The organism is Corynebacterium sp. HMSC036D02 (assembly GCF_001836165.1).
Lineage (GTDB): Bacteria > Actinomycetota > Actinomycetes > Mycobacteriales > Mycobacteriaceae > Corynebacterium.
Genome location: NZ_KV827707.1, coordinates 1 through 57,671 on the forward strand (window position 1 = coordinate 1; position 57,671 = coordinate 57,671).

Sequence of the window (57,671 nt, forward strand, 5' to 3'; positions counted from 1 at the left end):
GGTCTTTTTGACTTTGGATGTGTAGGTTTCAATCAGGGTGAGGGTGCCCAGGCTGTGGCGTTGTTGAAGAGCGGCGGCGCGGGCTTTGCGTTGTTTACCCGTATAGCGGGTCGGCCCGAAGTAGACCTGGTGCAGGCCGGCAAGCTCGGCAGCATCGGAGGCAGAAGCTCCGAGCGCGCGGAGCTTTTCGGGTGTGCTGGGTATGTTCTCCACCAGCGCAATCCCCGAGTTGCGGAGGCGGATGTAGGTTTCAATATCCCCCATGGCCACAGAGACTAAACCAGCACCGTGTGCCCCGCAACCGGAGGAACAAAATTCTTGCTTAGGTGGGGCGTGCCATGGCGGAGGGGGAGGTTGGCCACAGGTCGGGTTAATGCCGGCCACGGGGAGGGAAAAGGGTTTGGTTGGGCGAACGGCGGCTGCGGACGGGAGGATGTGAGCCATGGGCCGGAACGGCGGCGTGTGGCGGCTAGAAGCGTTCCGCAAGAATGGTGAGGGGTGGGCGCAGCCGATGAAAGGAGATTACGTTCGGCGGAACAGGTATGAGAAAGCCCCTCAGGGGAGGGGCTTGGCGGCTACATCTCGGTTAGGGAGCGGTCACCTGACCATTCGATGTGGAATGTGCCGTCTCGGTCCACGCGCTTGAAGGTGTGGGCTCCGAAGAAATCGCGCTGGCCCTGGATTAGAGCAGCTGGGAGGCGCTCGGCGCGCAAGCTGTCGTAGTAGGACAGGGAAGAGGCAAACACCGGAACCGGCAGGCCCAGCTGCGTTGCAGCAACAACGACGCGGCGCCACGGGTCGATGAGGTTCTCTAGCTCGCCCTTGAAGTACGGGTCCAGAATCAAGGCAGGCAGGTCGGCATTGTTGTCGTAGGCCTCACGGATGCGGTCGAGGAACTTCGCGCGAATGATGCAGCCACCGCGCCAGATAGTAGCCAAGTCGCGTGGATCCACGTTCCAGCCGAACTCCTCAGAGCCAGCCTTGATCTCATCGAAGCCCTGTGAGTAGGCAATGAGCTTCGCGGCATACAGTGCACGGCGAACGTCTTCGACGAACTCGGCCTTATCCACGTTGAGCTCGGCAATGGTTCCGGAAGGCAGCTGGCCCTCCTGGGCAGCTGCACGCTGAGCAGTAGCAGAAGAGAGCGCACGCGCGAAAACGGATTCCGCAATGCCAGTGATCGGCACGCCTAGTTCGAGGCCGTTAATGGCGGTCCAGCGGCCGGTGCCCTTCTGGCCGGCGGCGTCCACAATGACGTCGACAAGCGGGGCACCCGTCTCCGGATCTTCTTGTGCTAGTACTTCGGCGGTGATCTCAATGAGGTAAGAATCCAGATCACCGGCGTTCCACTCACGGAAGACCTCTGCGATCTCAGCCGGCTCCATGCCTGCGCCATAGCGCAGCAGCTGGTAGGCCTCACCGATAACCTGCATGTCGGCGTACTCGATGCCGTTGTGCACCATCTTGACAAAGTGCCCTGCGCCATCCGGCCCAATGTGGGTCACGCACGGGGTGCCGTCCACTTCTGCGGCGATCGACTCAAGGATTGGGCCCAAGGTCTCCCAAGACTCAGCTGGGCCGCCAGGCATGATGGACGGACCATTGAGCGCACCTTCCTCACCACCGGAAATGCCAGCACCGACGAAGTGACGTCCCTTCGCCGCCACTTCCTTTTCGCGGCGAATAGTGTCCGTGAACAGTGCATTGCCGCCGTCGATAATGATGTCGCCTTCATCCATCGCCTCAGCGAGTTGGTCAATGACGGCGTCGGTAGCCGCGCCAGCCTGCACCATGATGATTGCTTTACGGGGGCGCTCGAGGGAGGCGACGAAATCCTCAACGGTTTCGGACGGGATGAACGCGCCTTCATCACCGTGCTCACTGATGAGCGCGCGAGTCTTTTCCGGGCTGCGGTTGTACACAGCTACGGTATTTCCGTTTCGGGCAAAGTTCCGCGCGAGGTTGGAGCCCATCACAGCAAGCCCCACAACACCAATCTGAGCAAGATCTGTCTTTTCAGAAGTTTGAGTCATGTCCACCATCCTACGTCACCAATATCCACTAACCTGGTGTGGCATGAAACACTCTGAGATCTTTGAAAAGTTCGTTGCGGTATCCCAAACACGCCCGCTTAACGACGAAGAACTGCAGCTCATCAATTCCCACCCGCAGGGACTTGCCGGGCTTATTGGTTTGCGCTTCACGCACATCTCCGCCGATGAGATTCGCTCTGAAGTCGACGTTGTTCCGGATCATCACCAGCCTTGGGGCGTGGCGAATGGTGGACTTTTCTGCACGATTACGGAGTCCACTGCATCTGTCGGCAGCCTCATCCTCGCGGGCAAGCCGGTTGTCGGCGTGAACAACAACACCGACTTCCTTAAGCCAGTAGCCGAAGGCACCGTCACCGCGGTCGCTACGCCTCTGTACAAGGGCCGCCGCACGCAGCTGTGGGAAGTAAAAATCAGCCAGGGCGATGTACTTCTCGCTGCTTCCACGCTGCGCACCATGGTGGTGCAGTAGCCCCTACAACCAATTGTTGCGCCGGAACCACCACCACATTCCGGCCACGACCAAGATCATGAGGCCAATTGCCCCGTAGTAGCCCCAGGGAAAATGAAGCTCCGGCATGACGTCAAAGTTCATACCGTAGATACCCGCCACGAGCGTTGGAGCGGCCCACATGCCAACCACCGCGGAGATCGTGCGCATGTCGGAGTTTTGCTGCATGCTGATTTTGGCCACGGAGGCGTCGATAAGCGAGGTTAAACGCTCGTCGAAGCCCGCCACGTGGTCTTGCACCACAAGTTGGTGGTCGTTGACGTCCCGGATATAGGAGCGAATCGTCTTCGGAATGAGATCCTTGTGGTCTGCGACCATCGCGCGCAACGCCGGGGAAAGCGGCACGATGGCGTGCTTCATCTCCAGAATCTCACGCTTAAACATGTAGATACGGTCAATGTTGGGCAGCGAATTCGGAGTGAAGATTTCTTCTTCTAGTTCGTCGACCTCGATGGCGATGAGGCGGCAGATCTCCGAATAGCGGTCCACCATCATGTCCAGAATCTTCCACGCCAGCGAAATAGGGCCCTGCTCAACTAGGTCCTGTTCATCTTGAATTACGTAGGCCAAGTTGGGCAGCTTCGCTGAGTGGCGGACCGTGATGATGAATGTGTCGCCGATGATCATCTGAATTTCACCAGTGGAGATGATCTGGCGTTTATCGGCAACCTCATCGTGGTCTCGGTAGTTCACCGACCGGGCCACCACGAAGAGCTGGTCATCGTACCGCTCCAGCTTGGGGCGCTGGTGCGCCTGGACGACGTCCTCGACGATGAGCTCGTGGATGCGAAATTCGGCCGCTACCTTAGTCATCTGGGATTCGAGCGGCTCGTACAGGCCTACCCACACGAAGCCGCGGCCGTATTCTTCCACGGCTTGCAGCGCGCTGTGCGGGGTGAACTCACCGGGCAGCGCCTCGCCGTCGATGAACACTCGGCAGTGCTCAATGGCGCGCTCGACAGGCACGGAAAAACTCGGCGAACTATTGTCCGAAGTGTTTTTCTTGCGTGGCTTGAATGGTGACGGTACAGATGGCATCGTGTCTCAGCCTCCTTCGCTTCGTATAGGCGTTTTATAAGAGCGGCTAAATCTTACACCTCTAAAGGCCTATACTCGTTGTCATGCCTACCTGGAAAGAAGTAACTGCAGCGAATCCCGCCCATTCCCACAACTTTGCACGGAAATGGAAGACGCTACGGGCCCAGGGCAAGGATATCGACGGGGAAGCCCGGCTTATCGACGCCATGAGTGAACGCCACTCCCGCGTCCTCGACGCCGGCTGTGGTTCCGGACGTCTCGGCGGCGAGTTGGCAAAACGCGGGCATACGGTGTTGGGCGTGGACGTCGACCCCATCCTGATCGAGCACGCGGTGAACGATTATCCGGAGGCCCGCTGGGAGGTAGGTGATCTTTCCGAGGAGGAAATCCCGGAGGATAACTTCGACATCGCCGTGGCTGCGGGCAACGTCATGACTTTCATCGCTACCGAAGGGCGTGAGGCGGCCCTGCGCAACGTGTTCAACGCGCTACGCCCCGGCGGCCGCTTCGTCGTTGGTTTTGGTGAAGGCCGCGGTTGGGGGTTTGAGGACTTCCTCGACCTCGCTCGCTCAGTGGGTTATCGGGTCGACTTCATCTTTGCATCCTGGGACATGAAGGTCTTTAAGGAGAATTCCACCTTCATGGTGGCCGTGCTTACCCGCCCAGGCGCAGACCTGTTGGGCTAACTGTGTGCCTCCGCGGCGAGGCGTCGGAGGCGGTGGCCGTGGTCAATGGGGCCGTGTCCGTGCCCGACGTGGAGCGCGTCCGCATGCTCGATTGCCTCGTGGAGCCATTCAGTGGCCCATACCAGTGCTTCGTCGAGGGATTCCCCCGCGCCTAAACGCGCCGCTAGGGCTGAGGACAGGGAACAGCCGGTGCCATGCGTGTTCTTCGTGTCAATACGCGGGCAGGGCACGCGTGTGATATCGCCGGAGGGGCTTACGGTCGCGTTATCGGCCTCGGCACCATCGAGGTGTCCGCCCTTGACTACGACCCAGGTGTCGTTCTCGTGGGCCCACTTGGTTGCGACAGAGAGTGCATCATCAAAAGAGCGCGGTTCCGCTACGTCCGCGAGGACCGCAAGCTCCGGCAGATTGGGTGTGACCACGGTCGCGCGGCGAGCCAGCTCACGTACGGCGCGCTCCGCCTCCTGCTCAAGCAGACGGTCACCGCTGGAGGCGACCATAACCGGATCGCATACCACCGGCACACCCGCGGGGAGGGAAGCGATGAAGTCGCACACCGTTTCGGTGATAGCGACGGAGCCCAGCATGCCGATCTTGACGGCGTCGATAGTCACGTCGTCCTTGACACTTGCCAGCTGATCACGCAGAAAGTCCACCGGTGGGGTGTGGATAGCGCGCACGCCCTGCGTATTCTGCGCCACCAGGGCGGTCACCACGGCCATGCCGTAGGCCCCAGCGGCTGCAAAGGACTTGAGGTCGGCGTGAATACCAGCGCCACCCGTGGGATCGGTGCCGGCGATGCTGAGGACGCGGGGCAGCGCAGGTTGGCGCACTGTTTTCTCCTTAATCTAGGCTTTTCTTCCGTCTACCGTACATGGGTAAAGAAAAAGGAGAGAGGATAATTCCTCTCTCCTTTTAAGACGCGTAAGACCTAGTGGAGGTCGCGGTCAATCACGTTGCGAGCAACGCGCTGCTGCTGGGTGATTTCCAGGTTTCCGCGGTCGCGCGAGAAGGCGTTGAGAATCCAGTGCAGCGCCACGAGGGTACGGCTGCGGAAGCCAACGATGTAGAAGATGTGCAGACCGAGCCAGGAGATCCAGGCCGGGAAGCCAGCGAACTCGGTCTTGCCCAGCTTGACTACTGCGTTGAAGCGGGAAATGACGGCCATGGAGCCCTTGTCGAAGTACTCAAACGGCTCGGCCTCGTTAGCAGTGGACTCCTCATCAATCTTGGCTTCGATGAGCTTGCCCACGTGGTTGCCGCCCTGGATAGCCACCTGGGCAACACCCGGAAGGCGGTTGAGGGAAATCATGTCGCCGACGATGTAGACGTTCTTGTACTCACCAACCGTGAGATCCTCGTTAACGGAGACGCGGCCGGCACGGTCCGCCTCCACGCCTGCCTGGTCGGCGATAAGCTTGCCCAGCGGGGAAGCAGCGACACCTGCGGACCAGATCTTGGTCGCGGCCTCGATGGTGACCTCTTCCTCGGTCTTCATGTTCTTGTAGGTGACGGCGTCAGCGTTAACGTCGGTCACCATGGCGTTGAGGCGCACGTCAACGCCCAGCTTCTCCAGGGTGCGCTGTGCCTTGCGGCCGAGGCGCTTGCCAAACGGAGGAAGGACTTGCGGGGCACCATCCAGAAGGTAAATCTTGGCGGAGGAGGAACCAAAGTTGGAGTAGGTGCCAGCAAAAGTGCGCTGTGCCAGCTCAGCGATCTGGCCGGTGAGCTCAACGCCAGTCGGACCAGCGCCGACGATGACGAAGGTCAGCAGCTTCTCACGCTTGGCAGGATCCTCTTCCAACTCAGCCTTCTCGAAGGCCGAGATGATGCGGGAGCGGATCTCCAAGGCGTCGTCAAGCGTCTTCATACCCGGGGCATACTCGGCGAAGTGGTCGTTGCCGAAGTAGGACTGGCCAGCACCCGCTGCCACGATGAGGGAGTCGTAGCCGTAGGTGCGAACCGAGCCATCGAGCTCCGCGGTGACGGTTTGATCCTTGATATTGACGTCGGTGACCTCACCGTTGACAAAGTTGACGTTGTCCTGGTGACGCAAGATCTGACGCGTAGACGGGGCGATTTCGCCGGCGGAGATGACGCCGGTGGCTACCTGGTAGAGCATCGGCTGGAAGAGGTGGTGGTTCTTCTTGTCGATGAGGGTGATCTCAACATCCGCGTCCTTGAGCTTCTTAACGGCGTTGATGCCGCCGAAGCCGGCACCGATAACAACGACGTGGTGGCGGCCGTTACTAGGACGGTGGGGAGTTTGCGCCATGGTGATTGAATACCTTCCTGAAGAAAGCTAGAGTATTTTACCCGAGTCAGTCTAAACCTTTCTAGCGGTACATGCATACTTTATGGGTTATTAACTGGCTTTTTGGGCCGCGCCTCCACCTCTTCGTGGCCCGCTCGTTTTAGTCTAAGAAAATACGTGTGTGCGATGAGGAAGGCTGGCTAGAGCGTGTATTCCCACTTGGCATCGATTGACGCTGCGACGTGGCCCGGCGTAGCAACCGTGCCCTCACCGCGTTTGCTGCGCTTTACGGGCGGCCGGACTGAAGCGGAGTTTGCGCAGGCCTGCGCCAAAGCAGGGGTGGAGCTGGAAGGCGAGGAGCCGGATTTGGCTGTGCTTCACGACGCCCTCTTTTCCCGCATCGCCGATTCAGGCTGGCTGGGACTGGCCGAGTCTTATATGGCAGGGGAGTGGACGACGCCCGATTCCGATCGCTTGGTCAAGGTTCTCCTGCGGCTGTTGGGGGTGGGGTATCGGCCGAAAGCGAAGGAGCTGGCGGTGGAGGCGTCGAGCCCTGGAGAGCTGCCTCTCGATGTGGTGAAGCTGTACGCGGGTGACTCCTTGAGCCATTCGGGTGGAATTTTCGCTAGTGGCGTTCCCACCACGGTGCGCGAGGCGGTCCGCAGCTATAGCGCGCGGGTGGGGAGCAAGGAACCCAAGGAGCACTTCGTCGATGTGACGAGCGTGACTGAGCCGACGCACACGGACCGCGAGGACTTGGGTGATGCACAGCGCCGCGCTGCACAGTGGCTTCTCGGTGCCACCCGCACGGGCGCCGGCACACACCTTCTGGTTTATCCAGCGACTGGCCTGCAGGTAGCAGTTCAAGCCGTTGCCCGGCGCGCCACCGTTGATGTTCTTACTGGTGACACAGAGCAGCAGGCGCTGTTCGACGAACAACTGCTCCTCGAAGGCGCCGCCGGCTCTGTCCATGTGCAGGGCATCGAAACAGCGTTGCCCAATCCGAAGAAGTGGCGCGGGCGCTATGACGCGATTGTCAGCGTGGAGAAGCTAGAGACGCTATCGGCTCCCGAGCGCCGGCGCTATGTGCAGATGCTGGATCGCTCGCTGGTCAGCGGTGGGCGAGTGGCCATGGGATCGCTCTTTGCTACCGAGGCGATGACTCCGGCCGCCCAGTCCGCGATTCAGGTTCTGCGAGCTTATATATGGCCTGGCCTGGATTACCCGACGCTGGAGGAGACCCACCGACTCTTCGATAGGCGCTCCAACCTGCGCATCATCGCTCAGACCCACACCGGAACCCACTACCTGGAAACGCTTCGTTACCAGCGCAGCTTCTTCGACGGGCGGCACCGCGAAGCTGCGGCAGCGGGCTTCGACCAGGTTTTCCGCCGCCTTTGGACGTTCCAGTTTGCTCTCCGCGAGGCGCTGCTCACCTTAGGGATGCTGGATGCGGTGCACGTGGTGGCGACCCACCGCAACCGCGGGGGTCGCCGCTAGCGGTCTACACTGGGCGGCGCCAGAAGCACAACCACTTTGCGGCCCGGAGGGAAAGAACATGGCAGACCGCACAGGAATTATCGCGCACCGAGGGTATAACGGGTGGTTCCCGGAGAACACGTATCGTGCCTTCGAGGAGGCTCTCAAGCTTGATGTGGCCGGTGTGGAGTGCGACGTCAACCTGACCAAAGACGGGGAGGTTGTGGTTATCCACGACCAGACTGTGGATAGGACGTCGGATGGCACCGGCTCTGTCGGTGACATGACACTGGATGAGCTGCGCACACTCAACTTTGGTACCGACGAGGATTCCCAACGCATTCTGCTTCTCGACGAACTGGTGGACCTCATCGAGTCATACCCCGGAAAGCAGCTGCTTATCGAAACGAAGCACCCGTCTCCTTTCGGGGCGCGACTCGAAGAATCGGTGGCCGAAGTCCTACGCAATCGACATCTCGATGCCGATCCACGGTTCAGTCTGATTTCCTTTAACCCTGAAGCAATTACGCGATTCCGAAACCTATTGCCATCCCTGCGCTCCTTTCTTCTCTTGGAACCGGATGCGGGACTACCAGACTCCCTTGAGGGTGCTTCGGGCTTCGGGCCCTCCATTCGCCAGGCACGGAGTGAAGCCGACTTCTTTGGTGACACTGATTGCCCGTCTTACGTGTGGACGGTGAACTTGCCCAAGGACATGGCGTGGTGCCGCGATAACGGGGTAGAGCTCATGGCAACCGACCTGCCGGAGCTGGCTCTGGAAGTGCTTTCGCGCAGCTAATTAGCGTTGAGTCAGGTCTGCATTGGTTACGCTCATGAGTCTAAAAGGTCTAGCTATAAAAGTGGTGGCGTCGCTCTTTTAGCGACGTGTGACCGGAGGTTTATAACCGTCACATTTGTGATGTACTGCACGCTTATAAGGGGCTTTTGCAGGCTACACCCCTGAAGTTTGTCGGTTGTTTGTCCGGCCAAAACTTTTCGTCAACTTTCTGTTAACCGTCTTGGTCTAGCTTTCTCTGCATGGCAATATCCAACCCGGGAAACGGGCACATGACTGCGATCCCCGCAGTCACCGAGAAGCCGGTCGTCTCCGAGGAGTACGCGCGTCACCCACGCAAGCAAAAGCTCGACTGGAGACAGATCGGCCTCGCGGCATTGCTCATTGGCCCGAACCTTCTCCTTCTCATTGTTTTCACCTATCGACCACTGGTCGATAACATCCGCATCTCTTTCTTTAACTGGAATATTTCTTCGCCGACGATGACTTTCGTCGGCCTGCAGAACTACATTGACTGGTTCCAGGCGCCAGACACTGGGCGCGTCGTGTTCAACACTGTCGTTTTCACTTTCTTCGCGGTGGCCGGTTCAATGGTTCTGGGGCTAGCGCTGGCATTGTTGCTGGACCAAAAGCTGTTTGGTCGCGCGGCGGTGCGCTCGATGGTCTTTGCTCCCTACGTCATCGCTGGCGCGGCGATTGGCGTTGCCTTCCAGTTCGTCTTCGATCCTAACTACGGCCTCATCCAGTACTTCTTGGGCCTCATCGGGGTCGATGTGCCGAACTTCTACCAGCAGCAGAACTGGGCATTGTTCATGATTACGGTGACCTACGTGTGGAAGAACGTGGGCTACGTTTTCGTCATCTATCTTGCTGCCTTGCAGGGGCGCCGGCGCGACCTCGATGAGGCCTCCGAGATTGACGGCACCCCGGCGGTGCGACATTTCTTCCGCGTGGTCTTGCCACAGCTTCGCGGCACCACGTTTTTCCTGTTAATCACGGTGCTGCTCAATTCCTTCCAGGTCTTCGACATCATCAACGCGATGACCGGCGGTGGACCGTTTGGTTACGGAACCTCCACGATGGTTTTCCAGGTGTACCAAGAGACATTCATCAACAACCGTGCCGGCTATGGCGCTGCCGTGGCCACCATCATGTTCCTCTTCGTGCTTGTCATTACGGTGCTGCAGATCAAGTTGCAGGAAAGGATGGATAAGTAGATGTCCGAAAAACGCGCAATTCCAGCTTCCATCAAGGTAGGGCTCCCGCAAGCAAAAGGAGAGCTGCCACCGGTTCCTGGTTCGCAGTCCCTTGCAGCACCAGTCATCACCGAGGCCCAGCGCAAGCGTAAAGGCGAGCCGGTTGATCACGGTCATCCAGCAACGAAGGTCGTCGGCTACATTGCCTTGGTACTGACAGTGCTGATGATTATGGTGCCGCTGTACTTCATCTTCATCACCAGCTTTAAGTCTTTCCAGGATGTGTACTCGGACCCGATTTCCTTCTGGCCTAATCCTTTCAAGGCAGAAAACTATTCCTATGTCTGGCAGACCTCTGGATTCTCGAGCTACCTGAAAAACTCCATCATCATCACGCTGATTCTCACGGTGGTGGAGGTAATCCTCGGAGTTCTGACTGCCTATGCCTTCGCATTCATTCGCTTCCCCGGCCGGAATCTGCTGTTCTTACTCATCATCGCCTCGCTGATGGTGCCCAACCAGATCACCATTATTTCCAATTACTCGTTGGTTGCGTCATGGGGTTGGAGAGACACCTACGCTGGAGTCATCATCCCGTTGGCGGGCGTGGCGTTCGGTGCCTTCCTCATGCGCAATCACTTCCAATCATTGCCGCCGGAGATTCTCGAGGCCGCGCGCATGGACGGGGCAGGATTCTTCACCACCTTGTTCCGGGTGGTCTTGCCCATGTCGTGGCCAACGCTGTCTGCGTTCGTCCTGATCACCGTGGTCAATGAGTGGAACCAATACCTGTGGCCCTTCCTGATTACGGATACTCCGGCTGCAGCCACCCTTCCGGTGGGCCTGACCCGCTTGCAGGATGCGGAAGGCGTGACCAACTGGGCGCCGGTGATGGCCGGCACCGTGCTAACAACCCTGCCCATGATCATCATCTTCCTCATACTCCAGAAGCCGATGATTAAGGGCCTGACTGCTGGAGCAGTCAAGGGCTAGCCTGCCTGCTATCCCGACGCCCAACTCGAACAAGACCCCCAATTCTTCACTTCTCAAGGAGAACCTCCCCATGTCTCATAAGATTTCTACTCGCATCGTTGCCGCCTGCGCGGCACTTCTCACCACCGTGTCCTTGACCGCCTGTGCAGGCGGTTCGACCACCGCAGGGAACGACTCTAAGGACGGCGGCGATGCCAACACCATCACCTTCTGGTCCAATCACCCGGGCTCCTCTCGTGACATAGAACAAGAGCTCATTGATGAATTCGAGAAGGAGAACCCAGATCTGAAGGTCGAACTGGTCACCGCAGGCTCTAACTACGAGGAAGTTGCACAGCGCTTTAACGCTGCCCTCGCAGGTGGCGACCTTCCCGACGTCCTCGTTGCTTCTGACGTCACGTGGTTCAACTTCGCACTGAATGAAGCCACGACGCCCCTCGATGAGCTGTGGGAGATGAACGACATTGACTATGAGAGCTACGTCGACACCCTGCGCGAAGACTACAAGTACAATGACAAGCACTATGGCGTTCCGTACTCCCGCTCCACGAACCTGATGTACTGGAACACCGATGACCTCAAGGCAGCAGGACTTCCTACCGACCGTGGCCCGAAGGACTGGGAAGAATTCGACGAGTGGGCCACCAAGATCAAGGACAAGCTCGACAAGCCGGCCATCACTGTTCCGGATGGTTCCAATTACCTCGACTGGTACTTCCAGGGCATGATTTGGGCCTTCGGCGGCTCTTACTCTGATGAGTGGGATCCGAACTTTACGTCGAAGGAGTCCATCGAGGCTGGTAAGTTCCTGCAGGACCAGGTCAAGGCCGGTCACATCGAAATCTCCACCGACCCGACCGTCGCCTTTGGCTCCGGCAAGGCCTCTGGACTTCTGGAGTCAACCGGCTCCCTGGGCGGCCTGAAGGAGACGGCGACGATTCCATTCATCACCACCTACCTGCCGGGCCCTGGTCCTTCGGCAGCCACCGGTGGTGCTGGTCTGGCTGTGCCGGCTGGAATTTCTGATGAGCGCAAGGCTAACGCGGTCAAGTTCATTGACTTCCTGACGAACACCGAGAACACCATCAAGTTCTCCCAGAAGACGGGCTACATGCCGGTGCGCAAGGACGCCCTGGATGATCCGGAGGAGAAGAAGTTCTTGGAGGAGAATCCGAACGCCCAGACGGCTATCGAACAGCTCAACGAGAACACCCAGCCGCAGGATTACGCTCGCGTATTCGTGCCGGGCGGTGGACAGCGCATCGGTGGAGTTCTTGACCGCATCACTGTGGGCAATGAGGACGTGGAGACCGCATTCGGTGACCTGCAGAAGGAGACCCAGAGCGTTATCGACCGCGACATCACCCCGAAGCTCAAGTAACACTTCGGATCGTTTGAAAGGACACCATGGCTACTGTTGAATTCCGTCAAGCTTCCAGGATTTATGATCCGAAGAAGCCGCCGGCGGTCAGCCGCATTAACCTCGATATCAAGGATGGCGAGTTCTTGGTGCTCGTTGGCCCTTCGGGCTGCGGTAAATCTACGACATTGCGCATGCTCGCTGGCCTTGAGCCAATCGACGAAGGCCAGATCTTCATCGACGGGGCCGACGTTACCGAGACCCGCTCGCGGGACCGCGATGTAGCCATGGTGTTCCAGTCCTATGCGCTATACCCCAACATGACAGCGCGTCAGAACATGGCGTTTGCCTTGCAAAACGCCAAAGTGGACAAGGCAACCATCGAAGAGCGCGTGAGTTTTGCCGCGAAAATGCTGGAGCTGGAGGAGCTAATCGATCGCAAACCCTCCGCAATGTCGGGTGGCCAGCGCCAGCGTGTGGCCATGGGTCGCGCTATCGTGCGCCAGCCCAAGGTCTTTCTTATGGATGAGCCCCTTTCCAATCTGGATGCGAAGCTCCGCGTATCCACGCGTGCGCAGATCCTTCAACTGCAGCGCGAGCTCAACACCACCACGGTCTATGTCACTCACGACCAAACTGAGGCAATGACCATGGGGGATCGCGTGTGTGTCCTCAAACAAGGCATTATTCAGCAAGTCGCCCCGCCTAAAACACTGTATGAGAACCCCGGTAATTCCTTCGTCGCGACGTTCATCGGTTCGCCGGCTATGACTCTCATCGACAACGTCCCCTTCGTTGACGGTCGCGTCGTCAGCGGCAAAGACCATGCGCTGGACTATTACATGCCACAAGAGCAGGCCGTGAAGGTGGGGGCGGATCACGTCCTAGTTGGTGTGCGCCCAGAGAATTGGGACATCGTTGGCGTCAACCAGCCAGGTGAACAGTATGGTATACCGGTTCGGGTCGATATCGTGGAGCACTTAGGCTCCGAGCTGTATGTCTATGGTGGCCGCGAAGAGTCGGCCAGTGACGGAACCGTGGTCCGCGGTGACCGCATCACGGTGAAGGTGCCGCGCGGCATTGACGTGCACCAGGGCGACACGATCTACCTGCGCCCGATGAAGGGCGGGTGCGTGTTTTTCGCCCCCGACACCGAGATCAATTACGACTATCTCTAACCCGGTTCCACCACATCTGTTGCGCCGGTGGCAGAGCTCCCGACGAGGAGTATTGCCACCGGCGCGTTGCTTATGGAGTGACGACCGGACGGGAGGCCCGCTCCAACAACACTGCGATTGATTCATAGGTCCGCCCGGAGATCATCTCCAGGCCCATCTCGCAGGTGCGGTTATCGGAGACGAAGGCATCGAAATGCTCCGCGTCGAGAGAAGCACGCTCCTCGCGCGTGGCGGACTCAACGAGCTCGGGGTGCAGCATGACGCGGTCACCGGCGGAGCCACAGCACATCGCGCCCTCCGGGACCTTGGCTGTGCCGCAGAGGTTCGCCAGATCAACCAGGGCCTGGCTCATGCCCATGTGATCCGTCGAGCAGGTTGGGTGTACGGCGATGCTGCCCATGTTTTTCACGATGGGCAGGTGCGGCGCGATCTCATCACGAAGCCATTCCACGACATCGAGGATGCGCAGATCCTCCCACAACTTGCGGTCGGCAGGGGAGAGCACCTCAGGAACGGAATCAAGCAACCCGTGGGTGCAGCTGGCAGCATCGACCACGATGGGCAGCTGGCCGTGCTCCGACCAGTGCCAGAGGTCACGCACGATCTTTTGAGCCTGGTATTCAAACCCTTCCTTGTAGCCCTTGGAGGACCACGGTGTGCCACAGCAGTCGCCCGCGACGTCCTCCGGAATCCACACCGGCTGGCCAGCCCGGCGTCCGAGTTCCACGATGGCGCGCGGAAGGTCGACCGAATCCTTAGCCGCACCGGCTGGGCGGCCGAAGATGCGGTTGATGCAGGCAGGGAAGTAGAGCGCGCCAGCGCCCTCGCGCGGGGTTTCCGGCAGACGCGATGCGGCCTGCGGTAGCGGTCCCGGGACGGTGGGCAGCAAATCGGGAGCTACCACGTTACGTGCCATGTTGGCGCCCAGTTCGAGGGGCTTGTGGGGAATCTTGTTGGCGGAGATGATGCCGGCGCGGGCAAGCTTTTCCACAAGTTCCCAACGCTGCGCCGTCGTAAGCGCCACCTTCTCACGAGCCGGGGTGGCTTGCTGAGCGCGCAGCTGCTTCATGACCGCACCGGTGTCGATGCTAATCGGGCAGGGGATAGAGCAGGTGCCGTCGGCGGCGCACATGTCGACGGCGTCGTACTGATACTCCTTCTGCAGCTGCGCCAAGACCTCCGATCCTTCTTCCTGCCGGGCCATCTCGCGGCGCAAGACGATGCGCTGGCGCGGGGTCACCGTGGCGTGGCGGGAGGGGCAGACGGGCTCACAGAAGCCGCATTCCACACAGGGGTTGATTTCAGTTTCGACCTTGGGGAAGGACTTGAAGTTGCGCAGGTGGATGGTCTGGTCGCGCGTCAGCTTCACGTTCGGCGCCAGGATGCCCTTGGGATCGATCATGTTCTTGACCTCCCAGAAGAGCTCAAAGGCCTCCGTGCCCCACTCGTGCTCCAGGAAGGGCGCCATGTTCACGCCGGTGCCATGCTCGGCTTTCATCGAGCCCTGGTATTTATCAATGACCAGCTCGGCCAAGTCATCCAAGAACGCGGCATAGGACTCGCGCTCTTCCTCGACATCAAATCGCGGAGTGAAAAAGAAGTGCAGGTTGCCAAAAGCAGCGTGACCCATCACGGATTCCGGGTAGCCGTACTTGGCCTGCAGATCGAGCAGATCCGCGGCTGCCTCGCCGACCTGTGACGGCGGGAAGCAGACATCCTCGGTGATATAAGCCGTGCCATTCGGGCGATCCGCACCCAGCAGCCCGTACAGGCCGTTGCGTAGCTCCCAGGCTCCGCGCATACCTTCCGCGGTGGTGAGGAATTCGAGGGGGCGGAGTAGTGGGGCGTCGGCAAGCACGGTGCGTAGGCGATCCATGGCCTTGTCCAAGTCAGCCTCATCGCTACCGCCGACCTCGACGAGGAGTGCTGCGGCGTCATCATCAAGGTTGCGCCACGATTCCGGGGCGTGCGCATAATGCTCGGCAGAACGGCGCATGACCGGGGCGACCAATAGCTCGCAGGCTTCCGCACCGGTCTCCATGATGGGGTGCACGTAGTTTGCGGCATCGCGGAGATTGGGCAGCTCGACCCAGGTCGTAGCCTTCACGCGCGGAAGCTTCACCGTGCGGATGACGGATTCCGTGATAGCGCCGAAGATGCCCTCGGAGCCGATGAGCAGGCGCTTGAGGATGTGCACGGGTTCGTCTTCGTCGAGGAAGGCATCAATTCGCAGGCCATTGGTGTTGCGGATGGAGAACTTGGTGCGCAGGAACTCCACCATCTCGGTGTTGGCGCGCAGCTTATCGCGGAAGGCCAGCAGATCGGCGTGGAGCGTTGGTTCCTGCTTGCGGAAGGCCTCGTCCCCACGGGACGTATCCACGATGGTGCCGGAAGGCAGGACGAAGATGAGCTCTTCGATGCTGTGGTAGCTATCGCGCTCCAAGGAGCAGCGCATACCGCCGGAGTTATCGGCCAGCACGCCACCGATGGTGCACACGGACGTGGATCCCGGGTCCGGCCCCAGCATGAAGCCGTGGCGGGAGAGCACTGCCTGGGCATCGCCCAAGATGACGCCGGGGCGCGACCATAGCTTGCGGCCTTCTTCTCGCACCTCCATGCCGCCGAAGTGGGTTTTGATATCGACGAGGATGTCATCGCCCATGGCCTGGCCGTTTAGTGAGGTTCCTGCTGCGCGGAAGGTCATGTGGCGACCGTGAGTATCGCAGTATTTCATCAGCGCGGCGAGGTCCGCGGCGTTGCGCGGGGAGACCACGATGTTCGGGATGGAGCGGTAGGGGCCGGCATCGGAGGAGAAGCGCACGAGGTCGCTGAGGCGTCCGTGCACGTTCTCTTGACCGACGATGGCTTCCATGTCTGCAACGAGGTCGGCGGGGGAGCCGTTCTTGTAGCGTGCGGGGACGGCGTCGGCCTGGCTCGTGGTGCCGGATGGGCGGGAGAAACGAGAGGAATCGGGGCTTAATAGCTTGGACATATTTCTAATCTATCGCTTGACAGTAAATCTCGACCAAACCGGGTACGTGAGGTTCATCATATGGGATACTCAATTCATATAGTGAGACATATTCTGGAAAGGAAACACCATGACGAACCCGCGTGCAGAAGGGGAGACCGGCGAGAAACTCGCCGTCTACATCTTTCCCATCGTTATCATTGCCTGCGCTATTGTCGCCTTTTTGAGCCCCAGCACCTTTGAGCCGGTGGGGAAATACACCTCGCAATTGCTCATGGTCATCATGTTTTCTATGGGCCTGACCTTGACTATCCCGGACCTGGCCCTGGTGGCGAAGCGTCCGTTGCCCATCTTTTTGGGTGTTGTCTGTCAATTTGCCATCATGCCGACGAGCGCCGTGCTCGTGGCTAAAGTGCTGGGGCTTTCCGACGCCGCCACTGTCGGCCTCATCCTCCTCGGGTCTGTGCCCGGCGGTACGGCCTCCAACGTGATGGCCTACCTGGCCAAGGGCGATGTGGCGCTGTCGGTGGCGATGACTTCGGTCTCCACACTGGTTTCGCCGATCATGACACCACTGCTCATGCTGTGGTTGGCGGGGCAAACCGCAGAGGTCGATGGTGCCGGCATGATGTGGTCGCTGGTACAGACCGTCCTCATCCCGGTAGGTCTGGGTCTGTTGCTGCGCGTGATTGCCAGCAAAGCTGTGGACATGGTTCTGCCGGCCTTGCCGTGGGTGGCTATCGTCGGCATCGGCGGCGTGGTTACAGCAGTGGTGTCGAAATCCCAGGACAAGCTGGTCACCGTTGGTCTCGTAGTGTTTATCGGCGTGGCTATCCAGAACCTCATCGGATTTCTCTTTGGCTACTACATGGCCAAGCTAGCCCGCCAGCGCGAGGCGGCGGCGCGCACTACGGCAATTGAGGTGGCGACCCAGAACTCGGGGCTTGCTTCGGCATTGGCCTTGCAGTTCTTTAGCCCGGAGGCTGCGCTGCCGGGTGTGGTCGCTGCGGTGTGGGTCAACGTCACTGGTGCAGTCTTCTCCGCCATCGTGCGTCGCAAGCCCATCGACGACGCGGTGGAATCCGGTAAAATGGCCGTTTCTGTGTAACAGGATTCCCATCCGGGCAAGTAACTCCGAATAGGTGGTTGGCACATGTTTGCCGGCCACCCTTTCTATTTGTGCAGACCTGGAAGTGCATTCACGCAGGTGGTCGTCGTCGAGCGCTCAGGCAGTGCTTTGCGACGACCAGCGAGTCTGCACTTCCAGGTCTGCACTTTTAGAGGCGGCGAGGCACGGTGCGACAAAAATCTCCCCGCCCCTCGGTGAGCAGCACCGGGGGAGACGGGGAGATGCTTGTGTCTGAAGACCTAAACCTGGGAAAGATCCTGGTCCTTCAGCTCCTGCATCATAAGGATAGCGATGAGGGAGATGAAGCAGACGATGATGAGGTAATAGCCCACGTAGCTCACGTTAAAGGCGCTGACCAGCCACGTTGCGATGAACGGGGCCACGGCGGCACCGAGGATAGAGGAGACATTGTACGCGATGCCGGAACCGGTGTAGCGGACGTTAGTGGGGAAGAGCTCCGGCAAGACAGCCGACATGGGGCCGAAGATGAGGCCCATGATGAACATGCCGACGAGCAAGAAGCCAAGGACCGAGTTGCGGTCGGCGTGCTCAATGCCGAGGAAGAAGGGGAAGCTAAAGCCGAAAGCAATCATGATGAGCGAGGTCACGACCAGGATTGGCTTGCGTCCATACTTATCCGACAGCATGGAAGATACTGGGATACCGATGATGAACATGAAGATGGAGATCAGCTGGATTTCCAGGAACTCCAGGTAGGGGATTCCCAAACCCAGTTCCTTGGTCTTATCGCCGATACCGTAGGAAAGAATCCAAGTAGTGACCAGGTAGAACAGCGTGTAACAGGAGACCATGACGAAGGTGCCGATGATCATCGGCTTCCAGGCAGTGCGGAAAGCCTCCACCATGGGGGTCTTGACCTTCTTGCCTTCGTCCACTGCCTGCTGGAAGACAGGGGTTTCCTCCAGGCGCAGGCGTACATAGAGGCCAATGAGCACCATGACGGCGGAGGCGAGGAAGGGCAAGCGCCAGCCCCATTCCATGAAGGTGCCGGTGGTGTCGCCGCGGGAGTAATCCATGGTGGCAACCAGAGTCAGGAAGAAGCCATTGGCGAGCAAGAACCCGAAAGGTGCGCCGAACTGCGGCCACATGGCGGCGGAAGCGCGCTTGCCTTCCTCGGCGGTCTCGGAAGCCAGCAAAGCTGCACCGGACCATTCGCCGCCCAGGCCCAGACCCTGGCAGAAGCGCATCAGGGCCAACAGGGCCGGTGCGATAATGCCCGCGGTCTGATACGTGGGGAGGACACCGATAATGAAGGTGGCAATGCCCATCGTGAGGAGTGCGCCCACGAGGGTGGCCTTGCGGCCAATGCGATCGCCGAAGTGTCCAAAGAGCACTGAGCCCAGTGGCCGGGCGATGAAGGCCAGGCCGAAGGTGGCAAAAGACTGGAGCAAAGCAACGGTGGGGTCCTCGGTCTTCGGGAAGAAGAGGAAAGGAAAGACGGCTACGGCTGCCGTGGCATAAATATAGAAGTCATAGAACTCGATGGTCGTACCAATGGTCGATGCTACGGCCACACGCACGCGGTCACGTTTGGTGAGCTGCTGTGCGGGGGCCGCTGTCTTTGGCGGCGTGGTGCTGACGGCGGTCATGTGAGAGGCGCCCTCATTGATTATTTCGATAGGTCGATTGGTTATGGGAGAAACACTACCGTCTCATGTATTGAAATGAAAGTCTCAATGTGTGAAAAATTCTTCTTGAGTAAGTTTTGTATTGGCCGGGAAGTGGGTACGCCGATTATCTGACATAATGTACATTATCGGACAATAACTTATGCAGCGGGAAGGCGTGACTTCGCATCTCCCATCTTTGGGCTCGCATGCATCTGCGCTCAGGCCTTGGCGGCGCGACCCTTGCTGAGTCATGGGCGCCGGCGGAGCCATGCGTGCGTTGCGCGTACTCAACTAGCCCTTGATGCTTTGCTCCGAGTTACCTGTCCTGCCCGCGTCGCTTTCCCGGAAGTTCAAGCCTTCAGCCCATTTGGGTGCCTTCTTTGTTCGCTGCCTTCCGGGCGGCTTTCCCGTGTGTCATGCAGTGGCCGGAGAGTTGTCATGTGTGCAAGTGGAATATTCGTGGTGACGCCTTTAGATCTGGACTAATCTGCGCCTCCCCAGCTGCCCTTGGGGCGACCCCTTTTAGGGCACAATATAGTCACTGTTACGTAATGGCACTGTATTTAGAGGGAGTCCATCGGAGAACTGGTTTTAGCGCCGACGGTAAGCCATCACCAGCTGCACCACGGTGAGAGCTACAAGCACTACAGAAAACGCTGCCATGAGCTTCGTCCCCTGAAACCAGATGAAAATGCCGAACCCTGCGAGTACGACGAGACGCACCCACAGGACAGGAATAAGATGCTGATAATTCATGACTGGCCGGATGCGTTACTTCTCGAGGGTAACGCGAACGTTAACGTCGCCGACCTCAGAGATCTTCGCGGCGATCATCTCCGGGGTTTCGACGCCGAAATCGAGACGGTTAATCGGAATATTGCCGCCCAAAATAATGGTCTCGCCATCGCGGACCACCTGGAAGTCCTGTGTCACGTTCTTGGTCTCGCCGTGGATGGTCAGGTCGCCAGTCAGCGGGATGGTGACCAGTGAGCCGTCGTCAGGCACAGCAGAGACATCTGCTGGCTCGGTCAACGTGAAGCTCGACTCTGGGTATTTCGTCACCTCGAAGAGCTTCGACTTCATGTTCTGATCGCGCACCTTCTTGTCCGTGGTCAGGCTCGCCATGTCCACGGTGATGCTTGCCTCTTCAACGACCCCGCTCTTGATGGTGGCCTGGCCGGTGACATGCTTGGTGGAGCCAGACGTTGTGCGCTTATCCGCCGGCAGAATTTCGTCGATGGTAAATCCTGCGGAAGTGTAGTTATAAGCCGACCCCGGGACTACGTGCCAGTCGCCGTCGACGTCGGTGGTGGCTGCATGCACCTTGTCCGCATTGATTGGCTCAGTTTTAACACCGCGGCCCATGATCACCGAAAATGCTAGCGGTCCAAGGGCCAGCGCTGACGAGGCCAGAATCAGGACCACGAAGATACTGACAATCAGTTTGCGGTTACCCAATACAGATTTCATGTGCTATCTCAATTCCTCAAGCTTGCGAGCCAGTGCGACCAGTTCGGCACACAGTTGTTCCATCTCTTCAGCACTGGCGCTTTCCGACGCCGCCGTGGCCACGTCTTCGGCACAGCACCGAAGCTCAAAGAGACCGTCACGGAGACGATCTGCCCTGTCTGGAGTTAGGATGACAGCGTCCGCAGGAATGGGTGTCCCGACCACGTTGTGGCGCTGCTCATAGGCTCGTTGCTTGCACGAGGGTGAACAGAACTTGCGTGGCCTTCCCCGCCCGCCTTGCGCGATCTCTGTGCCGCACCACTGGCAGGTTGCGGTCCGGTGCCGCGAGGGCTTGCCGGGCTGCGGATCCTGTGTACCAATCACCTCACTCACCTTAGCCCATTAATCCGAGGGTGGGAACAAAGGCGGTGGGCCATTCGTTATAATGATAGAACTTTGGGTGATATAGGTCGACCCAGATCCCTTCCCTCAACGCTTGAAAAGGATGATGTTGCATGGCAGATCGCGTACTCCGTGGCAGCCGCATGGGTGCAGTGAGCTACGAAACCGACCGCGACCACGACTTGGCCCCGCGCCAGATGGTGAAATACCGCACCGATGATGGCGACATCTACGAGGTGCCCTTCGCCGATGACGCGGAAATCCCTGAGGAGTGGATGTGCAAGAACGGTAAGCTCGGCACCCTTGTTGAGGGCGAGGGCGTAGAGTCCAAGCCGGTGAAGCCGCCGCGGACCCACTGGGACATGCTGCGCGAGCGCCGCTCCATTGAGGAGCTCGATGAATTGCTGACTGAGCGCATCGAAAACCTGCGCTCGCGCCGCCGCGCGGCTGCCCGTCTGCTCAAGGAACAGAAGGCGCAGGAAGAAGGCGAAGCTTAGAGGACTTCTAGGAAGCCCACAAAGACCACAGGGTAGCGGATCCACGATGACGTGGATACCGCTACCCTATTTTCGGCTTTAGGCCAGCTGGCGCGCACCGCGTTAGGAAGAAGAGCTATCGGGTGATTGCGAATTGAGTTCGGGCCATTGCAGCACTAGCTCGGCGAGATAGACCGCGAGAGCTGGGCCCAGCACCGCGAGGAAGAACAGGTAGCCTCCCCACTGCGCTGGGAAAAAGACGGGATACAGAACAAGCACTATGCCAGGCAATACTGCCAATAGAGTACGCGGTAGGTGCCCTACCGCCTTCATTATGGCCTGTGTGCTTCTTTGACGGAATCCGAGCCCCGGTGCATCGAGATGGAAGAACCATACGCTGACACAGCCCAATACGATAAGCCCCGAGATCAAGGCTGCACGCAGTATCAGGCCCATTGAACCCAGATCGGCCTTGGCAATAATGGCGAATTCATACGCGGCTAAGGCGGCGACGGCGAGGCAAATCAACCACCATGCGGTGTTGACCCCGGGACGCGTCAGAAGGCCCCGAACGAAGGCTGAGCCGCGGCGAGAACCTTCCTCCCGGACCATCTGCCCGGTCACCGCATGGGCGGTGCGCAAGGACATTCCCCCGGTGAACACGGGAAAGCACGTGATCACCAAGAGAACATTCACGATGACTAGGTCAGCGAAGAGGCTCAGAGCAGCATAGAACTTCGATTCGGGGCCGAGCATGCGATTCATGGTTTTCTAACCTATCGCACCGGTTTAACCCTTCACGGCACCGGCAGCCACACCTTCGATGATGTGCTTCTGCGTGGAGAAGTAGAAGATGACGATGGGGATGATGGCCAGTACCAGCATGGCCATCATGGCACCCATATCGCGGTTACCGTTGGAGCCAACGAAGGACTGGATGACCACCGGGATGGTCTTGTATCGCGTGGACAGACCGATGACCAAGTACGGCAGCAGGTAGTCGTTCCACACCCACATGGCGTTGAGAATGGCCACGGTAATGGCAGTCGGCTTGAGCATGGGCCACACCACACGGAAGTAGTTTTGGATCGGCCCACAACCGTCGATCATCGCGGCTTCCTCGACATCCAGAGGGATGGACTTGACGAAGCCCGCAAACATGAACACCGACAGACCGGAACCGAAACCGAGGTAAAGCACCACGATACCGATCGGGTTGTTGAGGTGAAGCATGTCTGCAATCTTGACCGTCGGGAACATGACCATCTGGAAGGGGATGATCATGGAGACCACGAAGAGGTAGTACAGAAGGTTTGTCCACCACGTCTTGACGCGCGTGATGTAGTAGGCGGTCATCGCGGAGAAGAACACGATGACGATGACGGACAGGATCGTGATGATGAAGGACCACAAGGTCGCTTCCAAGAATCCCTGCTTGGTCAAGCCCACCATGAAGTTCTCGAAGCCGACCCAGGTTTCACCGATGGGAAGCGAGAAAGGATCGGAGGAGATAGCGAACTTGGACTTAAAGGAGTTGATGAAGATGAAGAGGATCGGCCCAAGGAAGACGATGGTGAAGAACACCAGAATGGCGTAGACCACGAACTTGGCGCCGCCAGACATCCGAGTCTTATTATCCGAGGGAAGCTGGTGATCCTTCTTCTTCGAGGCCGGAACGGCCTGCGCTGAAGTGCTGGTAGTCATAACTTAAGCCTCGATTTCCTTGGAGCGGGTCGCGCGTAGCTGGAAGTAAGCGATGACGACCACAACGACGACGAAGATGACAGCCTTGGCCTGGCCGACCCCCTCGACATTCATACGGTTAAAGAGCGTGTTGACGATGTTGAGCGCCACCATCTCAGTTTGCCCGCCAGGAGCGCCATTGGTCAGCGCCAAGTTCTGGTCGAAGAGCTTGAAGGAGTTCGACAAAGTCAGGAAGAGGCAGATGGTAATCGACGGCATGACCATCGGAATAGTGACGTGGCGCAGCATCTCCCACTTATTGACACCGTCGAGCTCGGCAGCCTCGATGAGCTCGGGCGGGACGTTCTGGAGGCCGGCGATATAAATGATCATCATATAGCCGATCAGCTGCCAGTTAAGCAGCATGATGAGGCCGGCGTAGCCAAACTTCCAGTCCGCACTAATCGTTGTGGAATAGTGCGAGAGCACGGCGTTGATCATGGTCTGCCAGGTATAACCCAGCACGATGCCGCCGATGAGGTTCGGCATGAAGAAGACTGTGCGGAAAAAATTGGTACCGCGAAGTTTGCGGGTCAGCATCCACGCCAGGAGGAAGGCGAAGACATTGACGGTGATCACGGAGACAATGACCACGAGGACAGTGAAACCGAAGGCTGAAACAAAACCTTCGCGTTGGGAGAAAGCTTTGGCGTAGTTGTCGATGCCAACCCACTTGGCGTTGGTGATGGTGGTGAACTTCGTAAAGGAAAGGAAGAAACCCACGATGAACGGCACCAAGAAGGCAATCATGAATGCCAGAAGGGTGGGCAAGACAAAGACTGGGAAGTACTTCTTCAGCGTTGCTTGCATGGTGGTGAAACCTTAATTTCTGGTGGTGCCACACGTGTCCTAGCGGGAAGGCGGCGAGGAGAGGAGGCTGAGGATGCGGAGAACCAGTCGCGCACGTGCTACCGGCGTGGGCCACAATCCCCACCTACTCCCCTCCCCGCCCTCCATTGCCGGAAGACGTTTGGCGAGGGGATTGGGACTTTAAAGATTTAGCCCCAGTTGGATTCCTTCTCAGCAGCCCAGTTGTCCTTGAACTGCTTGACGACGTCCTCCCACTTCAGCGTTCCGGAGGCGTATTGCGACAAGGCCTGGCCGAAGTCATCCTTGAATTGCTGCGACGGGAAGTACTGGAAATTCCACGGGTAGGTGGTCAGATCCTCGTTAGCGATAGCTTCCGCGACCTGCTCAGCAAGGGGATCATTCGGGGTGTCTTCAGCGGTGTAGCTTTCGAACGGTGCGATGAAGCCCAGGTCCTTCACCACGTGCTCCTTGCCAGCATCAGAGGTAAACAGCCAATCCACGAAGTCCTTAGTGGCTTGCTGGTCGACCTCAGAGGCCTCAGAGTTCACGCCCAGGTAGTTCTCGGTGCCGACGTTGATGCCGTACTTTTCTTCGTCTGGCAGACCCATGTACATGGGCAAGAACTTGATCTTGTCTTCCTTGACCACGTTGCCAGAGGTCTCGGAAATCTGGGACCATGCCCAGTTACCGTTCTGAACCATGGCGGCCTTACCCTGCGCAAACTCAGCCATGGAATCAGACACCGTCTTAGAAGGTGCAAGAGACTTTTCTACGGTGGAGTTATCAAGGTAGAGGTCGAAGAGATTCTTGTACTCCTTGTTGTAGGAGAACTCGATATCGTTGGTGTCCTCGACGTTCTTGTCCTGGTACTCCTGCCAGATCGGAGCGTTAGCCAAGTGGGTCTGCCAACGCCAGTCTTCACCGGAGGTCAGTGAGGTGGAGGCGAAGGCGCCCTCGATACCGAGCTCGTCCTTCTTTGCCTGCATATCCTCGGCGACTTCCTTGAGCTTTTGGTAGCTCTTGATTTCATCCGTGGACTTGATCTTCGCGCCGGAGGTGGCGATGTACTTGTCGAAGATCTCGTCGTTGTAGATGATGCCGAAGCCTTCGACGGCGAACGGGACGCCGCGTACCTCTCCGTCCTCGGTGGTTAGCGGTGGGATGTCGTCGGTGAGCTGCTTAGCTACCTCGGTGTCCGACATATCCGCCATGTAGTCTTGCCAGGTGATGAAGCCAGCAGGTCCGTTGACCTGGAAGAGAGTCGGGGCTTCATCCTTACCGATTTCCGCCTTGAGGGTCTGCTCATAAGAGCCGGAGGCGGCGGTAACGACCTTGACCTTGACACCGGTTTCTTCAGTGTAGGCCTTTGCGATCTCCTGGTATGCCGCGTCCTGTTCGGGCTTGAAGTTCAGGAAGTAAACATCGCCTTCCTTGTCGGTGGAGCCTGAGCACGCGACGAGACTTGCGGCGGCGAGCATGGATGCCATGCTGATGGATGCGATGCGAGTAAGACGCTTCATGAGGTCCTCATCTTTCTTGATGAAAAGCGGGATGGTGGGCCGAGGATAGATACCCGGCTCGTATTCGGTTATGTCTGGGAGACCTCCCGTAACGAAGGCTTCTTCCCAGCGCCACCAAGTGCTTCATAGCGGATCGCAGTCCGACTATGAACTGGTTAGCCTGCCCTCCATCTTAGTGAGGTATTCCACATATTCAAAAGAATTCGGACATAAAACACCCGATTGTGACCATATCCATATTCGGGCATGGAAACCCTCCCCATTTATGGGGCAATCGGGCTTAAAACTTACAAAAACATATAAAAAGCAGTTGAAAAAGTCTGGTTGGATTTGAGATTGCGGGCGTTGTTGGGACACGCGAGAGGTTATGACAAGTCCTCGTCTGCCGGGGGCGTGTTGAGGAGCCGGGCCTCAGCACGGCGGGCTGGTAGTACAGACGCCAGATAGGATGCCGTGGCCTCCGCGAGCGTGACGGCCTCTCCCCTTTCCTGGGCGAGGAACCAACGGTGATCGACTATCTCGTGGAAGATTTGTGCCGGCTCAAGCTTGTCTAGCATCTCTTCGGGCACGGCAGCGATAGTCGGCTCATACTCATGCGTCATCCACAAGTGCGCGGCCTGGGTAAGGCCGACGTGAGGCCCACATTCCACGGCCTGGTAGGCCTGGATGGAGCCCAGAAGGCGTTGGGCTTGATGCTCTTCGACGCTGAGTCCAGTTAAGCTCAACAGCTCTGCACGATAGTGACCCGGATCCACCACTACGGGCCGGATTCGCACTATCTGCCGAGAATCGTCCTTGGTTACCTTGAGCTCCCCTACATCAAAGCCCAGTTGGTTGAGGCGGTCGATTCTCTCGGAGACGCGCCAGTACTCACTGGCATCCACGGCCTCCTCAGCGGTGAGTTCTGTCCACAGCTCAAGATAGGAACTCTCGACAAGGCTGCCTAGTGCAATGACATCGATAGACCCATCCAAGCATTCACCCGCCTGTAGGTCCATGAGCTCGCCGATGATGTTGACGCGGGCAATGTCGACGTCGTAAAGCCTGCGTGATTCGGAGAGGTTGGGTTGGAACTCGCCCGTCTCGGCATCGACAAGATAGGCGGAATAGGTCTCAGCATCGCGCCGAAAGAGAGTGTTGGACAGTGACACATCGCCCCAGTAGAAGTTGAGCAGATGCATCCGCACCAACAGCACGGACAGGGCGCGGATGAGCTTCTCCGCTTCCACGACCGTGAGGTGCCGAGAGAAGATCTCGCGATAGGGCAGGGAGAACTCCAAGTGCTCGGTCACCAAAGCTGCGGTGAGTTCCCCGTAGTCTTCCTCTGCCGGATGGCGGCCGGTGATCACGGCTACGGGGCGCACACTAGGGGCGCCAAGGCGCTGCAGTTCACGCAGCATCTTGTACTCGTGGTGGGCGGTACGCGCACCAATTTCTTTGACCGCGACGATGCCACGGTTGATCCCCACGAACCGCACGATATGCCGGGAAATACCCCTGGGCAATGCGGCGATGAGAGCATCGGGCCACTGCTCTAATGGTGTGTCCCAGGGCAGCGTCAGCAGTGCCGACGCGTACGTCGACGAGGTGATGCTCATGGACTCTTTCATGGTGAATCACTCCACCTTTTCTGCTGACTATGGCTGAAACTGTCCTATTCATTACGTGCCGCGGGGCAGCCGGCACGGGGGCTTAAGGAAGGCGCTTGCCGGTCGACGCCGAGAAGTTGTGCTGGCCACCCTCCACGATGCGCGCGTGGAAAATGCTGCCCGGAGCCGGCGCGGTGTTCGGCGCAGCGCGGACGACGATTTGGCCGGACTCGGGGACGTCCTCGCTTGAGGATCCAAGGTCGCCCTCGCCCACCAACTTGCCGTAGAGGAAGGAATCAGAACCAAGTTCCTCCACGAAGTCGAGCTTGATCGGGATGGAAAGATCTGTGGACTCGCCCTCCGGAATGATCTCCAGTGCCTCCGGGCGGAAACCGATGGTGATGCGGCCATTATCCTCGGGCGTCATCGCGGCAAGGGTTTCCGGGGAAAGCTCGATGCGAGCGTGGCCAGAGGTGGCGTCACCATCCTTGACTGAGAAGGTGCCCAAGTTCATGGCTGGGGAGCCGATGAAGCCCGCGACGAAGACGTTGGCGGGGCGGTCATAAAGCTCGCGGGGCGCGCCAACCTGCTGCAGGTAGCCATCCTTCAGCACCGCGATACGGTCACCCATGGTCAAGGCCTCCGTCTGGTCGTGGGTGACGTAGACGGTGGTAACTCCAAGCTTGCGCTGCAGGGCTGCAATCTGCGTACGCGTCTGAACACGCAGCTTGGCATCGAGGTTAGACAGCGGCTCATCCATGAGGAAGACCTGCGGGTTACGAACAATGGCGCGGCCCATGGCCACACGCTGGCGCTGACCACCGGACAGGGCCTTCGGCTTGCGCTCCAAGAATTCGGTCAGGCCCAAGGTAGCGGCTGCTTCGTCGACGCGCTTATTGATCTCGTCTTGGGACTTGCCGGCGATCTTCAGTGCGAAGCCCATGTTCTCGCGCACGGTCATGTGTGGGTAGAGAGCATAGTTCTGGAAAACCATGGCGATGTCACGGTCACGCGGTGCAACGTGGGTGACGTCCTTGTCTCCGATGTAAATGGCACCGTCAGTAACGTTTTCCAAACCGGCCAGCATGCGCAGTGTGGTGGATTTACCACAGCCGGAAGGGCCGACGAGGACGAGGAACTCGCCATCAGCGATTTCCAGGTTGAATTTCTTGACGGTGGGTTCCTTTGCTCCCGGGTAGGTCAGGGATGCATCTTTGAATGTTACGGTTGCCATAGCAAAATCTCCTCCATCGACAGGTACGTGCCGAACGATCCGTAGTGTGAGAAACAGTGAAGTAAATCACTGCGCACCAGCTACAGTGCTATTTACGACATTAGCACTAGTACTGGTAACTACGGCAAAAGCCCGGAAACCATAACGGGCTTCCGGGCTGGTTCTTATTCCTCACGCGCGTGTATGAGGCGCCGTGGGCATCGAGTTACTTCTTGAAGGTGCCTTTAACTAGGTTGGAGATTTCGGAAACGAAGTCCGATACAGCGTTCTTGACCGTGGTGACCTTGTGGCCAAGCTCCATGTCCTTGACCGTGCGGGAGGTGATCTTCGAAATCTCCGAAGTGAAATCGCTGATCTGCTCAGAGCGGTGAGACACACCCCACTTGGTTACTTCGAGCAGGGAATCCTTGACAAAGGAGCCGTCCAGCTTGGATTCACCAAGCTCGCGCTCGGTGAAGGTGATCGGAACCTCGCGGACATCAAAGCCATCCTTGATGGCGCGGAATGCAACGTCCACCTGGAAGATGTATCCGGCGTTGGAGAGCTCTTCAAAGTCGAGGTGCTCAAGCAGCTCGCGCCGGAAAGCGCGGTAGCCAGCGGTCATGTCATTGATGCCAGCACCCAGGGCGACAGAAATGTACTTGTTGCCCAGGCGGGAAAGCAGCTCGCGGTTGGCAGGCCAGTTCACTGTCTCTCCACCCGGTACGTAGCGAGAGCCAATGACCAGATCTGCGCCCTTCTCGATTTCCTCAAGCAAGAGGTGGAGTTGCTCCGGCGCGTGGGAGCCGTCGGCGTCCATTTCGCACAGAACTTGGTAATCCTTCTCTAGGCCCCACTCGAAGCCGGCGATATAAGCGCCGAGAAGGCCACCCTTGCCTTCGCGGTGCAGCACGTGCAGGTGAGGATCCTCGGCGGCCAGCTTGTCTGCAGCCTCTCCGGTGCCATCCGGGGAATTATCGTCCACGATCAGGATGTGAACCTCGGGAGTGGCCTTGCGCACGCGGCCGGTAATCAGCGGCAGGTTCTCAATCTCGTTGTAGGTGGGGATGATGACTAGAGTAGATTCGTGGGTCGAGCTCACTAGTTACTTGCTCCTTTAGGTTTCTGCTTTAAGACGCGCTGCGTCGTCCAGTCAAGCGGGTGGAATGGATCGCAAACAGCGCGCAGACCGTTCCAATAATAGTCATGAGCCACTGCAGGAGCGAACCATAACGCACCGCAAATGTACGCCCTTCTCGCAGCGGAAGTTCCTCTTCGAGATAAGCCGGTTCAAAGATACCGCTTTCCTGGCTCACTGAACCATCGGGGTGCACGATGGCTGAGACTCCTGATGTGGCGGCCACAACCACGGCTCGGTCCGCTTCCATTGCGCGCAGGCGGCTCATAGCCAGCTGCTGGTAGGTCATGTCAGAATCGCTGAACGTGGCATTATTCGTCGGCGTTGTGAGAATCTGTGCGCCGTTATCGATGGCCGTTCGGAACGCCTGGTCAAAGCTGACCTCGTAGCACGTAGCAACGCCCACCGCAGTCCCTGCCATAGTCACCACTCCTGACCCATCACCGGGCTTCATGTCGCCCGCTAGGTCTACCAGATCGGTGATCTTCCTAAAGAATTCACGCATCGGCATCGTCTCACCAAAGGGCTGCAAGTACTTTTTGTAGTGGTGCTGCCCCACCGAGCCATCCGGGTTGAATACCTGCATCGTATTGCGCGCGCCGACCTCATCTCGGGTGAGAGTTCCGACGAGGATGGGGGCGTCGATGTCGTGGGCGGCGCCGTCGATAAGCGCCCGTGCGTCCTCGTTGGCAAAAGGATTGATATCGGAGGAGTTCTCAGGCCAAATGACGATGTCTGGCCGTGCTCCATCCTGTGCTGCCTGCTCAGTGACGCGGACGTGATTATCCAACACTGCGCGGCGTTGCGCTGCAAAGTCAAGGCCCAGCCGCGGGACGTTTCCCTGGACAGCGGCTACCGTGATCGTGCTTGTGATGTGGCTAGGTCGGTTCACGCCTTGCGAGGCGATGAGCCCTGCAAGAAGCGGCACTGCCAGGAAGGCACAGGCTAACCGTGGTGCGCGCGCAAGGCCCACCACACCCGCGGCGACGCAGACGACCGCGAAGCTAATAAGCGCAGGCCCACCCCATGGGGCAAGGTTGGCGAGCGGGCCTTCAATCTGTCCCCACGCCAGACGTACCCAGGCAAAGCCGCCAAAGGGGACGGAGGAGCGCAGCATTTCCACCGCCACATAAAAGAAGGGAAAAAGCGCGAAGCCATAGTTTAAACGCAGTAACGCTGCCCCACCGGTACCGAGGAGGATGCTGTACAAGGACAGGAAGATAGCGAGCGCAATATAGGGCATGTTGCCCACGAGCTCACCAATCCACGGAAGCGTGAAGAGATACAAGACAGCGCTATGGACCACAGCGATGAGCGCCGCCCACCCTAAATGCAGGGGCTTTCGCCAAGGCGATAACGCGGCCACCAACATGGCCACCCCAATGATTCCCGCCGCCCACCAGCCGCGCGGCTCCACCGATAGATACGTGACCGCGCCCGAAAGAGCTGCGAGGACAAGCCGGGCACACACAGTGAGCACTATTTATTTCCGTCCTCAAAGTCTTCGGGCTTGACGTGTTGGGTCCATGTGCGGATTTCATCTTCATCGAGGACTTCGTGCGTGTGGTCCGCTTGTCCCCTGCTTCCCATGGCGCTGCCGGTAGCACCCGCGCCGAAGCTTCCAAAGGATCCATAGGAGTCGCGGTGTTGTGCCATGGGTGAGGCCTCGTAAACGCGCACACCCATATCCTCGATTTTCCGGAACATCGATGCAGCAAGAAGCGTGCGGATGATGGAACGAGTTGGTGCAAAAATGAGCAGAGCACCGATGATCGTGGAGACGAAGCCGGGCAGCGAAAGCAGGATTCCGCCCACCATAGTCAGGCCGACGTTGCCGGCTGTTTTACCTGGAGTGGGATCCTCCATTACATAGACTCCGTCTTCGGCCTGGCGGATGCGGCTGACCATCATGCGGCGAACTTCCCAGCTGGCTATCGTCATACCGAAGAGCATGGTCAGCGCCAGGGCTAGTAGTGCCCACAGCACTCCAATCCACTCGGCAACTGCCCAAAACGCCAGGGTTTCGAGGAGGATGTACGCGATGAACAGAAGAAACGGCATGCAGCCCACCATACTTGCTAGACCTGCTGGTTCGCTGGAGACCCTCCCGGAGCGATTAGACTGACCCACCATGTCCCTTTCCGAGTCGAAGCATCCCGAATCCGATACCTTGCGCTTCCATCCGGCAGGCGGTGTTGTCACCCCCGAGCAGTGGCTTGCCCTCGGCCAGGCCGCTAGGGAACATGGCGATGGCAATGTGTACCTAGAGCAGCACAGCGTCATCAGCCTGCGCGGCATCCGTGATGAGCAGGTGCTTGGCGACGTCCCCCTGCCCACCACCGACGCCCACGTGCTGGCCTCTCCCCTCTCCCTTCATGCACGCCGTGTGGCGCAGCGCGTTGCTGATGCCCTGGCTGCAGCCGAAGGAGCCTCCCCCGCTCTCGACCGGGATGCAGTCTTCGGCATCGATGGTGGCGCGGGCGATCTCCTCTCACACGGTGTGGCGGCTGGGCTCCAACTATCCAGCGTCAGTACAGGAGACGATGATGAGGACGCCGGCTCCGCGCGCCTCATTCGAGAGGGAGCAGCTACAGGTCCAACCCTGGAGTTAGAAGAAGCAATCTCGCAGCTCGTGGACTATGTGCTCGAGGTGTCCAATGGGCTTTCTGAAGACCTCGACAGCTTCGCCTTTTCTGCGCGTACGGCCCCTGCACAGCCGGCCTTGCCCATCGGTTGGCTGACCGATCACACCAAGCCCGGCCGCGTCGACCTGGGCGCGGGCCTGCACGATGGCGTGCTGCCCGGTGAGTACGCGGGGCTTATTGCCCAGCTGGGCGCTTCCATCTCGGTAACCCCCTGGCGAGGCTTAGTCATCCACGATCTGGCCGAAGGCGATGCCGACGTGGTGCTGCGCGTCCTTGCACCGCGCGGCTTCATCTTCGATGCCAACTCCCCCGCGCTCGGACATCGCTAACGCGGCATGTGCCGCCAGATGGGGCGCGGGACAAGCTTCATGACCCAGGCCAACAGCTGAAGCGTTCGTGGGATCCACAGCGTGCGGGACACCGGCCGCGAACTCGACGAGGACTCGACGGCTCTGACCACAGCTTGTGCGACTACGTCAGGTGTCACCGACAGCGGCGCGGGCTTCATCCCTTGTGTCATGGACCCGATAACGAAACCGGGGCGCGCGGTGATCAGCGCTAGGTCGCTGCCCTGCAGGCGATCCGCCAGACCTTGGCAGAAGGCATCGAGGCCAGCCTTGGTTGAGCCATAGACATAGTTGGCCCGCCGTGCACGCCAGCCCGCAATGGAGGAAAAGGCCACAATGTGGCCTCTTTTCATGACGTCGGCCAGCACGGTGAGTATGGATACCTGCGCGGCATAATCAATCAGGGCGATGTCGAAGGCATGCGCCTCGTCGTGCTCAGCTTGTTCCTGGTCACCCAAGATTCCGAAGGCGACAACCGCCGTCGTGATGTCCTCACCCGCGAGCGTTGCAGCTTGCTCGATAACTGCGCGGTGGGAGGAAACATCCGCGGCATCGAAGGAAAGCGTGTGAACGGAAACCGCCCCTCTGCGGAGAAGCTCTGTGGTGAGTTCATCCATACCGTGCTCACCCCGCGCGGCAAGTACTACTGGGCGGCCTGCACACAGACGGCGTGCAAGCTCGCCACCGATATCGCTGCGCCCGCCAAGGATCAGTAGCGCGCCAGTTTCTCCCATCAGCGCAACCCCCTCGGGGCCTGGTTCAGGGACTCATGCCCGGATTCAGTGGTCACCACGATGTCCTCCAGACGCATACCCCACTTACCCGGGACGTAGATTCCCGGCTCAATCGAAAAGGCCATGGACGGGGAAAGCTCCAGCTCATTTCCCTCCATGATGAAGGGCTCCTCGTGCGTCGACAAGCCAATGCCGTGCCCCGTGCGGTGCGTGAAATATTCACCCCAACCGGCCGCTTCGATCACACTGCGCGTGGCACGGTCTATCTCCTGAGCGGTTGTGCCTGGGCGCGCGGCGGCTCGTCCGGCAGCCTGGGCCTTTTCCAACACCGCATAGGCCTCCTGGAAATCGGCGGGCGCCGCAGAGGGGTCCGCTCCCACCACATAGGTGCGGGTGCAGTCAGAGTGATAACCGGAGGCCAGCGTCCCTCCGATATCCACCACGACGGGATCACCCGCGCCAAGTTCCCTGTCCCCATAGTCATAGTGTGGGTTTGCCCCGTTTGGGCCGGAACCAACGATGATGAAGTCAACCGCATCGTGTTCGCGCAAGATGAGCTCCCGCAAATCAGCGGCTACTTCGGCCTCAGTGCGCCCCGGCTTTAAGAGACGCGGGACCTCGGCGTGCACGGCGTCGATAGCCTCCGCAGCAGCGCGCAGCTCCGCTACCTCATCTGAGTCCTTGCGGCTAAAGAGCTCAGCCAGCGCCTCAGTAGCTAGAAGGTATTCCACTTGCGGTACCTCCGTCGAGGACGTCGAAGAAGGTGAGGACGGAACTAGCTGGTCTCGAACTGCGGACTGGAAACGCAACACGTGGTCTGCGGTCAGCGAGGAGCCCAAGGCAACGGTGCTGAGACTCACACCTTCCAAGGCCAGCGCATAGGGATCTTGGCCATCGTGCCACCCCACCAGCTGCGTGGCAACGCCCTGAAGCGACTCAATGTCGGTGCTTGGCGCTACGATGATCGGTTGGGCGTCGGGACGGATAACCAAGCAGGTCAGACGTTCATGGGACGAGATCCAGGAACCCGTAAGATACGCGAACTCGGCCCCGGTACCTACCAGCAACACATCGATACCCTTGGCAGCGGCAATCGCGCGGGCGCGGTCCAAGCGGGAAGCATAATCAGTCATGGGAGTTAGCCTACCGCTCGCCTTCGTCCAGTTAAGCTGGGCGCCGTGAATTCCTATCCCGCAGCCGTCAAGATCCGCACCCGCCGTAGCTATTGCTCGGGGGTGCTCATCGATGCCTCCTTAAAGCCCTGCACCCAGCAGGCAACCCGGCTGGTTCTGACCTGCGCGCACTTCTTCCGCGATGGCCTAGACAAAGCTGATCACTACAAGGTGAGTGGCGGTTTCAACCGGCGGATCACCGCCGTGCGTACGATTGATGGAACCGACATGGCCTTGTGTTTGCTTGATAAGCCCGCGTCACCACGAAACCTACCGGGACTCGCACACAGTACTCCCCCTTTTCGAGCTCCGGTGAGCACTTGGGGATACGGCGGAAGGGCCCGCCGCGCACAGAAGCGAACGGGGTTATTTCTTCTGCCCTTCTTTCGCACGTGGTCGGTCGATTTCCTCACCACCGTCTCCCCCGCCGGATTCGTCTTCAACACGAATCCGGCAGTCAAAGGTGACTCGGGCGGACCAGCTTTAATCGATGACGCCATCATCGGCACGCAAGCTCTCATCCTTAACCCGTTGGGGCGCAACCTCAAGCTAGCCACCGTGGCACTCATCGCACCCCACCGCACAGCTATCGCGGCGGCAGCCGCGGCACTGCTTCGCGGTAGCTCCGAAGACTAGGAAGAGACTAAGCGCCGATGGCGACGACGCCGCGCTGGATCGCGTCAATGGCGCGCCGGGCATTGCGGCGAATTTCGTCCTCGTAGCCGGTCTTGGCTACCTGCTGGAGCAGATCGATGACCTGGCGGCACCAACGGACAAAGTCACCGGGAGTCAGCTCCGCGCCTGACTCGTTAGCCGCAGCCATGCAATATGCCAAGGGTGCGCCTGCGGTCCATTGGTGGATAGCGAGTGCAAAGGCTGGCTCCGGCTCGCGTGTTTGCGGCAGGTTATGGCGCTTCTCATCGCTGACAAGCTCCGCGTAGATGCGCCACGTTGCGTTCATGGCGTCCGCCATGTCGTCGCTAGCCGCACCTGGTTCGCCGCGGGTGGCTTTTCGGTTTTCGAAGACGCAGAGGGAGGCAACGCCGGCCAGCTCTGCCGGGTCAAGGTCATTCCAGATACCCCGCTTAAGGCATTGTGCCACCAGTAGGTCGGACTCGGAATGGATCTTGGCCAAACGCTCGCCTTCGTCCGTGATGACCGGCTCGCGGTTCTCGCCGTAGCCTTCAAACTCTACGTAATCCATCTCCGCCAGCAGGTCCACGATGCGCTCGAAGGTGCGGCCGAGGGTATCCGTCGCGCGCTCCACCTTGGCTTCCAACTTGTGGAGCTCGAGCTCGCGTCGGGCGAGCTTTTGGGCCACACCAGCCAACTGTTCGCGGTCGGTCGCCGGCCAATTGTGCACCGGGTGCTCGCGGAGGGCATCGCGCAGCTGCGCGATCTTCTTGTTGGGACGATTACGCGGCTCAGTGCGCATCTTCTTAGGCCGCTTGTAGTAGTCGCGTTTGAAGGCATCCTGAACGTATTTGGTATGCCGACGCGGATTCTTCTGCGCCGCACGCGGCAGCTTCATGTGGCCGAGCACCATCGGCGGATTTTCAATACCGGCTGCATCGATGCGTCCAGACCACCCGGACTCCGTGGTAACCCAGGGGCGTGGATCAGCAGTCTGGTTGGCCGGGGTGATGACAACTGCCAGCGTTGGGCGCTTCTTGGTCGCGATGGCGATGACCTCACCCATTTGCAGCCGGGCCAAGACAGCCGCGACCTCCTTGTTCCTCTCCTCCTTTTTGGAGGCCCGCGCTGACTTTTCCTCGTCGGTAAGCGCGCGGCGCAGGCGCATATAATCCATGAGGAGTTCAGCCGGGTCCTCGCCATCAGCTGCCGGCGGAGCTAAGTTATCCACGGCCTGATCCAACTGTGCGCGAAGTTCGCGGACGCGATGCTCAGCGCGCTCAATCTCGCGAGTCTCTTCCACGACGGAACCGTCCGCCTGGAACTGGGCAAAAGACTTCTCCAGCAAGCGCAGCGAGTCATCAAAGCCGAGCATGCCCAGCAGGTTGATAGCCATGTTGTAGCCGGGCTCGAAGGTAGAAATGAGCGGATAGGTACGAGTTGAGGCAAGCCCCGCCACCGCGGTCGGATCCATCGCGGGTGCCCACTGCACGACGGCATTGCCCAGGGTATCGATGCCACGCCTGCCCGCGCGCCCGGTGAGCTGCGTGTACTGGCCGGGGGTGAGGTCCACGTGTGCCTCGCCGTTGAATTTCACCAGCTTTTCCAGTACCACGGTGCGCGCTGGCATATTGATGCCTAGGGCAAGGGTTTCGGTGGCAAAGACTGCCCGGACGAGGCCCTTGACGAACAGTTCCTCCACGATGTGCCTAAAGGCGGGCAGCATGCCCGCGTGGTGAGCGGCAAAGCCGCGCGAGAGTGCTTCGCGCCAACGTTTGAAATCAAGGACCTTGAGGTCTTCTTCCGGAATGCCTTCCACGCCCTTATCGACGATGGCCTTGATCTCGGTGGCCTCCTCCTGGGAGGTCAACACCATCCGGGAACGCAGGCACTGATACAACGCGCCATCGCAGCCCGCACGAGAAAAGATGAAGGTAATCGCCGGCAACATCTCCATGGCCTGCAGCTCTTTGAGCACCTCTGGACGGCCTAGCGGACGGTAGCGGTCTTGCGCACGAGGCGCGCCGCTGCGCCGATCACTGTGCCGGTCGCTGCGCCCGCCGCCTTTGTGCCGGGCACGGGCGCGGAAGCTCGCACGGTTCTGGGCATAGTCTGCGCGGCCATTATCGGTATCGCCGGCCTCCAGACGTTGGATGCGCTGTGCCAGTTCATTGTTTACCTGGCCGCCTGAGTCGGGTTCAAAGAGCGGGTAGATCTTGCGGCCGACCATCATCCACTGGTCCAGCGGTACTGGGCGCTTGTCGGTGACGATGACCTTGGTGTCACCACGCACGGTGGTCAGCCACCGGCCGAATTCCTCGGAGTTGGACACCGTTGCGGATAGGCCAATGATGGAGACGTGCTCCTCCAGGTTGAGGATGACTTCTTCCCACACTGCGCCGCGCGAGGCATCCGCCAAGAAGTGGATCTCATCCATCACCACGTGGGTCAAGCGATCCAATGCGCCTGAGCCCGCATAAATCATGTTGCGCAAAACCTCAGTGGTCATCACGAGGATGTCCGCGGAGGAGTTGATTGAGACATCACCCGTCAGCAGTCCGACCGCATCCTCGCCATGCGCGTCAACCAGGTCGTGGTACTTCTGGTTACTCAGCGCCTTGATGGGTGTGGTGTAGAAACAACGGGTTCCTTGGCGCAGTGCCAAAGAAACAGCAAACTCACCCACCACGGTTTTACCCGCGCCGGTGGGCGCACAGACCAGAACACCGTGGCCCGCTTCAACTGCTTGGCATCCTTCAATCTGGAAGTCATCCAGTGAGTACGGTAGTGCTTGAGTGAACTCGTCCAGATGCGTCAGTGTCATAAGTCCCCAGAGTACCTGTCAGGGACGGGGCACTAGCACGCCGGTACAAGTCCCCGCACAGAACTCTTGATTAGAAGGCCCGCGAGGCTACAGAACGTCGTCGAAAAAGCCGCTCTGCGGGGGCTGAGTATTCGTCTGCTGAGGTTGCTGTACCCGAGCGTCAGGAGTTGAAGCCGGGGGAACAGGCCTGGAAGATACCGGCCGCGAAGACGCAGAAACGCTCGTGGATGCGGACACCGGAGTTGGTGCGCCAATGGCACCCGGACCTTCATCCAGCGACGAGGCAGTTTCATCATCCAAGTCCATCCAATCCGGGCGCTGGCGCTTCTGACGCTTGTCGTTGATGCGGCAGAACTGGAAAGCTATTTCTACAAGAACCACAAGGGCACCGGCCAAAACCAACATTGAGAAGGGTTCTTGGCCCGGTGTAACAACCGCGGCGAAAATCATGATGACCACAATGATGATGCGGCGCTTGTCCTTGACGTGGTCATATTCCAATACACCGATCAGGTTAAGGCATACCACGAGTAGAGGGATCTCAAAGCTGACGCCAAAGATCAGCAGCAACGCCAGCAGGAAGTAGAAGTAACGCTCACCTGTCAGTGCTGCAGTTTGATACTCGGAGCCCATGCCCATGAGGAATTCCAGGCCCACTGAAAGGATGACGTAGGCAAGGACCGCGCCGAGCACGAAAAGCAAGACCGCTGTCGAGACAAATAAGAAGGTAAAGCGGCGTTCGTTCTTGTGCAGGCCGGGCACGATGAAGGCCCAAATCTGGTAGAGCCAGACCGGTGAGGACATTACTGCGCCAGCCAACGCGCCCACTTTGAGGCGCAGCAGCAGCATTTCGAAGGGGCTGGTGGCAAGCAAGCGGCACTCGCCATCCGCAGTGAAAGAGATGCGCTTTTCCTCAGGCAGCGAGCAATAGGGCCCACGCAAGATCTCGCCCAGCGGTGACATGCCAAACGGGGCGTGTTGGTACCAGATGAATCCGATGATGGCGCCCACCACGAGGGCGAGGAGGGAAATGACGATGCGTCGGCGCAGCTCCTGGAGGTGCTGAACTAATGTCATCTCCCCCGTTGGGTTCTTGGGCTTGCGGCGTAGCTTTGAGCTCCATTTTTGCTTCGGCGCGTTAGAAGCAGCATTCGACGGTGTACTCGCGGTACTCAAAGCAAGACCTCCATAGAAAAGCCCACGGCGACAGGCGAGACCTCAGCACTCCGAGGGACTCGGAGCGTGGCCTGCCTGCCGGGAAAGATCATTAGTTCTGGTTTCCGTCAGCCGGCTTGGACGTGCGCGGCTGCATCTCCGGGCTGTTCCAGAAGTCCTCATCGTTCTTCTTCGATGCAGCAATTTGAGCCTGCTGCTCGGGAGTGTTGTTCTCCTCCTTCATCTCCTTGACTTCGGACTTAAAGATACGCATGGAGCGGCCCATGGAGCGAGCTAGCTCCGGAAGCTTTTTGGCGCCGAATAGCAGCACGATGACGAGAACAATAAGGCCGATTTCCATAGGTCCCACAGTCATTGGGGTGCCTCTACTTTCTTGGTAGATGGAGCGTACAGGTCCACGCAGCGGGGCTGGGCAGTCTGCACACAGAAGTGCTCTTAGTCTGGCAGTTGAGTATAACGTTCTAACGCCCGTTTTCTATGTTGCGAAATGGCGTCGACAAGCTTCGGTGGCCCCACGACCCGCATTCGGTCCGCTTGGCCGAGGGCGAAGCGGCTAAACCAGGCTTCGGAACCGACGGGCATTGTGGCAGCTATGAAGCCATTTTCCAGCCGTTCGCCGAGCGTGATGTCGTAGTGCTCGGCCAGCCAGGTGAATTCTTGGTTAATCTCCAGCTGCGCAACAAGAGTGTGATCTAGACCAAAGGGGGAATCGGGGTTGAAGTCTAGCTTGCGCAGGTGCGGGGTGGCGGTTACGTCAAGCACCTCAACATCACTCATACGGTCCAAGCGGAACGTACGGTGCTCCCCCACCGATTCATCCCAGGCCACCAAATAGGGTTCGCCATCCACGATGAATATTCGTGCCGGGTGCACGGTGCGCTCGCTGGTGCGGTTGGAGGACATACTCCAGTAGGTAAAACGCACTTGCCGGCGCTTGTCGACGGCCCCCGCCAACGCCGCTTGCACCTCGGACTCCTCCGGATCCGTCGTGGCCAGAGAATCGTAGATGGCGGCGGTCTTTTCATCCATAATCGCGCGTAGCTTCGCGGCGGCGGCATGGACCGCGGAGACGTCGACAAGCCCCGGCATTGCCTCAAGAGACTCGAGCGTTAGCAACAACGCGCCGGCCTCCGTTGGGGTCAGACGCAGGGCCTGGGTTAAGCCTTGGTCGTTGTAGATCTCGATGCCATCGCTGTAGCTGAAGCTTAAGTCGATAAGATCCTCAGTATTACGGCCCACCCCGGAGCAGAAGAGCCTGTCGACGGCATCCTTAAGCTCAGCAGGGGTCATTCCCAAATCCTCGGCCGCCTCCATCGGGGTCACCCCTGGGTGGTTGCGCAGGTATGGGATGAGGTTGAGGGAGCGAACAAGAGACTGCAGTTTGCGTGGCTGATCAGCCATGGTGCGATTCCTCCCCACTCAAGAGCGCGATGATGTCGGAACGAACTTCTGTCGGTTCAATCACCACGACATCTGGTGCATATCCCGCGGCGGTGCGCACTAGCCAATCGCGGCGCACGCCCGTCAGCGCAAGGAGGCCATCCGCGCGTCTGCGTCCGGCGTCGACAAGCTCCGCGGCCTGGCCATCTGGTACCTCAAGGAGGGCATCGACGGTGTCTCCCCGGTCAAGCGCTTCCACGACGAGATCTTGCAGCGGCGCGGTGGGCTCGAGGTGGGTGGCCCCAGCGCGCGAGCGCTTAACGTTGTCCACGCGGGTGGCGCGGAAGGTGCGGGGTGCCTCCCGGTCCACATCCCACCCGACGAGGTAGACGCGATCACGGTGATTGACCAACCCCCACGGGTCCATGTGGCGGCGAACCGGCTCGGCTGAGGGCGTGGCAAAGTAATCAAAGGAGATACGCAGCCCCGCACGCACGGCGGTAATCACCCCGGTGACGAGCTCTGGGCTCAGCCTGGTCATGTCATTGACCGCGGTGTAGACGGGCGCGCCGCGCAGGTCGCGGGAGGCTCCCGAGGCCGCTAGTTTTGTCCACGCGGACAAGCTGAAATCACTCAAGCCGCCCGGGGTGCCAATCCCGCCGGCAACGCCCAACACCATGGCTTCTTCCGGCGTGAAATCGACGGGAGGCAGCTGGTAGCTTTCGGGATCGAGGCGATACAGCGAACCTTCCGCCCCACTACTGTGTACTACTGGCACGCCGGCGCGCTGCAGGGTCAGGATGTCACGGGAAAGTTGCTTGTGAAAGGCCTCGTCGCTGCGTGATTGGTAGCCCTCGACGTGGCTGCGGATCCACGCCGCGCTGCGGTCCGGAACCCCGCCTTGGTGCGCTGCGCCATGCAGCGCAAAGGTGAGGTTGGTGAGCCTTTCGATAGCGCGGTCTCTGACCGGCGTCCTGGCTGCAGTTCGATCTGCTGAGGGCATAGTGGCAGGTTCCTTGATCAGCTCTAAGGCTCTAAGAGCCTGGGTGCGAACGCATGTAGTCTAACAACCCATCTAGGCGCGGGTCCTCGGAGACAAAGGGGTCGGAGAACTCCTCGGTCATCGGCTCAGGCCGGTTGACCTTCATCCGCGTCCAATCCACCGTTACCGCGGCATCGAGCTCGCGGGCAACCGCGAGAAACTCCCCGCGCAGCTTGGCACGGGTGGTCTGCGGGGCGGTGTCGACGGCGGCATCGATTGCAGCATCGTCGATCCAGCGCTCCACCATGCCGCGCTGCTCCAGCACGCTGTAGAGGCCGCGGCCTGGGCGGATGTCGTGGTAGGTTAAATCGATCTGGGCCAGTTTGGGGTGCGCCCAATCCCCGTCCAGGCGCTCGCGGTAGCGGTTCAGCAGGCTGCGCTTGATGACCCAATCGATCTCGCGGTCAACGCCGGAGAAATCCTGAGTCTCAATCGCTTGGAGGGTGCGCTTCCACAAGTCCACGACACGAGCCAACTCAGCCGTCGGAGTGCCTGCGTCCTCGCGGTGCTCCAGCCAGCGCTCGGCGGCGGTACAGAGCTCCTGTTGCACGGCAAGCGCGGTGGTGTTGCCGCCTCCCTCGAGCGGAAGCTCGGTGCGGCCGGTTGGGTCGAGCGCGATGGCGCGGATGTGCTGAATTGGATCAAGCACCGAAAGCTCCGGTACCTCAAAGCCAGCCTCTAACATCTCCAGCATGAGCAGCGTGGAGCCAACTTTGAGGGCCATCGTGGGCTCGGCCATGTTGGAGTCACCGACGATGACGTGCATGCGGCGGAAACGCTTGGAATCACCATGCGGTTCATCGCGAGTATTGATGATGGGGCGAGAGCGAGTCGTCGCAGAGGACACGCCTTCCCAGACTTGGTCGGCGCGCTGTGAGAGCACGAAACGCGCAGGTTCCTCGCCTTTGGCAGGTTTGATCATCCCCGCACCGCAAATGAGCTGCCGGGTAATCATAAACGGCAACAGGGCTTTGCCAAGGTCCTTGAGCACCACGTGGCGACTGATGAGATAGTTCTCGTGGCAGCCGTAGGAATTGCCCGCGGAATCGACGTTATTCTTGAACAAGTAGACGGCGCGCTTCTCCCCCTCGTCCGCCAAGGTTTTTTCCGCCTGCACGGCCATGCGGTTGACCATGGCGTCGCCGGCGCGCTCATAGGCAATGAGCTGGCTGAGGCTATCGCACTCCGCGGTAGCGAACTCCGGGTGGGAACCCACGTCCAGGTAGAGGCGGGAGGCGTTGGGGCTGAAGATATTGGAGGAGGAGTACTTCGACACGATGGGCCGGAAAAGTACGCGGGCTATCTCATCCGGGGACATCACTCGCTGTCCCTCGTTGGCGCTAGCGGTGATGCCGTACTCGGTTTCGATGCCCATAATCCGCCGTGCGTAAACGGGGGCGCTATCGGAGGGCTGCTCCACCTTTACTCGCCGCCCTTTTGGACGTAGGAGCGCACGAACTCCTCGGCGTTGGACTCCAAAAGACCGTCAATTTCATCGAGGAGGTCATCGGTACCCGCGCTGTTGATGCTGACTTGTCCGGCGTCGAACTCCGGGGTGTCGCCTCCTTGACCGTTGCCGCCGCCGGCGTTGATCTGAGACTGCTGTCCGCTCATCTTCTAGAGCTCCTTTCGCGAGTGGAAAATGCTGCGCTAATACAGTGTAGGGTACTCGATTCGCACCCCGAGCTGGCGCAAACTATTAACGAAATCGGCGGCGCTGTCCGCAGATTCCAGCAGAGCGCCCACCTCGTCCTGCCCGAGTCTTTTTGTGTCGTCGAGTGCCACGCAGGCGGTTCCAGAGTTGGCTCCCTCGGCCTCACCGATGCGGAAGGTCAGCGACTGCCAAGACGCCGCCAAGACCTCCTCCCCAAACTTCCGGGTGGCGTGGCCGCGTAGGTAAGCGCGGGTATCTGCGGGCGGCGTTTCCGCTGCAGCAGCAATCTCTTCCTCACTGACCAAGGACCGCATCTGCCCCTTGCGAACCAGCGCGTGGTAGAGGGACTTGGCCGGGTCGATGTCGGTGTACTGGAGATCGATGAGCGCGAGCTTCGGGTCATCGGCGGCCACGCCGCGGTCGAGGTAGCCCTTAATCAGGCGGTATTTGGCTACCCAATCCAGCAGGTGGGCGGCCTTGAGCGGGTTGTCGGCCAAGAGCGCGACAACCTCATCCCAGGCGGCAAGTACCTTCTCATCCGCCTCGGAGGCGGCGGTAACCCTCTCCCGGTAGGCGGCGAGGATGTCAAGGGCGGTGAGGCGGCGGCCGTCGCGAAGCGCCAGCTGGTGCGTCAAGGTGAGATCGCGGCTGACCCGCTGCACCTCCTCCACCGGCTCTGCTAGGCGCAGATCACTAAAGTCCACGCCGCTCTCGATGGCATCGAGCACCAGCGACGTCATGCCCAGCTTGAGCAGCGTCGAGGTGTGGGACATAGTGGCATCACCGATGATGACGTGTAGGCGTCCAAAGTCCTCGGCCACCGCGTGCGGCTCATCGCGGGTATTGATGATGCCGCGGTTGAGGGTGGTTTCCAGGGAAATCTCCTGCTCGATATAGTCCGCGCGCTGCGAGATCTGGAAACCTGGCTCTTCGCCGTCAGCACCCAAACCCCTGCGCCCAGCACCGGTGACCACCTGGCGGGCAACGAAGAAGGGAATCAGCCCTTGGGCAATTTCCTCGAAGTCAGTTTCCCTGGAGTACTGGTAGTTCTCGTGGCTGCCATAGGAAGCACCCTTGCCGTCCACATTGTTCTTGTAGAACTTCAGCGGCGGGCAGGGATCGTGTGTGGCCAGCACGGACGTGCCCTGCGCTGTCAGCGATGCCACGGCCTCCCCTGCACGGCGCAGGATGAGGTCGCCGGCGGCGTCGTAAAGCATCGCATCCCAGGCATTCGTACACTCCGGCGAGGAGTACTCGGGGTGAGCGTGGTCGACGTAGAAACGCGCGCCATTGGCGGTCACCACGTTGGCCACACCCAAGGCGTTCGGGTCCACCACGGGCACGGTGTGATAGCGCTTGAGATCGAAGCCGCGGCTATCGCGTAGCGGGTGCTCCTCCCGAAAATCCCAACGGGAGCGCGCACCGGTATGCAGGGCGGCATAAGCCACAACAGCATGGGTGGACGTCACGATCGGTGATAGCGCCGGGTTGGACGGCGTAGAGATTCCATACTCAGTCTCGGTACCTAGAACACGACTCAAGGTTGTACTCCCATCAATTCGACCCCGGTGACATGCGCGCCGGCGGAGGTCCCGGCGACGATCTTGGCCCACTCCTCCGGGTTGGCGGATGTAGGTACGTATTCCGATTCAGCCTGCTCGGCAGCGATGGCCTGGTGCAGGTGCGCGGCGGTAATGCCGGCGGGCTGTGTATCCCCCGCCGCGTTGGTTTCGTCCAACGCCTCCTTGATAGCCAGCTTCTTTGCGCGGGAGACGATGTTGGCGATCATCGCGCCGGAGACGAAGTCCCGGTAGTGCAATACGCGCGGATCCGCGTTGGAGAAGTGCAACGTGACGAAGGGGCGCTCCGCGTAGAGATCCTCCACTGCGGTATCGATGAGCTGGGAAAGTTCGCCCTCGTGTGGAACGGTGTCCGGGAAATGGCGGGCGAAGATTTCGCGCGCACCCTGCTTGGTGGGCCGGTTGACGCGAATCTTGATGTCGAGGCGCCCCGGGCGCATGATGGCGGGGTCGATGAGCTCCTCGCGGTTGGTGGCACCGATGACGATGACATTGCTGAGCTTTTCGACGCCATCCAGCTCCGTCAAGAGCTGCGGGACAACGGTGGTTTCCATATCGGAGGACACACCGGAACCGCGCGTGCGGAAGATGGACTCCATCTCATCGAAGAAGATGATGACCGGCCGCTGGCTGCCATCCGCAGTGGGCTCAGAAGCAAGCTCGCGGGCGCGCTCGAAGATGAGGCGAATGCGGCGTTCAGTCTCACCCACGAACTTGTTGAGAAGTTCTGGGCCCTTCACGTTGAGGAAGTAGCTGGGGGCAGTAGCGCCGAGCGACGCCGACAGAGAATGCGCCACTGCCTTGGCGATGAGCGTCTTACCGCACCCAGGCGGACCATAGAGCAGCACGCCCTTCGGCGGCTGGAGATCGTATTGGCGGTAGAGCTCCGGGTGCAGGAAGGGCAGCTCGACAGAGTCACGGATGAGGGAGATCTGCTCGTCCAAACCACCGATATCCTCGTAGGAGACGTCTGGAACTTCCTCCAGCGTGAGCTGCGCTACCTCAGTCTTGTGCACTCGTTCGGTGGCCACGCCTGATTTGGACTCGACCAAGAGGGTATCGCCGGCGCGCACGGTATCCCGCAGCGCTGCAGCGAGGAGAATAACCTGCTCTTCACCGGAGGAATTAATGACCACCGCGCGGTCGGTGCCTAGGCGTTCTTGGAGCGTCGCCAGCGCGCCAGTATTTACCGGGGCGCAGGCCTCCACGACGACGAAGCCCTCACCCAAGCGGACCTGCTGCCCTACTTTAAGGGAGCCTGGCTCCAAGTTGGGCGAAATCTTGACTCGCATGGCTCGGCCATTGGTATAAACCTCGGCGTCGCGGTGTAAATCATGGGCGCGCCCAGAATAGCCCAGAAAGACACCGTATGTGGAGGCGGGTTCCGCAAGGGCGTCCACCTCGGCGAGCATCTGCTGAAGCTTCGTGCGTGCATCCTTCAACAGGGCAGCAAGCTTGGCATTGCGTTCAGCGAGCTGCTCTATCTGGCGACGCTGCTGGCCAAGTTCCTGGGCATGAGTGGCATCGTTCATAGGGTCCACCCTAGCGCGCAGTGCGCCACGTTTAACCTCGGGGCTTATTTTCGGGCGCGGCGCTGCGGGCGGGGCGGGGTGACGCCGTCGGCAAGCCGGCGCGTCCAGATCAGAAACGCCGTGTGCGCATTCATGCGATGCTCCGGGCGGGTGGCCAAGCCCTCCACCTTCCATTCACGTACGAGGGACTCCCAGGCGCGTGGCTCCGTAAAGCACTTCAGCTCGCGGATGCCCTCCATCACCTTCATCAGCTGCGGCACGGTGGCCACATAAGTCATGAAGACGCCGCCCGGGATGAGTATGTCGCGCACCTTCTCGAGGTGCTCCCAGGGCTCGAGCATGTCCAAGATGACGCGATCCACGGGACCGCCGAGCTCCTCGACGGTCACATTGGCCAAATCGCCAAGCCGCGGGCTCCACCACTCGGGCTGCTCACCGAAGTATTCGGCGACGTTATCCACGGCGTATTCCAAGTGGTCATCGCGTACCTCATAGGAGAAAACGTGGCCTTCTGGCCCTACGGCGCGCAAGAGGGTCATTGAGAGTGCACCGGAACCGGCGCCCGCTTCCAGCACGCGCGCACCCATGAAGATATCGCCCTCGACCAGAATCTGCGCGGAGTCCTTGGGGTAAATCACCGCGGCGCCGCGCGGCATCGACAAGACGTGATCCACCATGAGGTGGCGGAACAAGAGGAAGGAGCTGCCCAGCGTCGAATCGATGACGGAGCCCTCATCCATGCCCACGATGTCATCGTGGCTGATGATGCCCTTGTGCGAATGGAACTGGCCTCCCTCCTCGAGGACGATGGTGTAATGACGCCGCTTGGCATCCGTGAGCTGCACGCGGTCGCCGTAGCGGAAGGGGCCAGAATAAGCCATGGCGTGGAAACCTTTCACATAATTTGGGGTGGCAAGGATTAACCCACCAAGTATGCCTCAAGGGCGTCGCCAAGCCATAGTTGGTCGCGCTCGCCTACCAGCTCGCGGGCCGAGTGCATCGAAAGCATCGGCACACCGACGTCGACGGTGGGGATGCCCAGGCGGGTGGCGGAAATCGGGCCGATGGTGGAGCCACAGGGCACGTCGTTATTACCCACGAAGCGCTGGACCGGAACGCCCGCACGACGGCAGGCAGATTCCCACAGAGCTACAGTGTTGGCGTCGGAAGCATAGCGCTGGTTGCCGTTGATCTTGGTGACCGGGCCTTGGCCGATGATCGGGTGGTGAGTGGGATCGTGCTTTTCCGCGTAGTTGGGGTGCACGGAGTGGGCGGCGTCCGCAGAGACACAGCTGGAGCGCGCGAACATCTGGAAGCGCTGTTCCTCATTGGCGCCAAGCGCCCGCGCGGTGCGGGTCAAGATATCACCCAGAATCGGCCCACCCGCACCATAGCGCGAAGAGGAGCCCACCTCTTCGTGGTCAAAAGCCGCCATGACGAGGACGTCCTTGTGCTCGATGGAGTCGGCGCTTTTCGCAGCAGCCAGCAGGGCACGCAGCGAAGCATGAACGGAAGAAAGGTTGTCCATGCGGCCGGCAGCGATGAGCCTCTCACCGGCACCGAAGACCTCACCGCGCTGGGCGTCGGCGGTAATCAGGTTGAAGGAAGCGATGTCCTCTGGGTCTACGCCGAGCTGCTTGCCGACGACCCCCATCACCGACGTTTCCGGTGTGCCCACGGAGAGCACCGGCTGCATGTGGCGCTGGCGATCCGGCTTGAATTCATCCTTGCGGTAGAGGTGGATAGCCAGCGAAGGCAAGCGCAGCAAGGGGCCGGTATTGACCAAGTGGCGGGTGCCATCGCGCAGGACGACTTGACCACCGACGGTGAGCTCGCGGTCAAACCAGCTGTGGAGAAGGACTCCGCCATAAACCTCCACGGCTACCTGTTGCCAACCTGCGGAGTCGAAATCCGGGGTGGGCTTGAGAGCAAGACCGGGCGAGTCAGTATGGGAGCCGATAATCCGGAAACCCGAATCCGGACCGGCACCTTCGGGGACGAACCAAGCCATGACCGCACCACCCCGGACCATGACGTGACCGCCTGGTGCTGCCGACCACTCGGCAGACTCGTCTTGGCGGCTAAACCCCGCATCAACGAGCGTGCGCGCTACCTCCTCAGCCGCGTGGTAGGAGGAGGGACTGGCGGCGATGAAATCGAGAAAATCTTGCGTAGTGCTCATGCTTCCAGCTTGCCACGGACTGCCGGGTGATGCCGGAAGGACTGTGGGTGCCTATGCGCTAGTCTGAGAAACATTATGCCGAAACGACTAGCCCTCTCCCCTTCCCGCGCCTCCGACTACAAGCAATGCCCACTGCTCTATCGCTTCCGAGCCATCGACAAGCTGCCTGAACCTAAGACAAAGGCGCAGGTCAAGGGAACGCTGGTCCACGCTGTGCTGGAGAAAATGCACAAGCTACCCCGTGAGGAGCGCGAGTACCCAGTGGCGGTGAAGATGATCAAGCCTGAATGGGCGGTGATGCTCGAATCCGATCCGGAGCTGCGTGAATTGGTACCAGAGCCCGAGGAGCTGGACTTCTTCGTCGAAGTACGCGAGCTCATCAAAGGCTACTTCCAGATGGAAAACCCCCAAGGTTTCGACGCCCACAAGTGCGAGATGTACGTCGATACAGTTCTGCCCAACGGCGTGCCCGTCCGCGGGTTCATCGACCGCGTTGATGTTGCTCCCACCGGCGAGGTACGCGTGGTGGACTATAAGACCGGAAAGAAGCCACTCCCCCGTTATTCCCAGGACGCGCAGTTCCAAATGAATTTCTACGCGCTGGTGTACTGGCGGCTACTTGGCACCATCCCTACGCAGCTGCGGCTGATGTACCTCAAGGTTTTGGATTCGATGTTCCTCACGCCTGGGCCGGAGGAACTCGAGTACTTCGAGCGTGACCTAGGTGAGCTCTGGGCCAAGATCGAAGGCGATGGCAAGACCGGAGACTTTAGGCCAAAGACCTCGAAGCTGTGCGGCTGGTGTTCCTTTCAGGATCTTTGCCCCGCCTTCGGCGGTACGCCACCCGAGTATCCCGGGTGGCCAGGCCAAAGTTCGTAGACTGCGCCGCGTAAAACGGGCCGTGGTTTAGAACAACCCAGAGATGGAACCGTCAGCGGCAACATCGATGTTGTTCGCCGCAGGCTTCTTGGGAAGGCCCGGCATGGTCATGACGTCGCCGGTCAGCGCCACGATGAAGCCAGCGCCTGTGCGGGGCTGCAGCTCGCGGACATGAAGGACGTGGCCTTCTGGGGCGCCGAGCTGGCTCGGATCATCCGAGAAGGAATATTGAGTCTTCGAGATCACGACTGGGAACTCCTCCCAACCGTTGTCCTTGATGTACTTCAAATCCTTCAGCGCCTTAGACGAGTACTCCACCCGCTCGGCGCGGTAGATTTCCCTAGCAATGGTGTCGATGGAGGCCTCGATGCCCTCAGCGGGATCATAGAGCTGGTGGGAGTTACCCTCGGAAAGATTCTCCAGAAGGCGCTCAGCCAGCGCTGTTGCTCCCGCTCCGCCCTTGGCCCACACTTCTGCTTCTTCGAGCGCGACGTCGAAATCGGCGGCCCACTGGCGCATGAACTCGCGCTCGGCCTCGGTATCGCTCCAGAAGAGGTTGAGCGCGACCACTGGCTGAAGCCCGAACTTGCGCAAATTCTCCACGTGGCGCTCGAGGTTCACCACGCCCTTCTTCAGGGCTTCCAGGTTCTCCGTGGTGAGCTCCTCGCGCGGCTGCCCACCGTTGTACTTCTGCGAACGGATCGTTGCCACGACGACCGCACCGGCCACATCAAGGTCACCGAAGCGGGACTTGATGTCCATGAATTTCTCGCCACCGAGGTCCGCGCCGAAACCTGCTTCCGTGAGGACGATATCGCCGAAGCGCATAGCAGTCTGGGTGGCCAACAGCGTGTTGCAGCCATGAGCGATGTTGGCGAAGGGGCCGCCGTGGACGAAGGCGGGAGTACCGCCAAGGGTCTGGACTAGGTTGGGGTTGAGTGCATCGCGCATCAGCGCGGTGAGTGCGCCTTCTGCCCCCAACTCGCGGGCAGTGACCGGCTTTTGGTCATAGGTGTAACCCACAGTGATATCACCGAGGCGCTTCTTCAGGTCTGCCAAATCGGTAGCGAGACCGAGAATGGCCATGATTTCCGATGCCGCAGTAATGGTGAAGCCAGTCTCCCCCGGCACGCCATGGGCGGGGCCACCGAGCCCGGTAACAACGTGGCGCAGGGCACGGTCATTGACGTCAACGCAGCGCTGCCAGGTAATGCGGCGCGGATCGATGTTGAGCGCATTGCCCTGGTGGATGTGGTTATCGATGATGGCGGCCAAGGTGTTAGTGGCCGCGGCGATAGCGTGGAAGTCACCGGTGAAGTGGAGATTGATGTCCTCCATTGGGACAACCTGAGAGTAGCCGCCACCCGCGGCGCCGCCCTTGATGCCCATGACAGGGCCCTGGGAAGGCTCGCGAAGGGCGACGATAGCCTTCTTGCCCAGCTGCGTGAGGGCGTCGGTCAAGCCGATAAGAACAGTAGATTTACCCTCGCCGGCTGGCGTCGGTGAGACGCCGGTGACGAGGACCAACTTGCCATCTGCGGGAGTATCCCCAACTTGAGTGATATCCACTTTGGCTTTGCTTTGCCCATAAGGAATAAGGGCCGTCTCCGGAATGCCTGCACGTGCAGCAATATCCGAAATCGGTTCGAGCTGGTGAGCTTGAGCAATATCAACATCAGAAGGTTGCGTAGTCATGCTCACCAGCTTAGCGCGCTAAAGAAGCGCGCTAAGCAACATCAAATTATTTCTAAATGATGCTAGGTGATGCTAGATAAGGACTGCGCCAAAGGCGTAGCACAGGAGGACCGACAAGACGATGCTCACAGTGCCTGGAATGATGAACGGGTGGTTGAAGACAGCCTTGCCAATGCGAGTCGAGCCAGTGTCATCCATTTCGACGGCCGCCAACAAGGTCGGGTACGTCGGCAGGATGAACAGCGCGGACACTGCTGGGAAGGCAGCCACTGCGGTAAGCGGGTTGACGCCGAGGGCCAGGGCTGCCGGCATGAGAGCCTTGGTGGTTGCGGCCTGCGAGTACAGGAGCGCCGCAGCGAAGAAGAGTACGATGGCCAGCAGCCACGGGGCGGACTCAATGATGGACCCGGAGATGGCCTGGATGTCCTCCATGTAGTGGTTGATCAGCGTGGTACCCAACCATGCGACACCGAGCACGCAGATACAAGCGGACATACCCGACTTAAAGACAGGCGTGTTGAGAACGTCGCCGGCGGGAACCTTGGTGACCATGACGATGAGGGTCGCAGCGGTGAGCATCACCGTCATGATGGCCTCGTTACGCGGCAGCGTCGGTTCCTCGATGAGACCCACCTGGGATGAGGTCAGGGTGGCCCACAGCATCACGATGACGATGGCGACGAGGAAGATGATGACCGAGGTCTTTGCACCTTGTGCCGGAGCGTAGTTCTGGGAACCTTGCGGCAGCTTCACCAAGCCCTGGGCCTTGCGTTCTTGGTAAACGGGGTCATCTTCGAGTTCTGCGCCCGAGCGGTTTGCTACCCAAGCGGCAGGGAAAATGGAGAGGAACGTAGCCGGAATGAGGACCGCGAGGATCTGCAAATAGCCCACGCCCATCGGCTCCAGTAGCGAAGCCAACAGAACAACGGCTGCGGAAATAGGTGAGGCGCAGATTGCCATCTGGGAGGCTACGACGGAAATCGAAAGCGGGCGGGAAGGACGAACCTTGCCCTCCTTAGCCACCTCAACGATGACCGGAAGCGTGGAGAACGCCGTGTGGCCGGTGCCCGCCAAGACGGTCATCAACCAGGTAACGATAGGCGCATAGAACGTGATCCTCTTTGGGTTCTTGCGAAGGAATTTCTCGGCGAGGTAGACCAGATAGTCCATACCGCCAGCACGCTGCATGGCAGCAATGGCGGCGATCACGGTCATGATGATGCCAATGACGTCAAAGGGGATGTCTTCACGTGTTACGGGGACACCGGTGAGGCCGAGTAAGAGAACGCCCAAGCCGCCGGCCATACCAATGCCGATCGAACCAATTCGGGCACCGAGATAAATCGCCGCGAGGACGATAATGATGTGCACAACAACCATTATGTAACTCCAATATGTGCAGGTGAACTGCAGTATGGGTGGTAATTCGCGCTGTGGTCAGTACACGACCTGGGCGCGACAACTGACAGTTCCAATTCTGCCCTATTTATGTGGCTTTGGCGAGAATCCAGGCCCGATTGTGTCCGTTTACACACCGATGTCAACCAATGCTCCCCCATCGGGGTGTCCACGGTGTCGGTAGCATCAGTTGGATTGAAAACAGCCAAACGCCCGTACCACCTTCAGTGAGGCAGTACGGGCGTGGACGAAACAGCAGAGGGTATTTACAACACTGGTGCTGTTGACGGTTTATTCATCGATGTAGAGCTGACCGCGGAACTCCGGGTGCATGAGGTTCTCAACGGACAGAACCTTGTTAAGGGTCTCCTCATCGAGCAGGCCCTTCTCCAGAACGAGCTCCTTGACACCCTTGCCAGTCTTGAGGGACTCCTTAGCAATCATGTCACCGTTGTGGTGGCCGATGAACGGGTTCAGGTAGGTGACGATACCAATGGAGTTCTCCACGTAGGCACGGCAGACATCAGCGTTAGCGGTGATGCCCGTGACGCACTTCTCACGCAGGGTATCGACGGCATTACCCATGATGCGGATGGACTGGAACAGCGCCTCACCGATAACCGGCTCCATGACGTTGAGCTGCAGCTGACCAGCCTCAGCTGCCATGGTCACGACGTGGTCATTACCGAAAATCTTGAAGCAGACCTGGTTGACAACCTCCGGGATAACCGGGTTGACCTTACCCGGCATGATGGAGGAGCCAGCCTGGCGCGGTGGCAGGTTGATCTCTGCAAGACCAGCGCGCGGACCAGAAGACAGCAGGCGAAGGTCGTTACAGATCTTGGCCAGCTTCATTGCTGCGCGCTTGATGGTGGAGTGCAGCAGCACGTAGGCACCACAGTCAGAGGTAGCTTCAATGAGGTCGCGGGCGGTCTTGATTTCCAAACCGGTGACCTCGGACAGCGCAGCGGTGACCTGGTGGCGGTAGCCGGCCGGGGTGTTCACACCGGTGCCGATAGCAGTTGCGCCCAGGTTGATCTCCAGCAGACGCTTCTGCGCGTCACGCAAGATGGCCTGCTCTTCGGCCAGGTTGTGCGCGAAGGCCTTGAACTCATCACCCAGGGTCATCGGAACTGCGTCCTGCAGCTGGGTGCGGCCCATCTTCAGGATGTCAACGAACTCATTGCCCTTGGCGTGGAACGCAGCCTGCAGCGCGTCGATACGCTCAATGAGGTCCTCCATCGCGTAGTAGATGCCGAGACGGAAGCCGGTCGGGTACGCGTCGTTGGTGGACTGGGACATGTTGACATCATCGTTCGGGTTGATGATGTCGTAGGCACCCTTTTCCTCACCAAGGTGCTCGAGCGCCAAGTTGGCCACAACCTCGTTGGTGTTCATGTTGAGCGAGGTGCCAGCGCCACCCTGGAAGACATCCAGCGGGAACTGGTCCATGCAGCGGCCCTCTTCGAGGATCTGGTCACAAGCCCAGATGATTGCCTCTGCTTTCTTCTTAGGAAGGACGTGCAGACGGCGGTTAGCCATCGCGGTTGCCTTCTTGACCTGTACCATACCGCGGATGAAATCCGGGATGGTATTGATGGTCACGTAGGAAATCTGGAAGTTCTCGATAGCGCGCAGCGTGTGAACGCCATAGTACGCATCGTTCGGAACTTCCAGGGAGCCGAGAAGGTCAGTCTCAGTACGCGTCTTTTTGCTAGAGGCGGACTTCGAAGACTTGTTGGTGGCCTTTTCTTCGACCTGGGACTTTACATCCTTGGTCTCCTTGGCCTCTGCTTGTGCATCCTTCTTAGTTGTCTTTGCCATCGGGGCTGACTCCTTGCATAAAAATCGAAGAACGATGATGGTCAGTCCCCATCGTAGCTAGGAGCCCGAATAAAATGTTTGGAATCTCCCCCTAAAAGCGGGCAATCCGAAGATCCGAGGCAAGAATTGCCTCTGCCCCAAGTTCTTCGAGGCTGTCCATTACTTGGTTGGCCAGTTTGCGGGGCACCATGACGCGCACGGCAACCCACCCTTCACGGGCCAAGGGAGAGATGGTCGGTCCTGTAAGCCCAGGGGTCACTGCCTCGACGTCTGGCAGCTTTTCTTCTGCCACGTTGTAGTCCAGCATGACGTAGTGGCGCGCATTGAGGATTCCTCGAATACGGCTAAGCACAACGTTTTCATCAGCGGTGACGTCTTCTCCCTCACGCTTTATCACCACGGCCTCCGAGGACACGATGGGGTCGCCAAAGGGTTCAAGCCCCTGCTGGCGGAGGGTGGCTCCTGTGGAAACAACGTCGGCAATGACGTCCGCGACTCCAAGGTGAATCGAAATCTCTACTGCACCGTCAAGGCGGATAACCTCGGCATCGATTCCATTGGCAGCGAGGTGATCGCGTACCACGTTGGGATAGGACGTGGCGATACGCTTGCCTTGCAGCTTGGCGACGTCCCACTGCTCCCCTGCTGGTGCGGCGTAACGGAAGGTCGAGCCGCCAAAATTGAGTGCTAGAACTTCATTGAATTTCGCGCGGGAATCGAGCGCTAAGTCTCGACCAGTAATTCCCAAGTCCAAGACGCCTTGTGCCACGTAGATAGCGATATCCTTTGGGCGCAGAAAGAAAAACTCGACTCCGTTCTCCTCGTCCACGACGTTGAGCGATTTACTGTGTCCGCGGCCCTTGTAGCCGGCTTCCTTGAGGATCTCAAGGGCTGCCTCGGACAGTGATCCCTTGTTGGGGACGGCGATTTTGATCATCAGTGTGTGGTGCTTTCTACGGTGAATGCTAGGACGGCTTTATAGCCGATTAAAGGTAGGTGTAAATGTCTTCGAGCTTTAGGCCACGCTTATGGGCCATAACCTGGAGCCAGTACAGCAGCTGTGACATCTCCTCAGCGAGCTCTTCATCAGACTGGTATTCCGCGGCGATCCACACTTCGCCAGCCTCTTCGATGATCTTCTTGCCCAGATGGTGGATCCCTTTGTCAAAAGACTCCACGGTGCCGGAGCCCTCAGGGCGTTCGGCGATCTTCTGGGACAGTTCCTCAAATAGGCTCTCAAAATTCTTCACGGTGGTTTATTCTTCCACACCGCTGCATAAAATTCTGCTAGTCGGCCGAAATTCTCAGTTACGCAAAGCCGGCTGACATGATGCGCAACTGAACTCGGTACGTCTAGTCGGCGCGCAACCGGCTAAACCACTCGTGAACATCGGCCGCCGTCGCCCCCTCCAGATGACGGTGAGCAGAGCCCCGGAGGTCAGTAATTTCGGTGGCTTGCTCGGGCACTGCGACGTGGTCTCCCTCCGGCAGTCCGATGACGGTGCATCCGGCGTCGACAGCCGCGCGCATACCTGCCGCAGAGTCTTCGAATACAAGGCAGTCCCGTGGATCGGCACCCACTCGACGCGCCGCCTCGATATACATATCGGGGGCAGGTTTGCCTTGGGGTACTTCGTCACCGCAAATCGTGTCGACGAAGTACTCGCGGCCTAAGGCCGCAATTGCGGAATCAGCCACATATCGTTCCGTGTTTGTGGTCACGATCATCGGCATTCCCAGGCCCTTGAGTTCGTCGAGCAGCTCGGGAATCCCCGGGAAAATCTCCAGGTGTTGGGCAAAAAGGGACCTGACGTAATCGAACATGAGCGCACGGTAGCGTTCGTTATCTCCTGGCTGAAGCGTAACTCCTGCTTTGTGCGCACAGATGCTGAGTGTGTCTTCGAAGGTAGCGCCAACCGTGGCTAAGCGCTCCGTGGGTGTTAAGCGGCGCCCTAGTGTTTCAGAGAGATAAAAAGTGGCCTCTTCCCACAGGGGCTCGGAGTTGGTCAGTGTGCCGTCCATGTCCCAGAAGATCGCGGCGGGACGGCGGATACGTGCTGTCTGATCGGTATCAGTCAATTAGAAATCCAGCTCCGGTAGCTGCGCGAGGGCTTCATCATCTGCACCAGTTGCTGCAGAGGCGGAGTGAATAAGCTCGGTTAGCTCCTCCTTCTCTTCCGGCTCAAGTACAGCGTCGGCATTCTTGCGGTTGAAAGCTGCGAGCTTCTCGACGGAAGGCCGCACCGCAGCTCCCAGGAGACCACCATCTGGATCATCTGGGAGTTTATCCAGATCCTCGAGGAAGGACTCCAAGATGGAGCGGAGGTCTGGGAGCACCGCAGCATCAAACGGCGCCTCCCAGAATTCCTTCTCCTCTTCCTTGAGGTAATCCCCGGTAGCGAAGGACTGCAGGTTGGACATGAACTCATCAACGGTGGGCTGGAATTCTGCACGAATCGTCATGAGCTAAATCATGCCTGAAGTTTCCTAGAGGCGCACGCCCAGCAATGAATTAACTGCAGTCCGGAGCACATCAGATGCTTCTTCGGAAGCTTCCGCTGCCCCTAAAGCCTGCTCAGCCCACTGATCAAGAACCGCAATAGCGCGCTGGGTATCCAAATCCTCCGCCAACGCTAGGCGCACGTTGTGGACAACTTCCTTGATCTCTTCCACCGTGCCAGGGTTTCGGGAGGCCGCGCGCCAGCGCTCCAAACGCTCCTGCGCGGTGTGCAGGACCTCGTCAGACCAGTCCCGGTCCTCACGGTAGTGGCCGGAGAATACTCCAAGGCGAATCGCCGAGGGATCAACGCCTGCCTCCACAAGCTTGTGGACGAAGACCAGGTTGCCCAAGGACTTGGACATCTTGGTGCCCTCCAAGCCAATCATGCCGGTGTGCACATAGGACTGGGCCATGCGCTCTACCCCAAGAGCGGCCTCCGCATGGGCGGCAGAGAATTCGTGGTGCGGAAACTTAAGATCCGAACCGCCACCCTGGATATCGAAGCTGGAGCCGAGCCGGTTGGTCGCGATGGCTGAGCACTCAATGTGCCAGCCGGGACGGCCCGGCCCGAAAGGAGATTCCCATGCCGGCTCGCCTTCGCGGTGAGCACGCCAAATGAGCGCATCCAAAGGATCGCGCTTACCAGGGCGTTCTGGGTCACCGCCGCGCTCGGCAAAGAAGGTCTCCATCTGCTCGCGGGAATAATTCGATTCATAGCCGAAGTTCTTTGTGGCCTCGATGGATGCGTAGACGTCCGGATAGTCGGGGTCATCGACGACATAGGCCGCACCTGCGTCGAGAAGCGCCTGCACCATTTCCGTGATCTCATCGATGGCTTCCATCGCCCCAACGAAGTGCTGC

Annotated in this window: 52 protein-coding genes and 1 pseudogene (1 of these 53 running past the window's edge); 13 read left to right on the plus strand and 40 right to left on the minus strand. The window is 59.4% G+C overall.

Annotation, left to right across the window (positions count from 1 at the left end):
• Together HMPREF2743_RS11920 and gndA are read right to left on the minus strand one after the other, a co-directional pair.
• A pseudogene (locus HMPREF2743_RS11920) lies at positions 1–264 on the minus strand (HNH endonuclease); the annotation flags it as partial.
• Between the two features lie 311 nt (positions 265–575).
• Positions 576–2,033 (minus strand): NADP-dependent phosphogluconate dehydrogenase, encoded by a 1,458-nt coding sequence (gene gndA / locus HMPREF2743_RS11925; RefSeq protein WP_070528203.1) that lies wholly within the window; start codon positions 2,031–2,033, stop codon positions 576–578.
• Positions 2,034–2,076: 43 nt separating this feature from the next.
• Here gndA and HMPREF2743_RS11930 point away from each other — a divergent pair, with 43 nt between their 5' ends.
• Positions 2,077–2,523, plus strand: a complete 447-nt coding sequence (locus HMPREF2743_RS11930) for a PaaI family thioesterase (RefSeq protein WP_010186566.1) — start codon at positions 2,077–2,079, stop codon at positions 2,521–2,523.
• A gap of 3 nt (positions 2,524–2,526) precedes the next feature.
• Here HMPREF2743_RS11930 and corA read toward each other — a convergent pair whose 3' ends face one another.
• Positions 2,527–3,600: a magnesium/cobalt transporter CorA gene (gene corA / locus HMPREF2743_RS11935; RefSeq protein WP_070446652.1), complete on the minus strand. Its 1,074-nt coding sequence runs from the start codon at positions 3,598–3,600 to the stop codon at positions 2,527–2,529.
• 83 nt (positions 3,601–3,683) lie between these two features.
• On the opposite strand from corA, the gene HMPREF2743_RS11940 reads away from it, so the two are divergent.
• Entirely contained in the window at positions 3,684–4,286 is a 603-nt protein-coding gene (locus HMPREF2743_RS11940; RefSeq protein WP_070446651.1) for a class I SAM-dependent methyltransferase, read from the plus strand.
• On the opposite strand, the gene thiD is transcribed toward HMPREF2743_RS11940, so the two are convergent.
• Both thiD and HMPREF2743_RS11950 read right to left on the minus strand, forming a co-directional pair.
• Positions 4,283–5,119 carry a bifunctional hydroxymethylpyrimidine kinase/phosphomethylpyrimidine kinase gene (gene thiD, locus HMPREF2743_RS11945; protein ID WP_070818863.1) on the minus strand — a complete coding sequence of 279 codons (837 nt, stop codon included), beginning with the start codon at positions 5,117–5,119 and terminating at the stop codon, positions 4,283–4,285. The two genes, HMPREF2743_RS11940 and thiD, sit on opposite strands and share 4 nt — an antisense overlap.
• Positions 5,120–5,217: 98 nt before the next feature.
• Positions 5,218–6,561, minus strand: a complete 1,344-nt coding sequence (locus tag HMPREF2743_RS11950; RefSeq protein ID WP_070446649.1) for an NAD(P)/FAD-dependent oxidoreductase — start codon at positions 6,559–6,561, stop codon at positions 5,218–5,220.
• A 186-nt stretch (positions 6,562–6,747) separates the two neighbouring features.
• Between HMPREF2743_RS11950 and HMPREF2743_RS11955 the strand changes: the two genes are divergently transcribed.
• The 6 genes from HMPREF2743_RS11955 (at position 6,748) to HMPREF2743_RS11980 (ending at position 13,542) form a co-directional block, all read left to right on the plus strand.
• The gene (locus tag HMPREF2743_RS11955) at positions 6,748–8,040 is read left to right on the plus strand and encodes a class I SAM-dependent methyltransferase (RefSeq protein ID WP_070818864.1); all 1,293 of its coding nucleotides are present in this window, start codon (positions 6,748–6,750) and stop codon (positions 8,038–8,040) included.
• A gap of 58 nt (positions 8,041–8,098) precedes the next feature.
• Positions 8,099–8,818 (plus strand): glycerophosphodiester phosphodiesterase, encoded by a 720-nt coding sequence (locus tag HMPREF2743_RS11960; RefSeq protein ID WP_070446647.1) that lies wholly within the window; start codon positions 8,099–8,101, stop codon positions 8,816–8,818.
• 269 nt (positions 8,819–9,087) lie between these two features.
• Entirely contained in the window at positions 9,088–10,032 is a 945-nt protein-coding gene (locus HMPREF2743_RS11965; protein ID WP_070446646.1) for a carbohydrate ABC transporter permease, read from the plus strand.
• A complete protein-coding gene (locus tag HMPREF2743_RS11970; RefSeq protein ID WP_070446645.1) occupies positions 10,033–11,004 on the plus strand; it encodes a carbohydrate ABC transporter permease in 972 nt (323 codons plus the stop codon).
• A gap of 70 nt (positions 11,005–11,074) precedes the next feature.
• Entirely contained in the window at positions 11,075–12,385 is a 1,311-nt protein-coding gene (locus tag HMPREF2743_RS11975; protein WP_070446644.1) for an ABC transporter substrate-binding protein, read from the plus strand.
• Between the two features lie 26 nt (positions 12,386–12,411).
• Positions 12,412–13,542 carry an ABC transporter ATP-binding protein gene (locus HMPREF2743_RS11980; RefSeq protein WP_070446643.1) on the plus strand — a complete coding sequence of 377 codons (1,131 nt, stop codon included), beginning with the start codon at positions 12,412–12,414 and terminating at the stop codon, positions 13,540–13,542.
• Positions 13,543–13,612: 70 nt separating this feature from the next.
• Here the strand turns inward: HMPREF2743_RS11980 and HMPREF2743_RS11985 are convergent, their stop codons facing one another.
• Positions 13,613–16,534 (minus strand): FAD-binding and (Fe-S)-binding domain-containing protein, encoded by a 2,922-nt coding sequence (locus HMPREF2743_RS11985; protein WP_070446642.1) that lies wholly within the window; start codon positions 16,532–16,534, stop codon positions 13,613–13,615.
• 109 nt (positions 16,535–16,643) lie between these two features.
• On the opposite strand from HMPREF2743_RS11985, the gene HMPREF2743_RS11990 reads away from it, so the two are divergent.
• On the plus strand, positions 16,644–17,621 hold the full coding sequence (locus HMPREF2743_RS11990) for a bile acid:sodium symporter family protein (RefSeq protein WP_070446641.1): 978 nt from the start codon (positions 16,644–16,646) through the stop codon (positions 17,619–17,621).
• A 260-nt stretch (positions 17,622–17,881) separates the two neighbouring features.
• On the opposite strand, the gene HMPREF2743_RS11995 is transcribed toward HMPREF2743_RS11990, so the two are convergent.
• From HMPREF2743_RS11995 to HMPREF2743_RS12990, 4 genes are all read right to left on the minus strand, one after another.
• Positions 17,882–19,252 (minus strand): MFS transporter, encoded by a 1,371-nt coding sequence (locus tag HMPREF2743_RS11995; protein WP_070446640.1) that lies wholly within the window; start codon positions 19,250–19,252, stop codon positions 17,882–17,884.
• Between the two features lie 612 nt (positions 19,253–19,864).
• The gene (locus tag HMPREF2743_RS12820; RefSeq protein WP_168167324.1) at positions 19,865–20,029 is read right to left on the minus strand and encodes a hypothetical protein; all 165 of its coding nucleotides are present in this window, start codon (positions 20,027–20,029) and stop codon (positions 19,865–19,867) included.
• Between the two features lie 15 nt (positions 20,030–20,044).
• Positions 20,045–20,743: a YceI family protein gene (locus HMPREF2743_RS12000; protein WP_070818865.1), complete on the minus strand. Its 699-nt coding sequence runs from the start codon at positions 20,741–20,743 to the stop codon at positions 20,045–20,047.
• A 3-nt stretch (positions 20,744–20,746) separates the two neighbouring features.
• A complete protein-coding gene (locus HMPREF2743_RS12990; protein WP_070818866.1) occupies positions 20,747–21,106 on the minus strand; it encodes a hypothetical protein in 360 nt (119 codons plus the stop codon).
• 131 nt (positions 21,107–21,237) lie between these two features.
• Here HMPREF2743_RS12990 and HMPREF2743_RS12010 point away from each other — a divergent pair, with 131 nt between their 5' ends.
• Positions 21,238–21,621 carry an RNA polymerase-binding protein RbpA gene (locus HMPREF2743_RS12010; RefSeq protein ID WP_070818867.1) on the plus strand — a complete coding sequence of 128 codons (384 nt, stop codon included), beginning with the start codon at positions 21,238–21,240 and terminating at the stop codon, positions 21,619–21,621.
• Positions 21,622–21,723: 102 nt separating this feature from the next.
• Here the strand turns inward: HMPREF2743_RS12010 and musI are convergent, their stop codons facing one another.
• From musI to HMPREF2743_RS12055, 9 genes are all read right to left on the minus strand, one after another.
• Entirely contained in the window at positions 21,724–22,365 is a 642-nt protein-coding gene (gene musI / locus HMPREF2743_RS12015; protein WP_070511924.1) for an ABC transport system MusEFGK2I component MusI, read from the minus strand.
• A 24-nt stretch (positions 22,366–22,389) separates the two neighbouring features.
• On the minus strand, positions 22,390–23,304 hold the full coding sequence (locus tag HMPREF2743_RS12020; RefSeq protein WP_070643599.1) for a carbohydrate ABC transporter permease: 915 nt from the start codon (positions 23,302–23,304) through the stop codon (positions 22,390–22,392).
• Positions 23,305–23,307: 3 nt separating this feature from the next.
• Positions 23,308–24,153 (minus strand): carbohydrate ABC transporter permease, encoded by an 846-nt coding sequence (locus HMPREF2743_RS12025; RefSeq protein ID WP_070511918.1) that lies wholly within the window; start codon positions 24,151–24,153, stop codon positions 23,308–23,310.
• A gap of 188 nt (positions 24,154–24,341) precedes the next feature.
• Entirely contained in the window at positions 24,342–25,673 is a 1,332-nt protein-coding gene (locus HMPREF2743_RS12030) for an ABC transporter substrate-binding protein (RefSeq protein ID WP_070818868.1), read from the minus strand.
• Between the two features lie 365 nt (positions 25,674–26,038).
• Complete coding sequence (locus tag HMPREF2743_RS12035) at positions 26,039–27,283, minus strand: DUF4032 domain-containing protein (protein WP_070818869.1); 1,245 nt, start codon at positions 27,281–27,283, stop codon at positions 26,039–26,041.
• 82 nt (positions 27,284–27,365) lie between these two features.
• Positions 27,366–28,496, minus strand: coding sequence for an ABC transporter ATP-binding protein (locus HMPREF2743_RS12040; RefSeq protein ID WP_070818870.1), 1,131 nt, complete (start codon positions 28,494–28,496; stop codon positions 27,366–27,368).
• A 205-nt stretch (positions 28,497–28,701) separates the two neighbouring features.
• Positions 28,702–29,577, minus strand: a complete 876-nt coding sequence (locus HMPREF2743_RS12045) for a polyprenol monophosphomannose synthase (RefSeq protein ID WP_070446632.1) — start codon at positions 29,575–29,577, stop codon at positions 28,702–28,704.
• Positions 29,578–29,605: 28 nt separating this feature from the next.
• Positions 29,606–31,096 (minus strand): apolipoprotein N-acyltransferase, encoded by a 1,491-nt coding sequence (gene lnt / locus HMPREF2743_RS12050; protein ID WP_070818871.1) that lies wholly within the window; start codon positions 31,094–31,096, stop codon positions 29,606–29,608.
• Entirely contained in the window at positions 31,093–31,674 is a 582-nt protein-coding gene (locus tag HMPREF2743_RS12055) for an FxsA family protein (protein WP_070528231.1), read from the minus strand. The genes lnt and HMPREF2743_RS12055 overlap by 4 nt, the downstream gene beginning before the upstream one ends.
• Before the next feature lie 70 nt (positions 31,675–31,744).
• On the opposite strand from HMPREF2743_RS12055, the gene HMPREF2743_RS12060 reads away from it, so the two are divergent.
• Positions 31,745–32,587, plus strand: a complete 843-nt coding sequence (locus tag HMPREF2743_RS12060; RefSeq protein ID WP_070818872.1) for a cobalamin biosynthesis protein — start codon at positions 31,745–31,747, stop codon at positions 32,585–32,587.
• Here HMPREF2743_RS12060 and HMPREF2743_RS12065 read toward each other — a convergent pair.
• Positions 32,584–33,339 (minus strand): SDR family oxidoreductase, encoded by a 756-nt coding sequence (locus tag HMPREF2743_RS12065; protein WP_070528237.1) that lies wholly within the window; start codon positions 33,337–33,339, stop codon positions 32,584–32,586. The two genes, HMPREF2743_RS12060 and HMPREF2743_RS12065, sit on opposite strands and share 4 nt — an antisense overlap.
• Positions 33,339–34,472 carry a M24 family metallopeptidase gene (locus HMPREF2743_RS12070; protein WP_070818873.1) on the minus strand — a complete coding sequence of 378 codons (1,134 nt, stop codon included), beginning with the start codon at positions 34,470–34,472 and terminating at the stop codon, positions 33,339–33,341. The genes HMPREF2743_RS12065 and HMPREF2743_RS12070 overlap by 1 nt, the downstream gene beginning before the upstream one ends.
• A gap of 45 nt (positions 34,473–34,517) precedes the next feature.
• On the opposite strand from HMPREF2743_RS12070, the gene HMPREF2743_RS12075 reads away from it, so the two are divergent.
• Positions 34,518–35,147 carry a serine protease gene (locus HMPREF2743_RS12075; protein WP_246820305.1) on the plus strand — a complete coding sequence of 210 codons (630 nt, stop codon included), beginning with the start codon at positions 34,518–34,520 and terminating at the stop codon, positions 35,145–35,147.
• Between the two features lie 7 nt (positions 35,148–35,154).
• Here HMPREF2743_RS12075 and HMPREF2743_RS12080 read toward each other — a convergent pair whose 3' ends face one another.
• The 11 genes from HMPREF2743_RS12080 to HMPREF2743_RS12130 all read right to left on the minus strand — a co-directional run bounded on the left by HMPREF2743_RS12080 (position 35,155) and on the right by HMPREF2743_RS12130 (position 48,514).
• Positions 35,155–37,968 carry a DEAD/DEAH box helicase gene (locus HMPREF2743_RS12080; RefSeq protein ID WP_070528239.1) on the minus strand — a complete coding sequence of 938 codons (2,814 nt, stop codon included), beginning with the start codon at positions 37,966–37,968 and terminating at the stop codon, positions 35,155–35,157.
• An 87-nt stretch (positions 37,969–38,055) separates the two neighbouring features.
• Positions 38,056–39,045, minus strand: coding sequence for a twin-arginine translocase subunit TatC (gene tatC / locus HMPREF2743_RS12085; protein WP_070528241.1), 990 nt, complete (start codon positions 39,043–39,045; stop codon positions 38,056–38,058).
• Positions 39,046–39,235: 190 nt separating this feature from the next.
• Positions 39,236–39,499: a Sec-independent protein translocase subunit TatA gene (gene tatA, locus HMPREF2743_RS12090; protein WP_070528242.1), complete on the minus strand. Its 264-nt coding sequence runs from the start codon at positions 39,497–39,499 to the stop codon at positions 39,236–39,238.
• Between the two features lie 80 nt (positions 39,500–39,579).
• Positions 39,580–40,545 (minus strand): helix-turn-helix transcriptional regulator, encoded by a 966-nt coding sequence (locus HMPREF2743_RS12095; RefSeq protein WP_070528244.1) that lies wholly within the window; start codon positions 40,543–40,545, stop codon positions 39,580–39,582.
• Positions 40,538–41,527, minus strand: a complete 990-nt coding sequence (locus HMPREF2743_RS12100; protein ID WP_070528250.1) for a helix-turn-helix transcriptional regulator — start codon at positions 41,525–41,527, stop codon at positions 40,538–40,540. The genes HMPREF2743_RS12095 and HMPREF2743_RS12100 overlap by 8 nt, the downstream gene beginning before the upstream one ends.
• 31 nt (positions 41,528–41,558) lie before the next feature.
• The gene (gene pafA, locus HMPREF2743_RS12105) at positions 41,559–42,941 is read right to left on the minus strand and encodes a Pup--protein ligase (protein WP_070528253.1); all 1,383 of its coding nucleotides are present in this window, start codon (positions 42,939–42,941) and stop codon (positions 41,559–41,561) included.
• A gap of 47 nt (positions 42,942–42,988) precedes the next feature.
• Positions 42,989–43,180 (minus strand): ubiquitin-like protein Pup, encoded by a 192-nt coding sequence (locus HMPREF2743_RS12110; protein WP_010186632.1) that lies wholly within the window; start codon positions 43,178–43,180, stop codon positions 42,989–42,991.
• A gap of 36 nt (positions 43,181–43,216) precedes the next feature.
• Entirely contained in the window at positions 43,217–44,761 is a 1,545-nt protein-coding gene (gene dop, locus HMPREF2743_RS12115) for a depupylase/deamidase Dop (RefSeq protein ID WP_070818874.1), read from the minus strand.
• The gene (gene arc, locus HMPREF2743_RS12120) at positions 44,758–46,332 is read right to left on the minus strand and encodes a proteasome ATPase (RefSeq protein WP_070818875.1); all 1,575 of its coding nucleotides are present in this window, start codon (positions 46,330–46,332) and stop codon (positions 44,758–44,760) included. The genes dop and arc overlap by 4 nt, the downstream gene beginning before the upstream one ends.
• A gap of 44 nt (positions 46,333–46,376) precedes the next feature.
• Entirely contained in the window at positions 46,377–47,213 is an 837-nt protein-coding gene (locus HMPREF2743_RS12125; RefSeq protein WP_070528264.1) for a tRNA (adenine-N1)-methyltransferase, read from the minus strand.
• A gap of 38 nt (positions 47,214–47,251) precedes the next feature.
• Entirely contained in the window at positions 47,252–48,514 is a 1,263-nt protein-coding gene (locus HMPREF2743_RS12130) for a M18 family aminopeptidase (RefSeq protein ID WP_070528267.1), read from the minus strand.
• Positions 48,515–48,589: 75 nt separating this feature from the next.
• On the opposite strand from HMPREF2743_RS12130, the gene HMPREF2743_RS12135 reads away from it, so the two are divergent.
• Positions 48,590–49,393 (plus strand): RecB family exonuclease, encoded by an 804-nt coding sequence (locus HMPREF2743_RS12135; protein WP_070528270.1) that lies wholly within the window; start codon positions 48,590–48,592, stop codon positions 49,391–49,393.
• Positions 49,394–49,420: 27 nt separating this feature from the next.
• Here HMPREF2743_RS12135 and HMPREF2743_RS12140 read toward each other — a convergent pair whose 3' ends face one another.
• From HMPREF2743_RS12140 to mshC, 8 genes are all read right to left on the minus strand, one after another.
• Positions 49,421–51,088, minus strand: coding sequence for a formate--tetrahydrofolate ligase (locus tag HMPREF2743_RS12140; protein ID WP_070528273.1), 1,668 nt, complete (start codon positions 51,086–51,088; stop codon positions 49,421–49,423).
• A gap of 72 nt (positions 51,089–51,160) precedes the next feature.
• A complete protein-coding gene (locus HMPREF2743_RS12145) occupies positions 51,161–52,468 on the minus strand; it encodes an anaerobic C4-dicarboxylate transporter (RefSeq protein WP_070520532.1) in 1,308 nt (435 codons plus the stop codon).
• Positions 52,469–52,777: 309 nt separating this feature from the next.
• Entirely contained in the window at positions 52,778–54,310 is a 1,533-nt protein-coding gene (gene aspA / locus HMPREF2743_RS12150; RefSeq protein ID WP_070528276.1) for an aspartate ammonia-lyase, read from the minus strand.
• A 91-nt stretch (positions 54,311–54,401) separates the two neighbouring features.
• Positions 54,402–55,247, minus strand: coding sequence for an ATP phosphoribosyltransferase (gene hisG / locus HMPREF2743_RS12155; protein WP_070520538.1), 846 nt, complete (start codon positions 55,245–55,247; stop codon positions 54,402–54,404).
• Between the two features lie 49 nt (positions 55,248–55,296).
• Positions 55,297–55,560 (minus strand): phosphoribosyl-ATP diphosphatase, encoded by a 264-nt coding sequence (locus tag HMPREF2743_RS12160; RefSeq protein WP_070520541.1) that lies wholly within the window; start codon positions 55,558–55,560, stop codon positions 55,297–55,299.
• 103 nt (positions 55,561–55,663) lie between these two features.
• Positions 55,664–56,389, minus strand: a complete 726-nt coding sequence (locus HMPREF2743_RS12165) for an HAD family hydrolase (RefSeq protein ID WP_070744105.1) — start codon at positions 56,387–56,389, stop codon at positions 55,664–55,666.
• The gene (locus HMPREF2743_RS12170) at positions 56,390–56,773 is read right to left on the minus strand and encodes a hypothetical protein (RefSeq protein ID WP_070744103.1); all 384 of its coding nucleotides are present in this window, start codon (positions 56,771–56,773) and stop codon (positions 56,390–56,392) included.
• A gap of 24 nt (positions 56,774–56,797) precedes the next feature.
• Positions 56,798–57,671, minus strand: partial view of a cysteine--1-D-myo-inosityl 2-amino-2-deoxy-alpha-D-glucopyranoside ligase gene (gene mshC / locus HMPREF2743_RS12175; protein WP_070818876.1) — the 3' portion only. Its footprint extends 371 nt past the window's final position; the window shows 874 of its 1,245 coding nt (coding positions 372–1,245); its start codon lies off the right edge, out of view — the gene reads right to left on this strand; the stop codon is at positions 56,798–56,800.

Coding starts and splice junctions, on each gene's coding strand:
- gndA (WP_070528203.1), bottom strand. CDS start 2,033: ATGACTCAAACTTCTGAAAAGACAGATCTTGCTCAGATTGGTGTTGTG.
- HMPREF2743_RS11930 (WP_010186566.1), top strand. CDS start 2,077: ATGAAACACTCTGAGATCTTTGAAAAGTTCGTTGCGGTATCCCAAACA.
- corA (WP_070446652.1), bottom strand. CDS start 3,600: ATGCCATCTGTACCGTCACCATTCAAGCCACGCAAGAAAAACACTTCG.
- HMPREF2743_RS11940 (WP_070446651.1), top strand. CDS start 3,684: ATGCCTACCTGGAAAGAAGTAACTGCAGCGAATCCCGCCCATTCCCAC.
- HMPREF2743_RS11950 (WP_070446649.1), bottom strand. CDS start 6,561: ATGGCGCAAACTCCCCACCGTCCTAGTAACGGCCGCCACCACGTCGTT.
- HMPREF2743_RS11960 (WP_070446647.1), top strand. CDS start 8,099: ATGGCAGACCGCACAGGAATTATCGCGCACCGAGGGTATAACGGGTGG.
- HMPREF2743_RS11965 (WP_070446646.1), top strand. CDS start 9,088: ATGACTGCGATCCCCGCAGTCACCGAGAAGCCGGTCGTCTCCGAGGAG.
- HMPREF2743_RS11970 (WP_070446645.1), top strand. CDS start 10,033: ATGTCCGAAAAACGCGCAATTCCAGCTTCCATCAAGGTAGGGCTCCCG.
- HMPREF2743_RS11975 (WP_070446644.1), top strand. CDS start 11,075: ATGTCTCATAAGATTTCTACTCGCATCGTTGCCGCCTGCGCGGCACTT.
- HMPREF2743_RS11980 (WP_070446643.1), top strand. CDS start 12,412: ATGGCTACTGTTGAATTCCGTCAAGCTTCCAGGATTTATGATCCGAAG.
- HMPREF2743_RS11985 (WP_070446642.1), bottom strand. CDS start 16,534: ATGTCCAAGCTATTAAGCCCCGATTCCTCTCGTTTCTCCCGCCCATCC.
- HMPREF2743_RS11990 (WP_070446641.1), top strand. CDS start 16,644: ATGACGAACCCGCGTGCAGAAGGGGAGACCGGCGAGAAACTCGCCGTC.
- HMPREF2743_RS11995 (WP_070446640.1), bottom strand. CDS start 19,252: ATGACCGCCGTCAGCACCACGCCGCCAAAGACAGCGGCCCCCGCACAG.
- HMPREF2743_RS12820 (WP_168167324.1), bottom strand. CDS start 20,029: ATGAATTATCAGCATCTTATTCCTGTCCTGTGGGTGCGTCTCGTCGTA.
- HMPREF2743_RS12000 (WP_070818865.1), bottom strand. CDS start 20,743: ATGAAATCTGTATTGGGTAACCGCAAACTGATTGTCAGTATCTTCGTG.
- HMPREF2743_RS12010 (WP_070818867.1), top strand. CDS start 21,238: ATGGCAGATCGCGTACTCCGTGGCAGCCGCATGGGTGCAGTGAGCTAC.
- musI (WP_070511924.1), bottom strand. CDS start 22,365: ATGAATCGCATGCTCGGCCCCGAATCGAAGTTCTATGCTGCTCTGAGC.
- HMPREF2743_RS12020 (WP_070643599.1), bottom strand. CDS start 23,304: ATGACTACCAGCACTTCAGCGCAGGCCGTTCCGGCCTCGAAGAAGAAG.
- HMPREF2743_RS12025 (WP_070511918.1), bottom strand. CDS start 24,153: ATGCAAGCAACGCTGAAGAAGTACTTCCCAGTCTTTGTCTTGCCCACC.
- HMPREF2743_RS12030 (WP_070818868.1), bottom strand. CDS start 25,673: ATGAAGCGTCTTACTCGCATCGCATCCATCAGCATGGCATCCATGCTC.
- HMPREF2743_RS12035 (WP_070818869.1), bottom strand. CDS start 27,283: ATGAAAGAGTCCATGAGCATCACCTCGTCGACGTACGCGTCGGCACTG.
- HMPREF2743_RS12040 (WP_070818870.1), bottom strand. CDS start 28,496: ATGGCAACCGTAACATTCAAAGATGCATCCCTGACCTACCCGGGAGCA.
- HMPREF2743_RS12055 (WP_070528231.1), bottom strand. CDS start 31,674: ATGCCGTTTCTTCTGTTCATCGCGTACATCCTCCTCGAAACCCTGGCG.
- HMPREF2743_RS12060 (WP_070818872.1), top strand. CDS start 31,745: ATGTCCCTTTCCGAGTCGAAGCATCCCGAATCCGATACCTTGCGCTTC.
- HMPREF2743_RS12065 (WP_070528237.1), bottom strand. CDS start 33,339: ATGGGAGAAACTGGCGCGCTACTGATCCTTGGCGGGCGCAGCGATATC.
- HMPREF2743_RS12070 (WP_070818873.1), bottom strand. CDS start 34,472: ATGACTGATTATGCTTCCCGCTTGGACCGCGCCCGCGCGATTGCCGCT.
- HMPREF2743_RS12080 (WP_070528239.1), bottom strand. CDS start 37,968: ATGACACTGACGCATCTGGACGAGTTCACTCAAGCACTACCGTACTCA.
- tatC (WP_070528241.1), bottom strand. CDS start 39,045: ATGACATTAGTTCAGCACCTCCAGGAGCTGCGCCGACGCATCGTCATT.
- tatA (WP_070528242.1), bottom strand. CDS start 39,499: ATGACTGTGGGACCTATGGAAATCGGCCTTATTGTTCTCGTCATCGTG.
- HMPREF2743_RS12095 (WP_070528244.1), bottom strand. CDS start 40,545: ATGGCTGATCAGCCACGCAAACTGCAGTCTCTTGTTCGCTCCCTCAAC.
- HMPREF2743_RS12100 (WP_070528250.1), bottom strand. CDS start 41,527: ATGCCCTCAGCAGATCGAACTGCAGCCAGGACGCCGGTCAGAGACCGC.
- pafA (WP_070528253.1), bottom strand. CDS start 42,941: ATGGGCATCGAAACCGAGTACGGCATCACCGCTAGCGCCAACGAGGGA.
- HMPREF2743_RS12110 (WP_010186632.1), bottom strand. CDS start 43,180: ATGAGCGGACAGCAGTCTCAGATCAACGCCGGCGGCGGCAACGGTCAA.
- arc (WP_070818875.1), bottom strand. CDS start 46,332: ATGAACGATGCCACTCATGCCCAGGAACTTGGCCAGCAGCGTCGCCAG.
- HMPREF2743_RS12125 (WP_070528264.1), bottom strand. CDS start 47,213: ATGGCTTATTCTGGCCCCTTCCGCTACGGCGACCGCGTGCAGCTCACG.
- HMPREF2743_RS12130 (WP_070528267.1), bottom strand. CDS start 48,514: ATGAGCACTACGCAAGATTTTCTCGATTTCATCGCCGCCAGTCCCTCC.
- HMPREF2743_RS12135 (WP_070528270.1), top strand. CDS start 48,590: ATGCCGAAACGACTAGCCCTCTCCCCTTCCCGCGCCTCCGACTACAAG.
- HMPREF2743_RS12140 (WP_070528273.1), bottom strand. CDS start 51,088: ATGACTACGCAACCTTCTGATGTTGATATTGCTCAAGCTCACCAGCTC.
- HMPREF2743_RS12145 (WP_070520532.1), bottom strand. CDS start 52,468: ATGGTTGTTGTGCACATCATTATCGTCCTCGCGGCGATTTATCTCGGT.
- aspA (WP_070528276.1), bottom strand. CDS start 54,310: ATGGCAAAGACAACTAAGAAGGATGCACAAGCAGAGGCCAAGGAGACC.
- hisG (WP_070520538.1), bottom strand. CDS start 55,247: ATGATCAAAATCGCCGTCCCCAACAAGGGATCACTGTCCGAGGCAGCC.
- HMPREF2743_RS12170 (WP_070744103.1), bottom strand. CDS start 56,773: ATGACGATTCGTGCAGAATTCCAGCCCACCGTTGATGAGTTCATGTCC.